The organism is Pseudomonas sp. GL_093, assembly GCF_057837605.1.
In genome coordinates this window covers 2,184,792-2,241,811 of the sequence record NZ_CM174448.1, presented here as the reverse complement: position 1 = coordinate 2,241,811, position 57,020 = coordinate 2,184,792, and the positions used below count along the sequence as shown (strand labels likewise).

The window sequence follows — 57,020 nt, the reverse complement described above, 5'->3', positions numbered from 1 at the left end:
CGGCCACTTGGGCATGTTGATCAAGATCACCTCGCTCACCGCCCCTGCGCCTCGGCCAGTCCCCGATGAAATTCCGGACTGATTGAAGTCCTTATGCCCCCGACCCTGAGCAAACCCCTGGCACCTTCCTGGGTCAGCCGATTCAAGGAACAGAGCCTGGAGCGTGGCCGTCGCTACGCTTTGGAGAACCGCGTCAGGATCGTCGAGGCTGGCGACGCCACGATCATTGCCGCCTGCGAGGGCTCTGGCGGTAACGTTTACCGTCAGACCATTCGCCTGCGCGAGTCAGCCAAAGCCACGTTGCTGATGATCGATGCCACTTGCACCTGCCCGGTCCACAGCAACTGCAAGCACTGCGCGGCAGTGCTGCTGAAAGTGCAGGAAACCCTGGCCTACCCCGCTGCGGCGCAAGACGCCGAGCTACTCGAGAAACTTCAAGCCGTACTGGAAAACCGCAGCCCGAAGGCGCCGCCACAAGTGCTGGTGGATAACGTGCAACCGGTACCGCGCCTGTGGCTGGCGAGCATCGAGTTCAGCGCCTTCGAACCGCGCAACGGCAAGATGCAGCGTTATATTCAGCATCGCGCAGCGCTGTCTTTCAGCTATCTGGATGAATACGTTTCCGGGCAGAAGAACGCTGACATCCTGATTCGTCAGGAAACCCAGACGCTTCGGATAAAACGTCACCCGGAAGTCGAACAGACCTACAGGGAACAGCTACGAATCCTCGGCTTCAAAGTCGCAACCCGGCAAAGCAAGGCCTTGCCGGAAAGTGCGGGCGAACTGTTCGAGATGGTCAACGACAGCGCCTGGCTGACCTTCACCCTCAATGAGCTGCCGAAGCTGCGCACCCAGGGCTGGGAGTTGCAGATCGACGAAGACTTCGGTTTCGACCTGACTGCCGTTGACGATTGGTACGCCACCGTCGAACAGGCACCGGAGCGCGACTGGTTCGATCTGGAACTGGGGATCATCGTCAACGGCGAGCGCCTGAGTCTGCTACCGATCCTGCTCAACCTGATGCGCTCTCACACCGAGATCCTCAATCCAGAACGCCTCGCCCGACGTCGCGACGACGAGTTGATCCTGGTGAACATTCCCAATCGCCCGAACTCTGAGTACGGCCCGCTGCAAGTCGCCCTGCCCTTCGGCCGATTGAAACCGGTGCTGGCGACCCTCGGCGAGTTCTACCTGCAAGGACCCGGCGAAACGACGCTGCGCCTGAGCAAGGCCGATGCCACGCGCCTGAATCCGCTGGAAGACCTGCCGTTGCTTTGGGAAGGCGGCGAGCAAATTCGCACCTTTGCCCAACGGCTGCGGGACATCAAGGACTTCACCGCGACCGCACCGGAAGGCTTGAACGCGACCTTGCGCCCCTATCAGCTGGAAGGCTTGAGCTGGATGCAGTCGTTGCGGCAACTGGAAGTCGGCGGGATTCTCGCGGACGACATGGGTCTGGGCAAAACCCTACAGACCCTGGCGCACATTCTCAGTGAGAAGAACGCCGGACGCCTCGATCGGCCGTGCATGGTGGTGATGCCCACCAGCCTGATCCCCAACTGGCTGGATGAAGCGGCGCACTTCACGCCGCAACTCAAAGTGCTGGCACTGTACGGCGCCAGTCGCAAAAAGCATTTCGACACGCTGGCCGATTACGACCTGATCCTGACCACCTATGCGCTGCTGCCCAAGGACGTCGAACGTCTCGCCGCGCAGCCATTACACGTACTGGTTCTGGACGAGGCGCAATACATCAAGAACCCCAACAGCAAGGCCGCCCATGCTGCCCGCGAGCTGAATGCCCGTCAGCGTCTGTGCCTGAGCGGCACACCGCTAGAAAACCACCTCGGCGAACTGTGGTCACTGTTTCACTTCCTGCTGCCCGGCTGGCTGGGTGACGTGAAAAGCTTCAACCGCGATTACCGCGTGCCGATCGAAAAGCGCGCCAGCGAAGTACGACTTCAGCACCTCAACGGCCGGATAAAACCGTTCCTGCTGCGTCGAACCAAGGAACAGGTGGCGACCGAGTTGCCGCCGAAAACCGAGATCATCCATTGGGTCGAGCTCAACGAAGCCCAGCGCGACGTGTACGAAACCATGCGCCTGGCGATGGACAAGAAAGTCCGCGACGAGATCACCCGCAAGGGCGTGGCGCGCAGCCAGATCATCATTCTTGAGGCGCTGCTGAAGCTTCGTCAGGTCTGCTGCGATTTGCGCCTGGTCAACGATGCCACCCTGCCCACTCGCGGCAGCACCTCAGGCAAGCTCGACAGCCTGATGGAAATGCTTGAGGAATTGTTCGATGAAGGCCGGCGGATTCTGTTGTTCTCGCAGTTCACTTCGATGCTGTCGTTGATTGAAGATGAGCTGAAAAAACGCGGAGTCGATTATGCGCTGCTGACCGGGCAGACCCGCGACCGACGCGCCCCGGTAAAAGACTTCCAGAGCGGCAAGCGTCAGATCTTTCTGATCAGTCTGAAGGCAGGTGGCGTCGGCCTGAACCTGACCGAAGCCGACACGGTGATTCACTACGATCCATGGTGGAACCCGGCGACGGAAAATCAGGCGACTGACCGGGCGTACCGCATTGGTCAGGAAAAACCGGTGTTCGTCTACAAGATGATTGCCAGGGGCACGGTGGAAGAGAAGATTCAGCATCTGCAGAAGGAAAAATCCGACTTGGCGGCTGGTGTGCTGGATGGACGCAAGACCGGGGACTGGAAGTTGCAGAGTGATGATATTGAAGCGTTGTTTGCGCCGCTGCCGGACAAGTTGGAAAAATAGCGGCGATTACTAAATCGTCATCGTCGGAACGCCGCCCGGAGCAAGCTCGCTCCCACAGGTGATCACTGTACCTGTGGGAGCGAGCCTGCTCGCGAAAGGGTCAACTCGGTTTAACGATTGATCAGCCTTTAAGCACTCGAGCCAACGTCGACTTCACCTTGCCCATCCCGTCATGCAGCGCTTGCTCGATCTCGGCCATGGTGATCACTGCCGTCGACTTGCCCGCTGCCGGGTTTACTACCAGCGCCAGACAGGCGTAATCCAGTTCCAGCTCACGAGCCAATGCCGCCTCCGGCATTCCGGTCATACCGACGATGTCGCATCCGTCGCGCTCCAGCCTGGCGATTTCAGCGACGGTTTCCAGTCGTGGCCCTTGAGTGCAGGCGTACACGCCTTGACTGGCAAAACCAACACCTTCAGCCGCCAATGCCGCGATTAGCTGCTGACGCAGGGCTTCGCTGTAGGGATAGCTGAAATCGACGTGGGTAACGTGTTCGAGATTATCGGCGAAATAGGTGTGTTCGCGACCACTGGTGTAGTCGATCAATTGATGCGGTACGCAGAAATATCCGGTGTCCATCACGGCATGAATCCCACCCACTGCGTTGACCGCGAGAATCGCTTCGGCGCCAGCCTGTTTCAGCGCCCAGAGGTTGGCGCGGTAGTTCACCTGATGCGGCGGAAAACGGTGAGGATGACCGTGGCGCGCAAGAAACAGCACTTCCTTGCCGGCGTACTCGCCGATCTGCACTTCAGCCGAAGGCGCGCCGTACGGCGTGTCCACCGCCAGTGACTGACGAATGCTCAGACCTTCGAGTTGAGTCAGGCCGGTGCCGCCGATAATCGCGTAAACCGTCATAACGAAAAGTCCTCAATCAATCAGTTGAGCATCTTTGAGGGCGCCCACGGCTGTCAGCCAGCGCGGGTCTTGACGGTATTCAGTGCTGGCGTATGACTGGCCACGCATCCGCGCGATGCGCTCGGACGGCTTGACCTTCAGTCGCTGGGCGGCGCTCAGGGCCAATTCAGCGGCCGCACGATCGTTGCACACCAGGCCCATGTCGCAACCGGCCGTCAGCGCCGCTTCGATACGGCTGGCAGCATCGCCGACCACGTGGGCGCCGGCCATGGACAGGTCATCACTGAAGATCACGCCGTCAAATTGCAGCTCGCCACGCAGGATGTCCTGCAACCAGCGGCGGGAGAAGCCGGCAGGCTGGGAATCGACTTGTGGATAGATCACGTGGGCCGGCATGACCGCGGCCAATTGCTTGCTCAGTCGGGCGAACGGCACCAAGTCATTGGCGCGGATTTCGTCGAGGCTGCGCTCATCAACAGGGATCGCAACGTGGGAATCGGCCTCGGCCCAGCCGTGACCGGGAAAGTGCTTGCCGGTGGCAGCCATGCCGGCGCTGTTCATGCCGCGAATGAAGGCACCCGCCAGCAACGCTGCACGCTCGGGATCACCTTCAAATGAACGGGTACCGACCACGGCGCTGCGCTGGAAGTCGAGGTCCAGCACCGGAGCGAAGCTCAGATCGAGGCCGACGGCCAGCACTTCAGTGGCCATGATCCAGCCGCACTGTTCGGCCAGGTACTCGGCATTCGGGTTGTCAGCGATGGCGCGCATGGCTGGCAGTCGTACGAAGCCCTGACGCAAACGCTGAACCCGGCCGCCTTCCTGGTCGACTGCAAGCAGCAGATCGGGGCGAATGGCGCGGATTGAGGCGCTCAACTCGCGCACCTGGCGCGGGTGTTCGATATTGCGGGCGAAAATGATCAGACCGCCCACTTCGGGTTGGCGCAACAATTGGCGATCTTCAGCCGTCAGCCAGGTACCGGCGACGTCCACCATCAACGAGCCTTGCAGGCCAGCAGTCATAGAGATTCCTTGATAACGATAAACCCGGCCCGCACGCAATCGCCGCCATGGGCTATGCCCGGCAGGTCGGCGATACAAATGGGGAGCGGGTTCAGAACGAGAGTCGGCATGGGCGGCTAGCTTAGCGGATGTCAGCTGCCGCGCCCACCCGTGCGCGGTTAAACCTTGGCGGCAACCGGGGTTGATTTGCTGCGTGGACGCAACTGCGCGGTGGCCATGGCCGTATCGGTCACGCCGGTTTCGGCGCGCATGCCCGCTGCCAGGAACGGCACCATCAGACGCATTACTTGCTCGATCGAGGTGTTCACACCGAAGTCGGTCTCGGCAATTGCGCGCAGGGCTTTGATACCGGACATGCTGAACGCAGCGGCGCCGAGCATGAAGTGCACGCGCCAGAACAGCTCAATCGGCGGAATACGCGGTGCAGCTTCGTTGACCAACATCATGTAACGGCGGAACACCTTGCCGTACATGTCTTCCAGATAACGCCGCAAGTGCCCTTGGCTCTGACTGAAAGCCAGACCCAGCAAGCGCATGAAAATCGACAGATCGTTGCCGCTGCGTGGTTGCACCACCAGGGCTTGCTCGACGAGGATTTCCAGCAGCTCTTCAAGCGTCGGCTTGTTCTCCGGCTTGGCCTGACGCCGCTCCAGCTCTTTATCAAGGCTTAAGCAGAACGGCCCGAGAAAGCGCGAGAAAACTGCCTGGATCAGCGCTTTCTTCGAGCCGAAGTGATAGTTCACCGCCGCCAGATTGACACCGGCCTTGCTGGTGATCAGACGCAATGAGGTTTCAGCAAAACCTTTTTCCGCGAACAACTGCTCGGCAGCATCAAGAATGCGTTCAACGGTTTCCGACTGGGCCATGGCTACTCCGCCTGACAAACACTTGTTTGAAACATACGTTTCAGCCCAGGCCTTGTCAAGCCTGACGGTTCGTTTTGGGAATGGTCGGTCACCTATTTAACCATACAACTCTCAAGCTTGAATCAGCAGGCTCATCGACCGTCTGGCGGCCGGCAAAAAAAGGGGCATTGCCAAGACCGTTTCACTGTATATAATCCCAGTCACTGTATAAAAAGACAGAGCGATCAATATGCTAAAGCTGACGCCACGCCAAGCAGAGATTCTGGCCTTCATCAAACGCTGCCTCGAAGACAACGGCTACCCGCCCACCCGCGCGGAAATCGCTCAGGAACTGGGGTTCAAGTCGCCCAACGCTGCGGAAGAACACCTCAAGGCGCTGGCCCGCAAGGGTGCGATCGAGATGACGCCCGGTGCTTCCCGTGGCATTCGCATTCCCGGCTTCGAAGCCAAGGCCGACGAATCCACCCTGCCGATCATTGGCCGAGTGGCTGCCGGTGCTCCGATCCTCGCCCAGCAGCACATCGAAGAGTCCTGCAACATCAACCCGTCGTTCTTCCATCCTCGCGCCGACTATCTACTGCGGGTTCATGGCATGAGCATGAAGGACGTGGGCATTTTCGACGGTGACCTGCTGGCAGTGCACACCACCCGCGAAGCCCGCAACGGCCAGATCGTAGTAGCGCGGATCGGCGACGAAGTGACCGTCAAGCGTTTCAAGCGCGATGGTAGCAAAGTCTGGCTGATTGCCGAAAACCCTGAATTCGCCCCTATCGAAGTGAACCTGAAAGATCAGGAACTGGTGATCGAAGGCTTGAGTGTCGGCGTCATTCGCCGCTAAAGGAGGCTTTATGCAGTTCCCACACACATCACAGCAAGCCCAACTGCCGTTGTTCGAGGCTTTCATGGTGCAGCCATTGGCGCCGATCCTGAAAGACGTGGTCGAGTCCCCCTGGAGCACCGAGCCCGAAGTCTTCAGTGAGCTGTCGCTGCGTGGTGCAGCCGGGAACTGCCTGAACCTTCTTGCGCCGATTCTCAGGGAATTGAGTCAGGACCAGGACGCGCGCTGGCTGACGCTGATCGCGCCGCCCGCCAGCCTGACCCAGGCCTGGTTGCGGGACGCCGGCCTTAACCGCGAACGCATCCTGCTGCTGCAACCGCGCGGCACTCAGAGCGCTCAGCAGTTGACCTGCGAGGCCTTGCGCCTGGGCCGTAGTCACACGGTAGTCAGTTGGCTCAACCCATTGAGCACAACCTCACGGCAACAGTTGATCAGCGCCGCCCGGATCGGGGACGCACAAAGCCTGAATATTCGATTGGGTTAACTGACAAACAATGCGCGCGCTGAACAGCGCGGGGCTTCTCCAAGGAAAGAGAAGCCAACCTGTAGCGATATCAGCAAAAAACCGACGGGCGGGATCAATGAAGAACCCGAGACGCCTCGTCCGTATTGAAATCGCCTTCAACCAAGCGTCCGGCCATCTGAACGCCGACGCTCAACATCGCCTTGGCGACTTCCACGTGCTGGCCCTGCAGGAACGCTTTGGCATCCTCGGAGAAATCCAAAGTAACCAGAGAACCCTCGTCCTCAGCCCTGCGCAGCTCAATACGGCCGTCTGGTAACTCGACGATTTCTAGAAAGGACGTTGGCATAAAGGTCTGTTCTCCACGAAAGGCGGGGATTATATAGGCATCGGCCAGGCTTCGCTCGGTAACTTGACCGGATGTCATTGCGAAGAAATATCTGCTAGCACTCATCCCTGAGCGGACAACCCATCGGGTCATCCTTCCCTCAACACTCGTTCAGGCCTTCGCGAAACCGAATCGCCAGCCCCTTGAGGTTCTGACGCCAGCTCTCCAGCTCTTCCCGGCTCAGCTCTTGAGGAGCCTCTTCTTCATCCAGGTTAACGGCCAGGATCAGCGGCTGCGTCACGTCACCCTTAGGCTTGTGCGGCGCCCGTGGCGGCTGAAACAGCGCAGCGTGGGCCGCAAGCAGTTTGGCCAGCCAGGTTTCCGAATTATTGGCCAACTCGACCATTTCGGCCATTTCCGGAATCGCGATAGCTTCAAGCACTTCGCGCGTCAGCAACAACTCGGCCCGAGGCGCATTGGCCTGAGGCAAGCGATAGAAACCGGCGATTTCATGGCACAGCCCCAGCAGCGCACCGTACAAATGAAACAGGGCCGACTCGCGTCCGGCTTGAATCAGCGCCAGGGAGTTCATCGCCCGCCCCTCTTCGGCTCTGGCGAGCGCTTCCAGCGACAAGCCGGCGAAGTAAATCTTCTGGTTGGTACGGGTATAGAGTTCGTGGGCCATGACGGCAGCCTCCACAACGAAATAATTGCTTCACGCAGGTCAGACAGTGTCGTGGATCAGCTCCGCTTCCCGCAAGCACAAAACAAAAAGGCCGCATGAAAACCCGAGGGTTGTCATGCGGCCTTTTCAGTACAGCGCCTGTTAAGCCTTGGCGGTCTTCGCCGGGCGCTTGTCTTCAACCGTCCACTTGCCGCCGTCGTAGTACGCCTTCCAGCCAGTCGGCTTACCGTCGACTTCAGTCTGTACGTACTGCTCTTTGGTTTTACGGCTGTAACGGATCACAGCAGGCAGGCCGTCCGGATCTTTCTTCGGCGCTTCGCAGAGGAAGTGGTATTTCGGATCGATCTCATCCTTGTGCGGCACAATTTCCATGACCAGCGGAGCACGCGTCTCGCGGTTTTTCGGGAATTGACTGGCCGCCAGGAACAGGCCGGAAGCACCATCGCGCAGGATGTAGGTGTCGTTGACCTTTTCGCATTTCAGCTCAGGCATCTTCACCGGATCCATCTTCGGCGGTGCTGCATCACCGCTTTTCAGCAGTTTGCGGGTGTTCTTGCAGGTCGCATTGGTGCAACCGAAGAACTTGCCGAAACGGCCGGTCTTGAGCTGCATCTCGCTGCCGCACTTGTCGCATTCCAGGCTCGGACCTTCGTAGCCTTTGATGCGATATGTGCCCTCTTCGATTTCGTAACCTGAGCAATCCGGGTTGTTACCGCAGATGTGCAGCTTGCGCTTCTCATCCAGCAGGTATGCGTCCATCGCCGTGCTGCAGATCGGGCAGCGATGCTTGCCACGCAGCACCAGCGATTCCGATTCACCCTCGTCGTCCGCCGCGATTTCATCGCCCGGCACCAGGTTGACGGTGGCCTTGCAGCGTTCTTTCGGCGGCAGGCTGTAGCCCGAGCAGCCGAGGAACACGCCGGTCGATGCAGTACGAATCTGCATCGGACGACCGCACAACACGCACGGAATGTCAGTCATCACCGGTTGGTTGGCGCGCATGCCGCCTTCGGCGCTTTCGGCTACTTCGAGTTTCTTCTTGAAGTCACCGTAGAACTCGTCGAGCACGTTCTTCCAGTCGCGCTCACCCTGAGCAACGTCATCGAGGTTCTCTTCCATGCCGGCGGTGAAGCCGTAGTCCATGAGATTGGAGAAGCTCTCAGCCAGACGCTCGGTAACGATGTCGCCCATCTTTTCCGAGTAGAAACGACGGTTGTGCAGCGCTACGTAGCCACGATCCTGGATGGTCGAAATGATCGCCGCATAGGTCGAAGGACGACCGATGCCGCGTTTTTCCATTTCTTTAACCAGGCTCGCTTCCGAGTAACGCGCCGGCGGCTTGGTGAAGTGCTGGGTCGGATCAAGCTTGATCAGCTTCATCGCGTCGCCCTGAGCCATGTCCGGCAACACGTCGTCATCGCCAGGCTTGGCGATTTGCGGCATGACGCGGGTGTAACCGTCGAACTTCAGGATGCGGCCTTTGGCGCGCAACTCGAAGTCACCGGCACCGACGGTGACCGTGGTCGACAGGTATTGGGCCGGCAGCATCTGGCAAGCAAGGAACTGGCGCCAGATCAGCTCGTAGAGCCGCTCTGCATCGCGCTCCATGCCCGACAGCTTGCTTGGCTCGGTGTTGGCATCGGAGGGACGAATCGCTTCGTGAGCCTCTTGTGCGCCTTCCTTGCTGCTGTAGACGTTCGGGTTTTCCGGCAGGTATTTCTTGCCGAATTCGCCTTCAATATAAGTACGCGCCATCGTCACGGCATCGACCGAGAGGTTGGTAGAGTCGGTACGCATGTAAGTGATGTAGCCGGCTTCGTACAGACGCTGGGCCATCATCATGGTTTTCTTCACGCCGAAGCCCAGGCGGTTACTTGCGGCCTGTTGCAGGGTGGATGTGATGAACGGTGCCGACGGCTTGCTGCTGGTCGGCTTGTCTTCGCGCTTGACGATGCTGTAGCTGGAAGCCTTGAGCTTCTCCAGCGCGGCCATGGCCTGGGCTTCGTTGAGCGGTTTGAAGGCTTCGCCTTTCTCGCGAGCGACGTCAAAGCGCACGGTTGCGCCCTTCGCGGTGCCGAGGTCGGCGTGAACTTCCCAGTACTCTTCCGGGTTGAACGCGCGGATTTCACGCTCACGCTCGACAACCAGCTTCACGGCAACCGATTGCACGCGACCGGCGGACAGGCCACGAGCGACCTTGGCCCATAGCAGTGGCGAAACCATGTAACCCACAACACGGTCGAGGAAACGACGCGCTTGTTGTGCGTTTACACGATCGATGTCCAGTTCGCCCGGTTTGGAGAAGGCTTCCTGGATCGCTTTTTTGGTGATTTCGTTGAACACCACGCGCTTGTAGCGGCTGTCGTCACCACCGATGGCTTCGCGCAGGTGCCAGGCAATGGCTTCCCCCTCGCGATCCAAGTCGGTTGCGAGATAGATGGTGTCAGCATCTTTGGCGAGCCGGCGCAGCTCTTCGATGACCTTTTCCTTGCCCGGGAGGATCTCGTACTTGGCTTTCCAGCCATGATCGGGATCGACACCCATGCGCGAGACCAGCTGCTTGCGCGCCTTCTCTTTTGGCGTGAGCACCGGACCTTCACCCGCAGCGGCCTTGCCGCGCTTGGCGGCTGGCTCTTTGCTGGCGCTAGCCGAACCGCTGGTGGGCAGGTCTCGGATATGGCCGATACTCGACTTCACCACGTATTGGTTACCCAGATACTTGTTGATGGTCTTGGCCTTAGCCGGGGATTCCACAATGACCAGCGATTTGCCCATGGATCAGAAAATTCCTGAATTCTAGAAGTGAAAGGCGGTTGGCGCCTGACGCGGCACCGCTATATATAGTGGCTACAAGGTGAGGTCAAGCGCAGGGTATTGCGCGCACTCAGCTTATGGCTTGGAAAAAAGGCTCGGTTCGGCGTGCACCAAAGCAAAGCGTGGCACCTGTTCGCCGTCAACCTCGACCGACTCCAGGAACATGCTCAAAGGACGCACCCAAAAGCCGTAATCGCCATACAGGGCTTGGTAGAAGACCACTTCTTCTTCGGTTTCCGAATGCCGCGCAACACTGAATACGCGGTACTGCGGACCTTTGTAATGTTGGTAGAGCCCAGGTTGTATCGGCATGGTTTGGCCCTCGCTCAAATCTTTTCAAAATAAAAACAAAAATAAATTCAGAAAAACAAAAACCGGGGCACTTGGCCCCGGCTTCCTTCAACGAAACGCTTAAACGCGTTCGAAGACGGTGGAGATGCCTTGGCCGAGACCAATGCACATGGTAGCTACCCCGAAGGTGCCGCCATTTTGCTTCATCACGTTCAGCAGAGTGCCGGAGATACGCGCACCGGAGCAACCAAATGGGTGACCCAGGGCGATCGCGCCGCCGTGCAGGTTAACCTTCTCGTTCATCTTGTCGAGCACTTTCAAATCTTTCAGCACTGGCAGGGCCTGTGCGGCGAAAGCTTCGTTGAGCTCGAAGAAGTCGATATCGTTAATGCCCAGACCCGCGCGCTTCAGTGCTTTTTGTGTGGCCGGTACTGGACCATAGCCCATGATTGCCGGGTCCACACCTGCCACCGCCATCGAACGAATCACCGCCATAGGCTGAATGCCCAGGTCCTGTGCACGCTGCGCCGACATCACGATCATGCACGAAGCACCATCGGTGATTTGCGACGAAGTACCGGCTGTCACGGTGCCGCCCTTAGGGTTGAACGCTGGCTTCAGAGCCGCCAGGCTTTCCAGGGTAGTTTCCGGACGGATGGTTTCGTCGTAGTCGAACAGTTTCAGGAAACCGTTCTCGTCGTAGCCTTGCATCGGGATGATTTCGTCTTTGAACTTGCCTTCCAGTGTCGCCTTGTGAGCAAGCTGGTGGGATCGCACGCCGAAAGCATCCTGTTGTTCGCGAGTGATACCGTGCATTTTGCCCAGCATTTCAGCGGTCAAACCCATCATGCCCGAGGCTTTCGCCGCGTGCAGGGACATGTGCGGGTTCGGATCGACACCGTGCATCATGCTCACGTGACCCATATGCTCGACGCCGCCAACCACGAACACGTCACCGTTGCCGGTCATGATCGCTTGCGCAGCAGTGTGCAGAGCGCTCATCGACGAACCACACAGACGGCTGACGGTCTGGCCGGCAGCGGTGTGCGGGATCTGAGTCATCAGGGACGCCATGCGGGCGATGTTCCAGCCCTGCTCCAGGGTCTGGTTCACACAGCCCCAGATCACGTCTTCAACTTCGCTCGGATCAACCTTAACGTTGCGTTCCAGCAGTTTACTGATCAGGTGCGCCGACATGTCTTCGGCGCGGGTGTTGCGGTGCATGCCGCCCTTGGAGCGGCCCATCGGAGTACGACCGAAGTCGACAATCACGACGTCTCTAGGATTCAAGCTCATATATTCACTCTCACTCTAGTTGGGGGCGCTTAACCGAAGAACCGCTGGCCGGTTTTGGCCATTTCACGCAGTTTTGCGGTCGGGTGGTACAGCGCGCCCAAATCAGCGTACTGGTCAGCCAGGGCAACGAACTCTGCAACACCGAGCGAATCGATGTAGCGCAGCGCACCGCCACGGAATGGAGGGAAACCAATACCGTAGACCAGACCCATGTCGGCTTCGGCAGCGGTTTCGACAATGCCGTCTTCCAGGCAACGCACGGTTTCCAGGCACAGCGGGATCATCATCCAGTTGATGATGTCTTCGTCGGTGACTTCAAGCTGTTCGAAGACGATCGGCTTGAGCACTTCCAGTACCGACGGATCGGCAACTTTCTTCTGCTTGCCGCGCTTATCGGTCTCGTAGGCGTAGAAGCCCTTGCCATTCTTCTGGCCCAGGCGCTCGGCTTCATAGAGCACGTCGACGGCCGAACGACGGTCGTCTTTCATGCGGTCCGGGAAGCCTTCAGCCATTACGTCGCGACCGTGGTGGCCGGTGTCGATGCCGACCACGTCCATCAGGTACGCCGGGCCCATTGGCCAGCCGAATTTTTCCATGACCTTGTCGATACGAACGAAGTCCACACCGGCGCTGACCAGCTTGGCGAAACCGCCGAAGTACGGGAACAGCACGCGGTTGACCAGGAAGCCCGGGCAGTCGTTGACGACAATCGGGTTCTTGCCCATTTTCTTGGCGTAGGCAACGGTGGTGGCAACAGCCACTTCGCTGGACTTCTCGCCACGGATCACTTCAACCAGCGGCATCATGTGCACCGGGTTGAAGAAGTGCATGCCGACGAAGTTTTCCGGACGCTTGAGGGCTTTGGCCAGCAAGGTGATGGAAATGGTCGAGGTGTTGGACGCGAGGATGGTGTCCTCTTTGACCTTGCCTTCCACTTCAGCCAGAACGGCTTGCTTGACCTTAGGATTCTCGACGACCGCTTCAACGACCAGATCAACGTGACCGAAATCACCGTAGGACAGGGTCGGACGAATGCCGTTGAGCACTTCAGCCATTTTTGCTGGGGTCATGCGACCTTTATCAACGCGACCCACCAGCAATTTGGCAGCTTCGGCCAGACCTTGCTCGATGCCGTGCTCGTTGATGTCTTTCATCAGGATCGGCGTACCTTTGGAGGCCGACTGATAAGCGATACCGCCACCCATGATGCCGGCACCCAATACGGCAGCCTGCTTCACTTCTTTGGCGATTTCATCGTAGGCCTTGGCCTTTTTCTTCAGTTCCTGATCGTTCAGGAACAGACCGATCAAGCTCTGCGCGGCAGAGGTCTTGGCCAGTTTGACGAAACCGTTGGCTTCGACTTCCAGCGCCTTGTCGCGACCGAAGTTCGCGGCTTTCTGGATAGTTTTGATCGCTTCGACCGGTGCAGGGTAGTTCGGGCCCGCTTGACCGGCCACGAAACCCTTGGCGGTTTCGAACGACATCATTTGTTCGATGGCGTTGAGCTTGAGCTTTTCAAGCTTCGGCTGACGCTTGGCCTTGTAGTCGAACTCGCCGGAGATGGCGCGCTTGATCAGCTCCAGGGCCGCTTCCTGCAGTTTCTCGGGAGCAACCACTGCGTCGACTGCGCCGACTTTCAACGCGTCTTCAGGACGGTTTTCCTTGCCGGCGGCAATCCATTCGATGGCGTTGTCGGCACCGATGATGCGCGGCAGGCGCACGGTACCGCCGAAGCCCGGGTAGATGCCCAGCTTGACTTCCGGCAGACCGATCTTGGCCTTGGTGGACATGACGCGGTAGTCCGCCGCCAGGCACATTTCCAGACCGCCACCCAGGGCGATGCCGTTGATCGCGGCGACAGTCGGGACGTTGAGGTCTTCGAAATCGCTGAAAATCTTGTTGGCTTCCAGGTTGCCAGCAACAAGCTCTGCATCAGGCAGCTTGAAGTTTTCGACAAATTCGGTGATGTCGGCGCCGACGATGAACACGTCCTTGCCACTGCTGACGATCACACCCTTGATCGAAGCATCTGCCTTGATGGTGTCTACGGCCTGACGCAGTTCGTTCAGGGTTAGACGGTTGAACTTGTTGACGGACTCACCCTTGAGGTCGAATTTCAATTCGACGATGCCACTTTCAAGAGCCTTAACCGTGATGGCTTTACCTTCGTAAATCATCAACTGATCTCCACGATATGGAAGCTGAACAGTACACGTCGGACGCAGGCGAATGGCTTGGCAAGGACGTTTAACGTCAATGCTACGCCTATCCACCCGGCACACCCGCCAACGCGATAGTCGGGATTCTGTAGGAGCGGCTTGTAATACAAACGCTCAATTCATACGCCCGTTTGATTTGGGTACGTCACCTTCACGGAATTTCCGACAATTGTCAATCGCCCAAAATACGGGTTGAAACGCGACTTTCCGGTCATTTCCGTAACACGAAGACCTGCAACACGCGGCTGCATGTGAGGTCATTCATAGAATCAATAGTTAGAAAAGTCGCCCTAATTCGCTGCAGCCTTTGTTTAACAAGCTACGCTGGCGGGACTTGAGGAAAAAACATGAACGCTTTTGGCGAATGCCCAGCGTAATATCAGCGCCACACAGAATTACCGGCCTGCCTGGCCAACTCCAGCCCGATGATGATGTCGGGCTTTTTATTGCCTGTCTGCCGGACGTTTCGCGCCATTGCAGCGCGAAATTTCCGCGATTTATGCCAGCGCTTTCAGCACCGCATCAATATCCTGCAAAACCGTCGCTTCGCCCTTCTCGCCCCAATACAACGTGATCATCTGCTTGTCTGCTTCGACCTTGTAAACGTTGTCTGGCAACTTTTCGAAATGAATCAGCAACGCAGGCTCCTCGCAGACCTCCTGCCACTGATTGACCCACACACCCGGCGCTTTTTGCCAGTAACTCCAGCACGCCGGCCGATTGCCACGCCGCGGTCGATGGTACTGGGCGCAAGGGCTCGGTGGCTCCTGGCTCAGCCAGTGCGGCCACTCCTGAGGCGCCAGTTGCATCGCCAATCCGATGCGTCGCGCCTCCATGCGCAGGGCCATGCGGCCGCTCTGGTGGCGCGACGGCCGCAACCATGCCAGCGGGCTCAGTACCACCAACATGATTGACACCACTATCCAGACCGTCATATCTGTACTCCCGATTCTTGATGAGCGCATTGAGTCACTTTGAAAACAATGCGCTTGAAACCAGCCATACTTACCAATATTGCAACCCTCAGGAGGAGCACCTCATGCCCTACAACCACATTCTGGTCGCTGTAGATCTAACCGAAGAGTGCGATCCTGTAATCCACCGCGCTCGCGAACTGTCGGTGAGCAACGGGGCGAAGCTGTCCCTGGTGCACATTGTCGAACCAATGGCCATGGCCTTTGGCGGCGACGTGCCCATGGACCTGTCACAACTGCAACAACAGCAGTTCGATCAGGCCAAGGAACGCCTGGACCGACTGATCGTGAAGTATCCGGAACTCTCCAAGGAATACAGCCACCTGACCTATGGCCAGCCACGCCAGGAGATCCACCACCTGGCCAAGGAACAAACCTGCGACCTGATCGTGGTGGGCAGCCATGGCCGACACGGCCTGGCATTGCTGCTGGGTTCGACTGCCAATGACGTGCTGCATGGTGCGCCCTGTGATGTGCTCGCGGTGCGCCTGATCAAAAGCTAAACCACAGCTCCTGCGAAAAGCCCGGCGATCATCACTGAACGCCGGGCTTTTTTATAGCAGGATCAATCAGGCATCCAGCTCGGCCCAGCGCTCGACCATTACGTCGTGCTCAGCCTGCAACTGCTCCAACTGAGCGATCACTGCAGCGGTCTCGGCAGCAGGACGCTGATAGAAACCGGCATCGGCCATTTGCGCCTCAACGGTAGCGATCTGCTGCTCCATGGCTTCGATCTGGCCCGGCAACATTTCCAGCTCACGCTGCAACTTGTAGCTGAGCTTCTTCTTCGCCACCGGCGCTTCGACGACAGCAGCGACTGGTGCAGCTTCGGCCGTCACGACAGCGGAGGTCAGGTCGGCTTTGCCGGACTTGCTCTCGGTCACGCCCAGCAGGCGCGGCGAGCCGCCCTGACGCAGCCAGTCCTGATAACCACCGACGTATTCGCGAACCTTGCCTTCACCTTCGAAGACCAGAGTGCTGGTGACCACGTTGTCGAGGAATGCCCGGTCGTGGCTGACCATCAGCACGGTGCCGTTGAAGGTCAGCAAGACCTCTTCCAGCAACTCGAGGGTTTCGACGTCGAGGTCGTTGGTCGGTTCGTCGAGGACCAGCAGGTTCGCCGGCTTGCTGAATAGTTTCGCCAGCAACAGACGCGCACGCTCACCACCTGACAGCGCCTTCACCGGCGTGCGGGCACGCTGCGGGCTGAACAGAAAATCGCCGAGGTAGCTCAACACGTGGCGGCTCTGACCATCGATATCGATGAAGTCGCGACCTTCTGCAACGTTGTCGATTACGGTCTTTTCCAGGTCCAGCTGATGGCGCAACTGGTCGAAGTAGGCCACGTCGATGCGCGTCCCCTCTTCCACTGTGCCGCTGGTTGGCTGCAGACCGCTGAGCATCAGCTTCAGCAGTGTGGTTTTGCCGGTACCGTTGGCGCCCAGCAGACCGATACGGTCGCCGCGCGTCAGGACCATCGAGAAATCCTTGATCAGGAACGGGCCGCCCGGGTGAGCGAAGCTCACGTTATCGAGGACCATCACCTGCTTGCCGGACTTGTCAGCCGTATCCAGCTGAATGTTGGCTTTGCCGGTGCGTTCACGACGCTCGCTACGCTCGTTGCGCAGGGCTTTGAGGGCACGGACGCGGCCTTCGTTACGGGTGCGGCGAGCCTTGATGCCCTGGCGGATCCAGACTTCTTCCTGGGCCAGTTTTTTGTCGAACAGCGCGTTGGCGGTGTCTTCAGCGGCCAGCGAGGCCTCTTTGTGCACGAGGAAGCTGGCGTAGTCGCCGTTCCAGTCGATCAGGCCACCGCGATCCAGCTCGAGAATTCGGGTCGCGAGGTTCTGCAGGAATGAACGGTCGTGCGTGATGAACAGCACGGCGCCCTGGAAATCCTTCAGCGCTTCTTCAAGCCAGGCAATTGCACCGATGTCCAGGTGGTTGGTCGGTTCGTCGAGCAGCAGCAGATCGGGTTCGGAAACCAGAGCCTGAGCCAGCAGGACGCGACGACGCCAGCCGCCGGACAACTCGGCGAGGGTCTTGTCGGCCGGCAACTGCAGACGGCTCAACGTGCTATCGACCAATTGCTGCAAACGCCAGCCGTCACGGGCTTCGAGGTCGTGCTGGACGTGCATCAGTTTGTCCAGGTCGGCGTCGGTGACGATGTTCTGGCTGAGGTGGTGATACTGCGCGAGCAGCTCGCCGACACCGTCCAGGCCTTCGGCCACCACGTCGAACACGGTCCGCTCGTCGGCTACCGGCAATTCTTGCGGCAATTCGCCAATCTTGAGGCCAGGTGCGCGCCAAACGGAGCCCTCATCAGGCTTCTGGTCGCCCTTGACGAGCTTCATCATGCTGGACTTGCCAGTGCCATTGCGGCCGATGATGCACACCCGCTCACCACGGGCGATCTGCCAGGACACCTTGTCCAACAACGGCATAGCGCCGAAAGCAAGGGACACATCGCTGAATTTGAGCAGGGTCATGAGCTTCTCCAAAAACCGGGCGCGCATTCTACCTGACTTGAGGCTTCAGAAGGCCGGCAATTTCACCTTCGCGACACTCTGCATGACAAATGTTGCGAACTGATGCTGACAGGCCGGCAAAGCTTTCGCCCGCTGCTGGCAAAAGGCTAAGCTACAGACAATTCAGCGCGGGCATTGCCCGCGCTTGTCATGATTTCTCTGCCCGGACGTCTCATGCGCAGTCGCCTTTTCAGTCTTTTATCCTGTTTTCTTCTTTCTGCCACTGCCGTTCAAACCGCCCAGGCGGTGGACCTGTCCACCCAACGCCAGTATTACGATGAAGCCAAGCGTGCCCTCGCCAAGGGGGATACCGGGCCTTATTTCCGTTACAGCCAGGCCCTCAGCGATTACCCGCTGGAGCCGTACCTGGCGTATGACGAACTGACCGCTCGCCTTAAAACCGCGAGCAATGCCGAAATCGAGAAATTCCTCGCCGAGCACGGTGACCTGCCTCAGGCCAACTGGATGAAGTTGCGCTGGCTGCGTTGGCTGGCCGAACGCGGCGACTGGGCGACCTTCGTCAGGTACTACGACCCCAAGCTCAATTTCACCGAACTGGACTGCCTGAACGCGCAGTATCAGATCGGGCATAACCAGAAAGCCGAAGGCTACGCCAACGCCAATAAACTCTGGCTGACCGGCAAATCCCAACCCGCCGCGTGCGATGCGCTGTTCGGGCAATGGGCTGCCGAAGGCCAGTTGACCGAGCAGAAACGCTGGGAGCGCACCAAGCTCGCCGCCCAGGCCCGCAACTATCCACTGGCCAACAGCCTGGTCAACGGCCTGACCACCCTCGCCCCTCGTGGTCGTTTGCTGATTGATGTGGCGCAGAAACCCGAACTGCTCAACCAGCCGTCGCGCTTCACCCCGGCCGATGAGCCGATGTCTGACATCGTCAGCCTCGGCCTGCGCCGCTTGGCCAAGCAAGACCCGGACAAGGCCATGGAGCTGCTCGACGGTTACGCCAGCAGCATGCACTTCTCCCGTGATGAGAAAGTGGCCATCGCCCGTGAAATCGGCTTGACCCTCGCCCGCCGCTTCGACCCTCGCGCGCTGGACGTGATGACCAAGTACGATCCGGAGCTGCGCGACAACACCGTGTCCGAATGGCGCTTGCGTCTGCTGCTGCGCCTGGCCCGCTGGGACGACGCCTATCAGCTGACTCGCCGCTTGCCGCAGGATCTGGCGACCACCAACCGCTGGCGCTACTGGCAGGCCCGCAGCCTGGAACTGGCGCAGCCGCAGAACCCGGAAGCGCAAGCGCTCTACAAGAACCTGGCTCGCGAGCGAGATTTCTATGGCTTCCTCGCCGCTGATCGTTCGCAATCACCTTATTCGCTGGTCAACAAACCCTTGGTATTGAGCCAGGCGCTGATCAACAAGGTTCGCAATACCCCAGGCGTGCGTCGGGCACTTGAGTTTCACGCTCGCGGGCAGATCGTCGATGGTCGCCGCGAGTGGTACCACGTCAGCCGCCACTTCAGCCGCGACGAAATGGTCGCCCAGGCGAAACTGGCCTACGACCTGAAATGGTATTTCCCGGCGATCCGCACCATCAGTCAGGCGCAGTACTGGGACGACCTGGACATCCGCTTCCCGATGGCCCACCGCGAAACCCTGGTGCGCGAAGCCAAGGTCCGTGGTCTGCACTCGAGCTGGGTGTTCGCCATCACCCGCCAGGAAAGTGCCTTCATGGACGACGCCCGCTCTGGCGTCGGCGCCAGCGGCCTGATGCAACTGATGCCCGGCACCGCCAAGGAAACCGCGCGCAAGTTCAGCATTCCACTGGCATCACCGCAGCAAGTGCTGGACCCGGACAAGAACATCCAGCTCGGTGCCGCTTACCTGAGCCAGGTCCACAGCCAGTTCAACGGCAACCGCGTCCTCGCCTCCGCCGCCTACAACGCCGGCCCGGGTCGCGTGCGTCAGTGGCTGCGCGGTGCGGACCACCTGAGCTTCGACGTCTGGGTGGAAAGCATTCCGTTCGACGAAACCCGTCAGTACGTGCAAAACGTGTTGTCGTACTCGGTGATCTACGGCCAGAAGCTCAACTCACCGCAACCGCTGGTGGATTGGCATGAGCGCTACTTTGACGATCAATGAACCTGCTTTGAAGCACTGACAAAAATGCCCGCATCGATTGATGCGGGCATTTTTTTTGGGCGGCTCTACTGGGTCGATTACTTAGTCGGTTACTGGGTCGGTGAGAGCGCTGTGCCCATCACTGAACTGCAACGCCGCCAACCGCGCATACAGCGCGTTGCTCGCAATCAATTCCTGATGCGTCCCCACCGCCACCAGTTTCCCCTGGTCCATCACCGCGATCCGGTCAGCATTTTTCACCGTGGCCAGCCGGTGGGCGATGACCAGCGTGGTGCGGTTTTTCATCAGGCTCGGCAGGGCTTGCTGGATCAGGTGTTCGCTCTGGGCGTCAAGGGCGCTGGTGGCTTCGTCCAGCAGCAGGATCGGCGCGTCCACCAGTAGCGCCCGGGCGATGGCCAGGCGTTGGCGTTGACCGCCGGACAAACCGAGGCCACCGTCGCCAAGGTGGGTCTGGTAGCCGTTGGGCATTTGTTCGATGAAGTCGTGGGCGTAAGCGATTTTCGCCGCTTCCTGAACCTGGGCCAGGGTGGCCGTTGGATTGCCGTAACGGATGTTCTCTTCGATGCTGCCAAAGAACAGCGCCGGGGATTGCGAGACCAGGGCGAAGCAGCGGCGCAGGTCCAACGGATCGAGCTGAGTCAGCGGCACGCCATCGAGCAGGATGCGTCCTTCGGCCGGGTCGTAAAAGCGCAGCAGCAAGTCATACACCGTCGACTTGCCGGCACCGGATGGCCCGACCAACGCGAGGGTTTCACCGGCATTGATCGTCAGGTTCAAACCATCGACCGCATAGCTTTCGGGACGCGACGGGTAGGAAAAGCGCACGTCTTGCAGCACCAGGTCACCCTTCACCCGTTCAGGCAAGGTCACCAGCCCAGTAGTCGGTGACTGGATAATGTTTTCCGAGCGCAGCAACTCGGCTATCCGCTCGGCGGCGCCGGCGGCACGCTGCAGTTCGCCGATCACTTCGCTCAACGTGCCGAATGCGCTGCCGACGATCAGGCTGTAAAACACAAACGCCGCCAGCTCGCCCGCGGAAATCCGCCCGGCGATGACATCCATTCCGCCGACCCAGAGCATCACCCCGACCGCGCCAAGCACCAGTACGATCACCAGGGTAATCAGCCAGGCCCGCTGGAAGATCCGCTTGCGAGCGGTGTTGAAGGCCTCCTCCACCGTTGCGGCAAAGCGCTGCTCGTCCTGGACCTGATGGTTGTAGGCCTGCACGGTTTTGATCTGGCCCAGGGTTTCGGAAACATAGCTGCCGATATCGGCAATCCGGTCCTGGCTCAGGCGCGACAGGCTGCGCACCCGACGGCCGAAGATCAGGATCGGCGCGATCACCAACGGCAACGCGACCACCACGATGCTGGTGAGCTTGGGGTTGGTGATGAACAGCAAGACGATCCCGCCGATCACCATCAACAGATTGCGCAAAAACAGCGACAGCGAGGAGCCGATCACCGATTGCAGCAGCGTGGTGTCGGCAGTCAACCGCGACTGGATTTCGGAGCTGCGGTTGGCTTCGTAGAATCCTGGGTGCAGGTAAATCAGATGGTTGAACACCTGACGGCGGATGTCCGCGACGACGCGCTCACCGATCCATGAGACCAGGTAGAAACGCGCGAAGGTGCCAATCGCCAGCCCGACCACCAGCAACATAAACAGGCCGATGGACTGGTTGAGCAAACGCGGTGACTGGGTCATGAAACCCTGATCCACCAGCAGGCGAATCCCCTGCCCCATGGACAAGGTGATGCCCGCCGTGACGATCAATGCGAGCAAGGCACCGACGGCCGGCCAGCGATAAGGCACGATGAAACGCAGGGCCAGACGCATGGCGCGCCGTTGACGGGAAGAGAGGATGGAGATCATTCGATGGCACAACCAGTAGGGTTTGACGCGATCAAGCCTACACCGGTCGATGGGCTTGAACGCTGTAAATCATAATGAGTCAGGTTAAATATGACCGCAAAGACTAGGTCCTAGACGGTATTGGTCTAAAGTCCGGGTGGCAACACCGCGGTATTTCTGATGGACTGATGTGGCCGCCCTGGAAAGATCGCAGGGAGTTGTCACAGCCCGGTCACGTGGCGGTTCTACAGTAAGCACACAACCTGAAGAGGAGACAGGCAATGTCCTTGCAAAACAGCAGCGAAGACAAGATTCAAGTGATCCGCACACAACCAGACCAGTCTCTGGGTTGCTCAATCATTGACGAACAAGGGCGCGAAGTACCGATCACTGAAGGCATGATCCAGGACGCTTGCCGCGAACTGGAAAAGCGATTGGTCAAGCCTGCCGAACAAGAGTGATATAGCCACCGTCTTCTTGACCCGGCCCCTGATGGCCGGGTTTTTTATGGGTGCTTATCCAGAAATTGCAGTGTGCGCCTTCGCGAGCAGGCTCGCTCCCACAGTATTCTCCAGTGGATATAGCTTCTGTATACGACTGAGATTAAATGTGGGAGCGAGCCTGCTCGCGAAGGGCCCAACTCGATATTCAGACAGCCGAAGCACCCAACGCCGCCACGATCCGCTGCAATGCCGGCGAATCCCCATCGATCCGCACCGACAAACCATCAATCTCACGCCGCAGCGGATAATGCTTGCGCAGCGAATCGAACGCCGCACGCTGTTCGTTCACATTGCCTACAAGGCTGCGACGGAAATCCGCGTCATCACGGCGCGGGTCGTACACGCCGCGGCACAACATGGCCAGCGACCAGGCCGGATCGCTGTTAGCGTTCAAGGTCACTTGCGACAACCAGGGTGCGGGCAGCAAATCGCTCAAGCTGATCTGGGCCGCTTGCCCGAGAAAATCGCAATACGCCTGATAAATCTGCGCGGTCCCACGCTGTCTGCCGTCGAGGCTGTAGCCGGCAATGTGCGGCGTCGCCAGCACGCAGAGTTCGGCCAGGGCCACATCGACCTCAGGCTCACCTTCCCAGACGTCCAGCACCGCTTGCAGGTCTTCGCGTTGCAGTAGCACCTGGCGCAGCGCGGCATTGTCCACCACCGGACCACGACTGGCGTTGATCAGCCAGGTGCCGGGTTTGAGCTGGCTCAAACGGTTTTTATCGAACAGATGCCAGGTCGACTGGGCGCCGTGTTTCTTCAACGGCGTGTGCAGGCTGATGACATCGCACTGCTCGATGATCTGTTCAAGGCTGACGTAATCGCCACCTTCAGCGGCTTGTCTTGGCGGATCGCAGACCAGCACGTTCCAGCCCAGACCTTGCAGAACCTTGACCAGGCGGCCGCCCACTTCACCGGCACCGACGACGCCGTAGGTGCGCTGAGTCAGGTCGGCGCCTTCGATTTCGGCCAGGGTCAACAGACTGCCGAGCACATAGTCGACCACGCCCCGGGCGTTGCAGCCGGGTGCGCTGGACCAGGTGATGCCGGCCCGCTGAAAGTAATCCAGATCCAGGTGATCGGTGCCGATCGTGCAAGTGCCGACAAAGCGTACCTTGCTGCCTTCGAGCAACGCGCGGTTAACGTTGGTCACCGAGCGCACCAGCAGCACATCAGCCTGTTCGACGGTGGCGCGGTCAATGGAACGTCCCGGCACCCGGCGGATTTCACCGAAACCTTCGAAGAAGGCATCGAGCAGCGGGATATTTTCGTCGGCAACAATCAGCATGGCAGGCTCCTTTGGCGGATCGGCAGTGTAGGCGGAGATGCAGGTGATGGGCCACCGGGGATGCAGAAACATTCAAAATCCGATTACAAATCCGCAACACAGGACTTTTCCTGACCACTGCGTCAGGGCGTAGAATGCGCCGCCTTGCGCATCAACATCTTTGGACGTTTCGCCCTTGAATTCCGTGACTGACCGCCCCGCCGCTATTTCCCTCACCCGCCCGGCCCGGGTTCGCCTGGAGCTGAAAAACCTGCTCGGCCTGGCCTTGCCGATCATGATCGCGCAACTGGCGACCACCGCCATGGGCTTCGTCGATGCGGTGATGGCGGGCCGGGTCGGGCCACGGGATCTGGCGGCGGTGGCGCTGGGCAACTCGATCTGGGTGCCAGTGTTTCTGTTGATGACCGGCACGCTGCTGGCTACTACCCCGAAAGTCGCCCAGCGTTTCGGCGCTGGCACCCACAGCGAAATCGGCCCGATCGTGCGCCAGGCACTGTGGCTGGCATTGGTGGTGGGGTTGATGGCGACCGGCATGCTGTTCAGCGCCGAACCGATTCTGCACATCATGAAGGTCGATCCCGAATTGATTGGCCCGTGCATGCAATACCTGCATGGCATCGCCAGCGGTTTGCCCGCCGTCGCGTTCTACCATGTGCTGCGCTGCTTCAGTGACGGCCTGGGGCGCACGCGTCCGGCCATGGTGTTGGGTCTGTGCGGGCTGGCGCTGAACATTCCGCTGAACTACGTCTTCATCTATGGCCACTTCGGTGTGCCGGCCATGGGCGGTGTCGGTTGCGGCTGGGCCACGGCGATCGTGATGTGGGTGATGGCCCTGGGCATGGCCGGGTGGGAGCGCTGGGCGCCGGCGTATCAGTCGAGTGAGTTGTTCAGCCGTTTCGACTGGCCGCAATGGTCGGTGATCAAACGCCTGCTGGGCATCGGCCTGCCGATCGGCATCGCAGTGTTCGCCGAGTCGAGCATCTTCGCTGTCATTGCGCTGCTGATCGGCAGCCTCGGCGCGACGGTGGTGGCCGGGCACCAGATCGCGCTGAACTTCAGCTCGCTGGTGTTCATGATCCCCTACTCCCTGGGCATGGCCGTGACCGTGCGGGTCGGCCAGGCGCTCGGCCGTCAGGAACCGCGTGAAGCACGCTTCGCCGCCGGTGTCGGCATGGGCACGGCGCTGGCCTATGCGTGCATCTCCGCGAGCATGATGCTGTTACTGCGTGAACACATCGCAACGATCTACACGTCTGATCCGACGGTGATTCATGTCGCGGCAATGCTGATTGTGTATTCGGCGCTGTTCCAGTTTTCCGATGCGATCCAGGTGACGGCTGCCGGCGCGTTACGCGGCTATCAGGACACGCGGGTGACGATGATCCTGACGCTGTTCGCTTACTGGGGGATTGGTTTGCCGGTGGGTTACGCGTTGGGCCTGACCGATTGGTTCGGCGCGCCGAGCGGCCCGAGCGGGCTATGGCAGGGTTTGATCGTCGGCTTGAGTTGCGCGGCGCTGATGCTGTCGATCCGCCTGACGCGCAGTGCACGCAAGCGGATTCGCATCAGCCATTCGGCGGGTTAAGCGAGTTTCTTGCGGATCCAGTAGAGGTAGGTGCCTGCCTCTTCGTGCTGCGCCACCAGTTCGTGGTCGAGAAACACGCAGAATTTGGGAATGTCGCGACGGGTCGACGGGTCGGTGGCGATCACCTTGAGCAGGCCGCCGGGCACCAGGTCACGGATGTGCTGGTGCAGCATCATCACCGGTTCCGGGCAGTTGAGGCCGGTGGCGTCGAGGGTGCCGTCTACCGGCGTATCAATCATTTCACTCATGATTCACTCCTGAAACTTGCCGGCATTGTCGCGCATTGCCGGGTGTTCGGTCATCTGTGGCATAACGCCTTCCCTGTGGGAGCGAGCCTGCTCGCGATAGCGGTGTATCAGTCAACAAAGATGTTGAATGTAATGGCCTCATCGCGAGCAGGCTCGCTCCCACAGGGGTCCGCGTGTATCAGCGGGACTTGGGTTTCTTTACGTCGATCCGGCGCAGGTGGCAGGTCACTTCTTCACGGTCGTGATACAGCTGTTTGCAGCCGATCTCGACCCGAATGCCGCGTTCCTTGAACCCGTCGGCGATGCGTTCCAGCAAGCGCTTCACTTCGGCGTAACGCTGTTTCATCGGCAGTTTGAGGTTGACCACCGCTTCGCGGCAATGCCCCTCGCCAATCCACTCTTCCAGCATCGCGGCGTTACGCGCCGGTTTCTCGACGATGTCGCAGACCATCCAGTCCACCGGTTGCTTGGGCTTGAAGGTGAAACCGTCAGCCATCAAGTGTTGCACCAGACCGGTGTCCATCAGGCTTTCGGCCATCGGACCGTTGTCGATCGCGGTCACCAGCATGCCGCGATTGACCAGTTGCCAGGTCCAGCCGCCGGGTGCGGCGCCGAGGTCGACACCCGTCATGTCGCTGTGCAGACGCTCATCCCACTGATCACGCGGGATGAAATGGTGCCACGCCTCTTCCAGTTTCAGCGTCGAACGGCTCGGCGCCTCACGCGGAAACTTCAGGCGCGGAATGCCCATCGGCCACATCGCCGAGTTGTTCGACTCGGCCAGCCCCATGAACACTTCGCGGCCACTTTTGAAGGTCAGCAGCAAACGCGGCTTGTGGGCGTCTTCCACCAGTTTGCCAGCGGCCATCAGCGCCTTGCGCAGGTGGCCTTCGAACTTCTTGCAGAAGTTCGACAGTTCCTTGCCATCGTTGGTGTCGACCATTTCCAGCCACAGGCTGCCGCACAGCGGGAAGTCCGCCATGTGCGCGAGGATCACGCTGATGCGGTCGGTTTCCGGCAGATCGATGAAGATCCCGCGAGCCCACTGCCGCGGGAAGATCAGATCGGCGAAACGCTGGCCACGCATCAGGCGCTCGGCGCCGTCTTCTTCGGTGCAGATGAATTCGGCGCAGGCGCTGGCGGTCTTGGCCTTGGCATAACCGGCCACGTTCAGCCGCGCGGCGTGTTCGGAAATCTCGGAACAGACTTCGCCTTCGAAGCCCGGCCGGCAATGCATAAAGAGGGTGTTCATTCTTACTCCTGGGCAGATGGCGAGAAATTCAACCACTGCGCGATGCCCAGACTTGCGTTGAAGCAAAGCCTGTCACGAAAACGGGCGCATGATAGCCGAGTTCGGAACCTTGGACTTGGCCATAGAGTCCAGTTATTAGCTTTAACGAATGAACAGGGCTAGGTTAAAGGCTCTGTCTGTCCCGTCAGTCCGTAGCCGTGCGGACTCAAAGGAGTCATTTCAATGCCGTCCCTCGATAGCCTGAAAACCCTTAAAACCTTACAAGTTGACGACAAGACCTATCACTATTTCAGCTTGCCGGATGCCGCCAAAAGCCTGGGCGACCTGGACAAGCTGCCAATGTCGTTGAAAGTGCTGCTGGAAAACCTGCTGCGCTGGGAAGATGAAAAAACCGTCACCGGCGCCGACCTCAGGGCGATTGCCGCCTGGCTCAAGGAGCGTCGCTCCGACCGTGAAATTCAATACCGTCCCGCGCGGGTATTAATGCAGGACTTTACCGGCGTTCCCGCCGTGGTCGACCTGGCCGCCATGCGCGCCGCCATGGCCAAGGCGGGTGGCGACCCGCAGCGAATCAATCCGCTCTCCCCCGTGGATCTGGTGATCGACCACTCGGTGATGGTCGACAAATTCGCCAGTGCCAGCGCCTTCGAACAGAACGTCGACATCGAAATGCAACGCAATGGTGAACGTTATGCGTTCCTGCGCTGGGGCCAAAGCGCCTTCGACAACTTCAGCGTGGTACCGCCGGGCACCGGCATCTGTCACCAGGTGAATCTGGAATACCTGGGGCGCACGGTCTGGACCAAGGACGAGGACGGGCGCACGTATGCCTTCCCCGACACCCTGGTCGGCACCGACTCCCACACCACCATGATCAACGGCCTCGGCGTGCTCGGCTGGGGCGTCGGCGGGATTGAAGCGGAAGCAGCGATGCTTGGCCAACCGGTGTCGATGCTGATCCCGGAAGTGATCGGCTTCAAGCTCACCGGCAAGCTCAAGGAAGGCATCACCGCCACCGACCTGGTGCTGACCGTCACCCAGATGCTGCGCAAGAAAGGCGTGGTCGGCAAATTCGTCGAGTTCTACGGTGACGGCCTCGACGACCTGCCGCTGGCCGACCGCGCGACCATCGCCAACATGGCCCCGGAATACGGCGCCACCTGCGGCTTCTTCCCGGTGGACGACATCACCCTGGAATACCTGCGTTTATCCGGTCGCCCCAGCGCAACCGTGAAACTGGTCGAGTCCTACAGCAAAGCCCAGGGCCTGTGGCGTCTGCCGGGCCAGGAACCGGCGTTCACCGACAGCCTGGCGCTGGACATGGGCAGCGTCGAAGCCAGCCTTGCCGGGCCGAAACGCCCACAGGACCGGGTATCGCTGCCGAATGTCGCGCAAGCGTTCAGTGATTTCGTCGACCTGCAATTCAAACCCACCAGCAAGGAAGTCGGTCGTCTTGAAAGTGAAGGCGGCGGTGGCGTTGCGGTGGGCAATGCCGATCTGGCCGGTGAAGCCGACTACGAATACGACGGTCAGACCTATCGATTGAAAAACGGCGCGGTAGTTATCGCCGCGATCACCTCCTGCACCAACACCTCCAACCCAAGCGTGATGATGGCAGCCGGCCTGGTGGCGAAGAAAGCCGTGGAAAAAGGCCTCAAGCGCAAACCGTGGGTCAAGAGTTCGCTGGCCCCAGGCTCGAAAGTGGTCACCGACTACTACAAGGCTGCCGGCCTGACCCAGTACCTTGATGAACTGGGTTTTGCCCTGGTCGGCTACGGCTGCACCACCTGCATCGGCAACTCCGGGCCATTGGCGGAGCCGATCGAAAAAGCCATTCAGGCTGCCGACCTGACCGTTGCCTCGGTGCTGTCGGGTAACCGCAACTTCGAAGGTCGCGTGCATCCGCTGGTGAAAACCAACTGGCTGGCCTCGCCGCCGCTGGTCGTCGCCTATGCGCTGGCCGGTACGGTGCGCATCGACATCAGCAGCGAGCCGTTGGGTACCGACAAAGAGGGCAATCTGGTTTATCTGCGGGACATCTGGCCAAGCACCAAAGAGATTGCCGACGCGGTGAACCAGGTCAACACCGCGATGTTCCACAAGGAATACGCCGAAGTGTTTGCCGGCGACGAGCAATGGCAGGCGATTGAAGTGCCGCAAGCGGCGACCTATGTCTGGCAGGACGATTCGACTTACATCCAGCACCCACCGTTCTTCGATGACATCGGCGGCCCGCCGCCGGTGGTCAAGGACGTCGCCGGTGCCAGAGTCCTCGCATTGCTCGGCGATTCGGTGACCACCGACCACATCTCCCCGGCCGGCAACATCAAGGCCGACAGCCCCGCTGGACACTACCTGCGCGAGAAAGGCGTGGAACCACGGGACTTCAACTCCTATGGCTCGCGTCGCGGCAACCACGAAGTGATGATGCGCGGCACCTTTGCCAACATCCGCATTCGTAACGAAATGCTCGGCGGCGAAGAAGGCGGCAATACGATTTACATTCCCACCGGGGAGAGGATGCCGATCTACGATGCGGCCATGCGTTATCAAGCCTCGGGCACGCCGCTGGTGGTGATTGCCGGGCAAGAATATGGCACCGGCTCGAGTCGTGACTGGGCGGCCAAGGGCACCAATCTGCTGGGGGTCAAAGCGGTCATTGCCGAAAGTTTCGAACGGATTCACCGCTCCAATCTGGTGGGCATGGGCGTGTTGCCGTTGCAGTTCAAGCTGGATCAAAACCGCAAGAGCCTGAACCTGACCGGCAAGGAGACGCTGGATATTCTGGGTTTGACCGGCGTCGAGCTGACGCCGCGGATGAACCTGACACTGGTGATCACCCGTGAAGACGGCAGCCGCGAGAAAGTCGAGGTGTTGTGCCGGATCGATACCCTTAATGAAGTGGAGTACTTCAAATCAGGGGGGATTTTGCATTACGTGTTGCGACAGTTGATTGCCTCGTAACAGCCTGCTGACACAGACACCGCCTTCGGGCGGTGTTTTTGTTTGTGGGGGTGCACTTCTCTATAATTGCTCGCCACTTAATGGGCGTCGCTCAACATGCCGTGCCCGCCACAAAATCCCTGTGGGAGCGAGCTTGCTCGCGATAGCTTACTAACAGTCGACATCAATGTTGAATGATATGGCCTCATCGCGAGCAAGCTCGCTCCCACATGGATAGAGTCGCCCTGCAAATTTATGGACACAAGGACTTCACATGATTGCTCTGCCATGGAACTACCTGGCCCTTCTCTCCCTCGGCTATGGCCTGGCACTGATCTACGGCCAACTCGGCTGGCTGGCCGTAATCTCCGTCGCATTGTTGCTGTTCACAGGTTTCGCCGTGCGCCAGCAAAAGGTTCAAGCCGGCCGCTACCTCGGTCATGGGGTGTTCTTCGTTCTGGTCCTGGCACTGGCGATGCACTGGCTTCCCGGTTTCTACAACGGTCGTGGTCTCGCCCCTCAGCAATTCACCGACGATGCCGTGCCGTTTTTCATGTACCTGAATCAGGACAAACCCCTGATCGGGTTCTGGCTTTTGCTGGTCTGCCCGTGGATTGTCGGCCGACGTTCGCTTCGCCTTTCCATCTATGCCACCGCGCTGGGGCTGACGTTGAGCGCCGTGCTGGCCTTGGGTGGCGCGCTGTTGCTGGGCGTGATCAGCTGGGCACCGAAGTGGCCGGATCAAGCCTGGTTGTGGGCGCTTAACAATCTGCTGCTGGTGACCCTGGTCGAGGAAGCGCTATTTCGCGGCTACATCCAGGGCGGTCTGACCCGGCACTTCAAAAACCTGCCCTACGGTGAGAACCTCGCCCTGCTCCTCGCATCGCTACTGTTCGGCCTGGTGCATGTGGGCGCCGGCTGGCAATGGGTGTTGCTGGCGAGCCTGGCAGGTGTCGGCTATGGTCTGGCCTACCGTTTTGGTGGCTTGGGTGCGGCCATCGCCACCCATTTCGGCTTGAACCTGCTGCATTTCGGGCTGTTCACCTATCCGATGCTCGCCGGGTGACGCAATGGTCGTTTTGCGACGAACCACTGATTATTGAAAAATTATTTCAATAAATTCCCGATCATGCCGACACCCTGTCAAAGCCTTGCGGATTGAAAAAGCCATGCGTAACAACCAACCCACTACACAACGCGAACGGACCTTCCCGGCTCAGCAACGGTTGATTTCCACCACCGATGCCAAGGGCGTGATCACCTACTGCAACGACGCTTTCGTCGAGATCAGTGGGTATTCTCGTGAAGAGCTGATCCGTGCGCCGCATAACCTGGTCCGTCACCCTGACGTCCCGGCCGCGGTGTTCGCACACATGTGGGGCACACTGAAACAAGGCTTGCCATGGATGGGCATTGTCAAGAATCGCTGCAAGACCGGTGATCATTACTGGGTTAACGCCTATGCCACACCGGTTTTCGAAGGCAATCAGGTGGTCGGTTACGAATCGGTGCGGGTCAAACCCACCGCCGAGCAGATCCGCCGTGCCGAAGCGCTCTACCAACGCATCAACCAGGGCAAGTCGGCGATTCCTTCAACGGACAAATGGCTGCCGGTGCTGCAGGACTGGCTGCCATTCATCCTCGTCAGCCAGCTGAGCTTCATGATCGGTGCGTCGCTCAATTCCCAATGGGGTTTTGCGCTGGCCGCCGGCCTGTCGGTGCCATTGGGTCTGTTGGGGTTGAGCTGGCAACAGCGCGGCCTCAAGCGTCTGCTGCATCTGGCCGGGCAGACCACCTCCGACCCGCTGATCGCGCAGATGTACACCGACAGTCGAGGCGCTCAAGCACGCCTGGAGATGTCGATCCTCAGCCAGGAAGCCCGCCTGAAAACCTGCCTGACCCGTCTGCAGGACACCGCCGAGCACCTGAGCGACCAAGCGAAACAGTCCGACACCCTGGCGCATAACAGCTCCAACGGTCTGGAACGCCAACGCGTCGAAACCGAGCAAGTGGCCACCGCCGTCAATCAGATGGCCGCCACCACGCAGGAAGTCGCCAGCCACGTGCAGCGCACGGCTGATGCGACTCAGGAAGCCAATCGCCTGACCGGTCGCGGCCGCGACATCGCCGGGGAAACCCGCGAAGCCATCCAGCGCCTGTCGGTGGTGGTCGGTGAAACCGGTCTGACCGTGACCCAACTGGCCAAGGACAGCGACGAAATCGGTGGCGTGGTCGATGTGATCAAAGGCATCGCCGACCAGACCAACCTGCTGGCCTTGAACGCCGCCATCGAAGCGGCCCGTGCCGGTGAGATGGGTCGTGGCTTTGCGGTGGTCGCCGACGAAGTCCGTCAACTGGCGCAACGCACCAGCGAATCCACCGGGCAGATCCACGCCCTGATCGCCAAGCTCCAGCAAACCGCCAGCACGGCGGTGCAAACCATGGAAGCCGGGCATCGCCAGGCCGAAGAAGGTGTGGCGCGGGTTCTGGAAGCGGATCAGGCACTGGTGGGGATCAGCGAAGCAGTGGCCAACATCACCGACATGACCACCCAGATCGCTGCGGCTACCGAAGAGCAAAGCGCTGTCGCTGAAGAAATCAGCCGCAACATCAGCAACATCTCGCACCTGGCGGATCAGACCTCGGAACAGGCGCAACACTCGGCGTTGTTGAGTGAAGAACTGACGAAGACGGCGAATACTCAGTATTCGTTGGTGGAGCGGTTTAACCGCTGATCTCTGCAAGCAGGGCAAAAACCCGGAAGGTGATACTTCCGGGTTTTTTATTGCGTCATGGAAAGCATTACCGAGATGCACGATTGGACGCTGGCAAGCGTCATACATATCTAAAACCCGGTGTATAGCTGTCAGGTTTGACAGTAGACGCACCCGCATGGGCGGGATATCAATCGAGTGCCGACATACCCGTCGGCATTTGCTTCATACCCATGTGGACAGGGAAGGATTTCGCAATGAGCACAAAAGATATTTTCATCCCGAAAGAGAACAGCATTCAGGCACCAGGAAACGATTTTCACTGGAACTTGGGGGCTGACCCGGTCTACGCCGGACGTACCGCTTTTTACCACAGTCTGTTCGAACCGACCGGCGAAAGCAGCTGGGTTTTCACCGGCTCTAATGGCTCGAGCGATGCAGAGAACTTCTTCAGTTTTCTATTGAAGGTGCCTTACATCGACGACAACGTGCTGGAATACACCTACAAGCTCGGGGACGGGAAGGGTCTGTATGTTTCCCATATACACTCGATTCCCGCCCCTGACGGGTACATCGGCTTCGGAAATGTCGATGCAGATGATGCCGAACTGACCATCAGGCTCGACCCCGTCAACGGCACGGTCCAAGGCGATTTCAACGCTCTATTCAAATCCCATGGTTATCGTCTGTTTCCACAAGGCATATTCAAATTGATAAGGGACGATCAATGAAGGATGTCGTCTGCTAAAGCGCTATCGCGAGCAGGCTCGCTCCCACAGGGATTTGTGCATTAACACAATTTATTGTGGGAGCGAACTTGCTCGCGATGAGGCCCAAAGCAACACTAAACCGTTCACAGAATAAACTGGGCCTCCTTGCTCGCCAAAACACCAACAGCATACAAACGCATGACTGTCTAGCTGTTAGTTCTGACAGTAGACGCACGAAGCATCACCTTGAATACTAAGAAATACCAAAAAAGGCACTCAATATTTTATTCATTAAAAAGGTGATCACTCATGGCGAACTACAATTTGATTTTCCCTGAAACCCATAAAACCCTAGCGCCTGGCGACCAGTTCGACTGGACGATTGACGATTGACGATACAAAAACAAGTGCCGAACACGCCAACTTTTATCTACTCAACAATAGCAAAGTCTGGCATTTAAGCGGAGGCAATGGATCAGGGGTTGCCGGCAATCGCTACAGCTTCACCATATCCATCGATTACATTGACGATAATATACTGGAGGGCCTTTATACCTTGAACGACAAGATGCAATTTTCTCACGGCTATTCGGTACCCCACCCAGGAGGAGGCGCTCCTGGCATCGCCATTGTCGGCGCAGATGAAGCAACGGTCTTTATCCGTATCGACCCCCTCAAAGGTGTCGCGCAAGGCACGTTCAACGCCAGAGTCCAGAGCCGCGACGGCAAGACAATTAATCCCAAGGGCACCTTTTTGTTAAACTTAACAAGACAGCCTTGATTCATCCTCGATGAGCAGGGACTTTTTTGATGCTAAAGGTGTTTTATTACTCATTTTTAGCATCAATAAACTCCAGACTATAAGGTACGAACAGCTCACGCTCGAGCGCCTTATAACATTTTCCTTTTAAAGTAATATCAAGCTATCCGTTCACGGCAGCAATAAAGTCCGCCACTTTTTCGGAGACTGACACCAAATGCTGCTCATGCGTAAACCCGGACGCCTTCAACGGCTTCAAATCATGATCCCCCGCCGCCAGCCAGAACACCTCAATCCCCGGTGACAATGTGTAAGCCTCGACCGCTTCACGATTCCCCAATGCATCCCGTTCGCCCTGAACAATCAAAGTCCGGGTCTTGAGCGCGGCCAAATGTTCGACTCGGGGTTTCTCCGGTTTACCGACGGCATAAAAGGGATAGCCGAGACACACCAGCGCATCCACCCCCAACTCATCCGCCAAAAGACTCGCCATCCGCCCGCCCATCGACTTGCCGCCAATGGCCAGACGTCCAGCGACATGGCGTCGCACCACGGCATACACCTCACGCCAGCACTCGAGCAGTTTCGGGGCCGGGTTCGGTGGACGTTTACCCCCATCAACACGCCGTTGCGCCATGTACGGAAACTCGAAGCGCAGCACATTGACGCCTTGAGCAGCAAGGCGCGCAGCCATGTCGTTCATCCAGCCGCTGTCCATCGGCGCACCAGCGCCATGGGCGAGAATCAGCGTCGCCGATGCCGGCACTGACGCGGCATTCCACAACCATCCATGATCCTGCACACACCGCGCCCATTGATCCCCGTCAATACTGGCCTTGTGCTCTTTGTCCATGCTTGCCTCGCTTTTAGTCTGCCTATAACTCCAGGCGAAGGGAGCGTCTGCCGTGCGGCTTACTCGCAAAGACAGGCCTTCACTTCGGCTGAACCGTGGATGGGGAACCATGAACACTTCTATCAGTACCGCCTACAACTACAAGGTGGTCCGCCAATTCGCCATTATGACGGTGGTGTGGGGCATCGTCGGTATGGGGCTCGGGGTTTTTCTCGCGGCTCAATTGGTCTGGCCTGAACTCAACTTCAATCTGCCGTGGACCAGCTTCGGGCGTCTGCGCCCGTTGCACACCAACGCAGTGATCTTCGCCTTCGGCGGTTGCGCCCTGTTCGCCAGTTCGTTCTATTCGGTGCAACGCACCTGCCAGACACAACTGTTTGCGCCAAAAATCGCCGCGTTCTGCTTCTGGGGCTGGCAAGTAGTGATTCTGCTGGCGGCTATCAGCCTGCCGCTGGGTTACACCAGTTCCAAGGAATATGCCGAGCTGGAATGGCCGATCGACATCCTGATCACCATCGTCTGGGTCGCCTACGCCGTGGTGTTCTTCGGCACGCTGGCCAAGCGCAAGACCAAGCACATCTACGTCGGCAACTGGTTCTTCGGTGCGTTCATCATCACCGTGGCGATTCTGCACATCGTCAACAATCTTGAACTGCCGGTGAGTTTCACCAAGTCCTACTCGGTGTACGCCGGTGCGACCGATGCCATGGTTCAGTGGTGGTACGGCCACAACGCCGTGGGCTTTTTCCTGACCGCCGGTTTCCTCGGGATGATGTACTACTTCGTGCCGAAACAGGCCGAGCGTCCGGTGTATTCCTATCGCTTGTCGATCGTGCACTTCTGGGCGCTGATCACCCTGTACATCTGGGCCGGTCCGCACCACTTGCACTACACCGCGCTGCCGGACTGGGCACAGTCGCTGGGCATGGTGATGTCGCTGATCCTGCTGGCACCGAGCTGGGGCGGGATGATCAACGGCATGATGACGCTCTCGGGCGCCTGGCATAAGTTGCGCAGCGACCCGATCCTGCGCTTCCTCGTGGTCTCGCTGGCGTTCTACGGCATGTCGACCTTCGAAGGGCCGATGATGGCCATCAAAACGGTCAACGCCCTCTCCCACTACACCGACTGGACCATCGGCCACGTTCACGCCGGCGCCCTCGGTTGGGTAGCGATGATCTCGATCGGCGCGCTGTACCACATGATCCCGAAAATCTTTGGCCGCACGCAGATGCACAGCATCGGCCTGATCAACGCGCACTTCTGGCTCGCGACCATCGGCACCGTGCTGTACATCGCGTCGATGTGGGTCAACGGCATCGCCCAGGGCCTCATGTGGCGCGCTATCAATGAAGACGGCACGCTGACCTACTCCTTCGTCGAAACCCTGGTGGCCAGCCACCCAGGCTTCGTCGTGCGGCTGGTAGGCGGTGCGATCTTCTTCAGTGGCATGTTGCTGATGGCCTACAACACCTGGCGCACCGTGCGGGCCTCGCAGCCTGCCGAAGTCGCCGCTGCCGCGCAGATCGCCTGAGGAGGCCGCCATGAAACACGAAACAATCGAGAAAAACGTCGGCCTGCTGATGTTGCTGATGGTGCTGGCCGTGAGCATTGGCGGTCTGACCCAGATCGTCCCGCTGTTCTTCCAGGACGTGACCAATAAACCGGTGGAAGGCATGAAGCCCTACACCGCGCTGCAACTGGAAGGTCGCGACATCTACATCCGCGAAGGCTGCGTCGGTTGCCACTCGCAGATGATCCGTCCGTTCCGCGCCGAGACCGAACGCTACGGCCACTACTCGGTGGCCGGTGAAAGCGTCTGGGATCACCCGTTCCTGTGGGGCTCGAAACGTACCGGTCCGGACCTCGCCCGGGTCGGCGGTCGCTACTCCGAAGACTGGCACCGCGCGCACTTGTACAACCCGCGCAACGTGGTGCCGGAATCGAAAATGCCCGGCTATCCATGGCTGGTGGCCAATCAACTCGACAGCAGCCACACCGAAACCAAGATCCGCGCCATGCGCACGTTGGGCGTGCCGTACACCGACGACGACATCACAGGCGCTGTCGCCTCGCTCAAGGGCAAGACCGAAATGGACGCACTGGTCGCTTACCTGCAAGTGCTCGGCACATCCATCAAGAGCAAGAGGTGAGCCATGCCCTTTGAAATAATGAGTGAGATGAGCAGTGGAATGATCCGCGGCCTGGGCACGGTCGTGGTGTTCGTAGCCTTCGTCGGCCTGACGCTGTGGGTGTTCAACAGTAAGCGCAACCCGGAATTCGCCGAAGCGCGTTTGCTGCCGTTCGCCGATGAACCGCTACCCGATGACGCCACCCAAGAACCTGAAACAAGGAGTACCCGGCCATGACCACCTTCTGGAGTACGTGGATCTGCGTACTGACCATCGGCAGCCTGATCGGCCTGACCTGGCTGCTGATCGGCACCCGCAAGGGCGAAACCAAGGGCAGCGTCGACCAGACCATGGGCCACAGCTTCGACGGCATCGAGGAGTACGACAACCCGCTGCCGCAGTGGTGGTTCATGCTGTTCGCCGGCACGCTGGTATTTGCCGTGGGCTATCTGGTGCTGTACCCCGGCCTGGGCAACTGGAAAGGCATTCTGCCGGGTTACGAGGACGGTTGGACCGGCGTCCACGAGTGGGAAAAGGAGATGAACAAGGCCGATGCGAAGTTCGGGCCGATCTTCGCCAAATTCGCGGCGATGCCCGTGGAAGAGGTGGCCCAGGACCCGCAAGCGTTGAAAATGGGCGGTCGCCTGTTTGCCTCCAATTGCGCGGTCTGCCACGGCTCGGATGCCAAGGGCGCCTTTGGCTTTCCGAACCTGACGGACACCAGCTGGCGCTGGGGCGGCAACGCCGACACCATCAAAGCCACGATCATGGGTGGTCGCATGGCGGCGATGCCGGCCTGGGGTGAAATCCTTGGTGATGCTGGCGTGAAGAACGTCGCGGCTTATGTGCGCCATGACCTGGCCGGCCTGCCGTTGGCTGCCGACAGCGGTGCCGACCTGCACGCCGGACAGCAAACGTTCAGCACTATGTGCGTAGCCTGTCATGGGGCAAACGGCCAGGGCACTGAAGCCATGGGCGCGCCGAATCTGACGCAACCGGCCGGTTTTATCTACGGGACAAGCCTGGCGCAACTGCAACAGACGATTCGTCATGGTCGCCAGGGCCATATGCCGGCGCAGAACGAAATGCTCGGCAACGACAAGGTGCAACTGCTGGCCGCTTACGTTTACAGCTTGTCTCATGGGCTGAACACCGAGCGTTTGCAGGCTGAAGGCAAACACGAATAAATCTCGACCGCTCTGCTGCCGCATTCTCCCGGATGCGGCAGTTCCCTGCCCCTTTGCGACCAAGTGTCGCACCCCTCCGTTGGTCCTCCTTTCGGTTCACCAGATTCGGGTCTAAGCTTCCCCCGATGCGGACTGGCATGAGCCGGTTCCAGGTCGACCCAACCCGATGTGTTCGACGAATCTGCTCGATGACAGGCCGCAAAGGCTGGTAGATACCGGCTGTCGTGCCAATTGCCATCTGTCACCCGATCGTTGCGTTTGAACACACCCCGTTACATCCGACCTGACCCCCTCACCATTTTCGTCCGCTGCGACATTTTGCCCTTGGGCAATTTTGTCCCTACGCGGCGCATGGAAAGGCCGCAGAATCAGCTTTTGAAAGCATTGACCCAGGTCATGGCGCGTTGCAATGACCCCCCGCTTTCTCCATACTTGCGGCCGATTTTTACTCCTAATAAAACACCCAAACCGTGGAACCTTAGAATGAGCACAGCAATCAGTCCGACTGCTTATAACTATAAGGTAGTCCGCCAGTTCGCCATCATGACGGTGGTCTGGGGGATCCTTGGCATGGGGCTTGGTGTCTTCATCGCCTCACAGCTTGTATGGCCGGAATTGAACTTCGGTCTGCCGTGGACGACTTTTGGACGCTTACGCCCGTTGCACACCAACCTGGTGATTTTCGCCTTCGGTGGTTGTGCTCTGTTTGCCACTTCTTATTACGTCGTGCAGCGAACCTGCCAAACGCGACTGATTTCCGACAGCCTCGCCGCCTTCACCTTCTGGGGTTGGCAAGCGGTGATCGTCGGCGCGATCATTACCTTGCCGTTGGGTTACACCACCACCAAGGAATACGCGGAACTGGAATGGCCCCTGGCTATTCTGCTGGCCATCGTCTGGGTTACTTACGGTCTGGTGTTCTTCGGCACCATCACCAAGCGCAAAACCAAGCACATCTATGTGGGTAACTGGTTCTACGGTGCCTTCATCGTTGTGACCGCGATGTTGCACATCGTCAACCACGCTTCCCTGCCGGTCAGTTTCTTCAAGTCCTACTCGGCCTACGCCGGTGCGACTGACGCGATGATCCAGTGGTGGTACGGCCACAACGCGGTGGGTTTCTTCCTGACCACCGGCTTCCTGGGGATGATGTACTACTTCGTTCCGAAGCAGGCCGAGCGTCCGATCTACTCCTATCGTCTGTCGATCGTGCACTTCTGGGCGCTGATCACCCTGTACATCTGGGCCGGTCCGCACCACCTGCACTACACCGCGCTGCCGGACTGGGCTCAGTCACTGGGCATGGCGATGTCGATCATCCTGCTGGCACCAAGCTGGGGCGGCATGATCAACGGCATGATGACCCTGTCGGGCGCCTGGCATAAGCTGCGCACCGACCCGATCCTGCGGTTCCTCGTTGTGTCGCTGGCCTTCTACGGCATGTCGACCTTCGAAGGCCCGATGATGGCCATCAAGACCGTCAACTCGCTGTCTCACTACACTGACTGGACCATCGGCCACGTACACGCCGGCGCCCTGGGCTGGGTAGCGATGATCTCGATCGGCGCGATCTACCACATGATCCCGAAACTGTTCGGTCGTGTGCAGATGCACAGCATCGGCCTCATCAACACGCACTTCTGGCTCGCGACCATCGGTACCGTTCTGTACATCGCTTCGATGTGGGTCAACGGCATCACCCAGGGTCTGATGTGGCGTGCAATCAACGACGACGGCACCCTCACCTACTCGTTCGTTGAAGCGCTGCAAGCCAGCCATCCTGGTTTCATCGTTCGCGCCCTGGGCGGTGCGTTCTTCGCCAGCGGCATGCTGTTCATGGCCTACAACGTATGGCGTACCGTACGTGCCTCGAACCCGGCTGAAGCCAAAGCTGCTGAACAGATTGCTGTAGTTGGAGCTCACTGATGAAGCATGAAGCAGTCGAGAAGAACATTGGCCTGCTGGCCTTCTTCATGGTTATCGCCGTCAGCATCGGCGGCCTGACCCAGATCGTTCCGCTGTTTTTCCAGGACGTCACCAACAAGCCGGTCGAAGGCATGAAGCCTCGCACCGCCCTTGAACTGGAAGGCCGCGACATCTACATCGCCAACGGTTGTGTCGGCTGCCACTCGCAGATGATCCGCCCGTTCCGCGCTGAAACCGAACGTTACGGCCACTACTCGGTCGCCGGTGAAAGCGTCTGGGATCACCCGTTCCTGTGGGGTTCCAAACGTACCGGTCCGGACCTGGCCCGTGTTGGCGGTCGTTACTCCGATGACTGGCAGCGTGCGCATTTGTACAACCCGCGCAACGTGGTGCCTGAGTCGAAAATGCCGGCCTACCCGTTCCTCGTGGAAAACAAGCTCGACGGCAAAGACACCGCCAAGAAAATGGAAGTCTTGCGCACGCTCGGCGTCCCTTACACCGACGAAGACATCGCCGGCGCCAAGGATGCTGTGAAGGGCAAAACCGAAATGGACGCGCTGGTGGCCTATCTGCAAGGCCTGGGCACCATCATCAAAAGCAAACGGTGATTTAGATGGATATCGGGATGATTCGTGGCCTGGGCACCGTTGTTGTGATGGTGGCCTTCATCGGTCTGGCGTTGTGGGTATTCAGTCCCAAGCGCAAGTCGGAGTTTGAAGACGCGACCTTGCTGCCTTTCGCGGATGATCCCGAAGCCATCAAGCACGTCGAGCAAGCTTCTAGGAGTAACAAAGAATGACTACGTTCTGGAGTCTGTACGTCACAGTCCTCAGTCTCGGCACGATCTTCGCCCTGACCTGGCTGCTGCTGTCCACCCGCAAGGGCCAGCGCAGCGAAGCCACCGAAGAAACGGTTGGCCACTCCTTCGACGGGATCGAGGAGTACGACAACCCACTGCCAAAATGGTGGTTCATGCTGTTCGTGGGCACCATCATCTTCGCCCTGGGCTACCTGGTGCTGTACCCGGGCCTGGGCAATTGGAAAGGCCTGTTGCCGGGTTATAACTACCTCGATAACGACAAGCAGACCGCGTTCGCCAACGGCCAGAGCGGCTGGACCGGCGTTCACGAGTGGGAAAAGGAAATGGCCAAGTCGGACGCCAAGTTCGGCCCGATCTTCGCCAAGTTCGCTTCCATGCCGATCGAAGAAGTTGCCAAGGACCCGCAAGCCCTGAAGATGGGTGGCCGCCTGTTCGCCTCCAACTGCTCGGTCTGCCACGGTTCCGATGCCAAGGGCGCGTATGGCTTCCCTAACCTGACCGACGCCGACTGGCGCTGGGGCGGCGAAGCGCAAACCATCAAGACCACCATCATGGGCGGTCGTCACGCGGTCATGCCGGCGTGGGCAGAAGTGATCGGCGAGCAAGGCGTTGCGAACGTTGCCGCGTTCGTACTGACCAACCTCGATGGCCGCAAGTTGCCGGAAGGCACCAAGGCTGACCCGGTAGCTGGCCAGAAGCTGTTCGCTGCCAACTGCGCGGTGTGCCACGGTCCGGAAGGCAAAGGCACGCCAGCGATGGGCGCGCCTAACCTGACCCACCCGGCAGCGTTCATCTACGGTTCGAGCTTCGCTCAACTGCAGCAGACCATCCGTTACGGCCGTCAGGGCCAGATGCCTGCGCAAGAACAGCTGCAAGGCAACGACAAGGTTCACCTGCTGGCCGCTTACGTCTACAGCCTCTCTCACGGCGAGAAAGCGCCAGTGGCGGACGCCCAGTAAGGCAAACGCTTGAAGCAACAAAAAACGGCCCCGCCAATGTGAATTGGCGGGGCCGTTTTGGTTTCGGACGCTCATGGCCCGCGCTGTAGCGACCAACGGTAGCCCACTGCGCGCCCTCCGAGATTGCGCATCAACTTGCCGAGTAGTAACGTTTCTACAAAGTACTTTCAGGGGGGACATCCACGATGGCCATCACCACCATTTCCAGCCGTGAATTCAATCAGGACACAAGTAGTGCCAAAAAAGCCACGCGCCAGGGCCCGGTTATCATCACCGACCGTGGCAAGCCGGCTCACGTACTGCTAAGCATTGAGGACTACCAAAAACTGACAGGCATCAACGCCAGCATTGTCGACCTGCTAGTGATGCCAGAAGCGGCAGACATCGAGTTCGAAACCGAGCGTGCCGTGATCATTCATCGACCCGTGGACCTGTCCTGATGTTTCTACTCGACATCAACGTGATTTCTGAACTGCGCAAACCCCAGGCTGACGCGAATGTTGTCGCCTGGGCCAAAAGTGTCATCGCGCCACGTATGTTTATTTCGGCCATTACCTTGAAGGAACTGGAGACAGGGGTTCTTCGGATGGAGCGTCGTGATCCCGTTCAGGGGAAGGTATTGCGAACCTGGCTGAAGCGACACGTCATACCGGCCTTTGATGCCAGAATCTTGCCGGTCGATGCCGCCGTGGCGCTACGGTGTGCCAGTTTGCATGTTCCGGACCGTGCCAACGAAAGCGACGCCCTGATCGCAGCGACTGCGCTGGTTCATGGCCTCACAGTCGTCACCCGCAACATCAGCGACTTTAAATCCAGCGGCGTTGCACTGATCAATCCATGGGACGAATGAGTTCGCCATCCTCAAAAACCGGCCATAATTCACTAGTCAATTGATTCAAGTCATTACACCGCCAGATGATTTCCACCAACGTGACCAAAGGTCGCACCCTTGACCTAGAGCGACAGGCGTATCATTGCGCCACTGCAACACCTCTTTTTGACCGCGGTCGGCATGTACTGACCGAGGCATTTTTCCACTGCCGTGGGATGCAATGATGAGCAATCAGATTCCGGTACACGACGTTACCCCTGCCAAGAACGCGAACAACAGCGTCGACCTCTACGCCTCTCGAGAAAAAATCTACACCCGCGCCTTCACCGGCCTGTTCCGCAACCTGCGGATGATGGGCGGTGCCGGGTTGTTTCTGTTGTATTTCGGTACGGTCTGGCTGAGCTGGGGTGGCCATCAGGCCGTCTGGTGGAACCTGCCGGAACGCAAATTCTTCATCTTTGGCGCAACCTTCTGGCCTCAGGACTTCATCCTGCTCTCGGGGATCCTGATCGTCAGCGCCTTCGGCCTGTTCTTCATTACCGTGTACGCCGGGCGGGTCTGGTGCGGCTATACCTGCCCGCAGAGTGTCTGGACCTGGATTTTCATGTGGTGCGAGAAGGTCACCGAAGGCGATCGCAACCAGCGCATCAAGCTCGACAAAGCGCCCATGAGCGCCAATAAATTCCTGCGCAAATTCAGCAAACACACGATGTGGCTGTTGATCGGCTTCATCACCGGCATGACCTTCGTCGGTTACTTCTCGCCGATCCGCGAACTGACCATCGACTTCTTCACCGGCGAAGCCGACGGCTGGTCGTACTTCTGGGTCGGTTTCTTCACCCTCGCCACCTACGGCAATGCCGGCTGGTTGCGCGAGCAGGTGTGCATTTACATGTGCCCGTACGCGCGCTTCCAGAGCGTGATGTTTGACAAAGACACCCTGATCGTTTCCTACGACCCGCGTCGTGGTGAAGGCCGCGGCCCGCGCAAGAAAGGCGCCGACTACAAGGCCATGGGCCTGGGCGACTGCATCGACTGCACCATGTGCGTCCAGGTTTGCCCGACCGGTATCGACATCCGCGACGGCCTGCAAGTCGAATGCATCGGCTGTGCGGCCTGCATCGATGCCTGCGACAGCATCATGGACAAGATGGATTACCCTCGCGGTCTGATCAGCTACACCACCGAGCACAACCTGTCCGGGCAAAAAACCAATAAACTGCGCCCGCGCCTGATCGGCTATGCCACGGTGCTGCTGGCGATGATCGCTTTGCTGATGACCGCATTCTTCATGCGTTCGCTGGTCGGTTTCGACGTCAGCAAGGACCGCGTGCTGTACCGCGAGAACGCCGAAGGCCGGATCGAAAACGTCTACAGCCTGAAGATCATGAACAAGGATCAGCGCGACCACACCTATGTGCTCGAAGCCGCTGGCCTGCCGGACCTCAAGCTGCAAGGCAAGCGCGAGATCAAGGTCGCCGCCGGGGAGATTTTCAGCCAGCCGGTCGAACTGTCCAGCGCACCGGAGAAACTGCCATCGAGCACCAACGAGGTGAAATTCATCCTCAAGGATGCCGATGACGACAGCGTCCACATTGAAGCCAAGAGCCGGTTCATCGGCCCACAAGTTCGTTGAGAGAAGTGATCATGCCCGCAGCAAACGCCACAAGTCCCTGGTACAAGCACCTTTGGCCGTGGATCATCATCGCCATCCTGGCGTGTTCCGTGACCCTGACCTTGTCCATGGTAACGATCGCGGTGAACAATCCGGACAACCTGGTCAACGACAACTATTACGAGGCCGGCAAAGGCATCAACCGCTCCCTCGACCGTGAGCTGCTGGCGCAGACCCTGCTGCTGCGCGCCAGCGTTCATCTGGACGACGTGACCGGCGAAGTCGACCTGCGCCTGAGCGGCAACAGCCAACCGAAAACCCTGGAGCTGAACCTGATCTCGCCGACCCAGCCGGAGAAGGATCGCAAGATCACCCTGGCACGCAGCGAAACCGAACAGGGCCGCTACATTGGCCAGTTGAACGACAAGGTCGACGGTCGCCGCTTTGTAGAACTGCTGGGCGTTCAGGACGACAAGACCTGGCGCATGTTCGAAGAAGAACAGGTCAGCCATGACAAGGATCTGCTGCTGGGTGATGAACCGCTGCAAGGCGCCGAAGACCTGAAAAAATAAGCCTTACCCTGATCGTTCCCACGCTCTGCGTGGGAACGCAGCCAGGGACGCTCCGCGTCCCAGCCGAAGCGGACGCGGAGCGTCCGGGGAGGCATTCCCACGCAGAGCGTGGGAACGATCATCGGAACACGCCTCATGACCAGTCCAACCCCCTGCTACCACTGCGCCCTGCCCGTCCCGGCCGGCAGCCGCTTCACCGCTGCCGTCCTCGGTGAAACCCGCGAGTTCTGCTGCCCGGGTTGTCAGGCCGTGGCCGAAGCCATTGTGGCCGGTGGACTGGAAACCTATTACCAACATCGCAGCGAGTCATCGGCCAACCCCGAAGCACTGCCGGTGCAGTTGGTGGACGAACTGGCGCTGTACGACCGCGCCGACGTGCAAGCCCCCTTCGTCCGCCACGAAGGCGAACTCGCCGAAACTACCCTGTTGATGGAAGGCATCAGTTGCGCCGCCTGCGGCTGGCTGATCGAGAAACACCTGCGTGGCTTGCCGGCAGTGGCCGAAGCGCGCCTGAACCTGTCCAACCATCGCCTGCACGTACGATGGGCCGATGCGCAACTGCCGCTGAGCCAGGTACTCAGCGAGTTGCGCCACATCGGTTACGCCGCGCACCCGTATCAAGCCGACCGCGCCAGCGAACAACTGGCCAGCGAAAACCGCCTGGCCCTGCGCCAGCTCGGCGTAGCCGGGCTGTTGTGGTTCCAGGCGATGATGGCGACCATGGCCACTTGGCCGGAATTCAACATCGACCTCAGCCCCGAGCTGCATACGATCCTGCGCTGGGTCGCGCTGTTTCTCACCACCCCGATCGTGTTCTACAGCTGCGCGCCCTTCTTCAAAGGCGCCATGCGCGACTTGCGCACCCGCCACCTGACCATGGACGTCTCGGTGTCGCTGGCGATTGGCAGCGCCTACATCGCCGGAATCTGGACCTCGATCACTGGCGTCGGTGAACTGTATTTCGATGCGGTCGGCATGTTCGCGCTGTTCCTGCTGGCCGGGCGTTATCTCGAACGTCGCGCCCGTGAACGCACCGCCGCCGCCACCGCACAACTGGTCAATCTGTTGCCCGCCTCGTGTCTGCGCCTGAGTGCCGACGGCCAGAGCGAGCGGATCCTGCTCAGCGAACTGCGCGTCGGCGATCAGGTGCTGGTGCACCCCGGCGCGATCCTCCCGGCTGACGGCAAGATCCTCGACGGCCAGTCGAGCATCGACGAATCCCTGCTCACCGGCGAGTACCTGCCGCAACCGCGCACGCCGGGCGATGCCGTCACCGCCGGCACCCTGAACGTCGAAGGCGCGCTGACCGTGGAAGTCCTGGCGCTGGGTCAAGACACCCGACTGTCCGCCATCGTCCGCCTGCTGGACCGTGCTCAGGCCGAGAAGCCGCGACTGGCGGAAATCGCCGACCGCGCCGCGCAGTGGTTCCTGCTGCTGTCGCTGATTGCCGCTGCCGTCATCGGCCTGATCTGGTGGGAACTGGATTCGTCGCGAGCCTTCTGGATTGTGTTGGCGATGCTCGTTGCGACGTGCCCGTGCGCCCTGTCCCTGGCCACGCCAACTGCCCTCACCGCCGCCACCGGCACGCTGCACAAGCTGGGTTTGCTGCTGACTCGCGGCCATGTGCTGGAAGGTCTGAATCAGATCGACACGGTGATTTTCGACAAGACCGGCACGTTGACGGAAGGTCGCCTGGCCTTGCGTTCGATTCGCCCGCTCGGCGCGCTCAATAGCGATCAATGCCTGAGCCTGGCCGCAGCCCTGGAAAACCGTTCCGAACACCCCATCGCCCGCGCGTTTGGCCGGGCGCCGCTGGCCGCCGAAGAAGTCCACAGCACGCCCGGACTTGGCCTCGAAGGCTTGGTCGGCGAGCAACGCCTGCGCATCGGCCAACCGGGTTTTGTCTGTGAACTCAGCGGCGCTGCCGTGCCATCGATGCCGGATGAAGCCGGCCAATGGCTATTGCTCGGCGACAGCCAGGGGCCGTTGGCATGGTTTGTTCTCGACGACCGCCTGCGTGCCGATGCACCTGCCCTGCTCGCGGCCTGCAAGGCTCGCGGCTGGCGCACATTGCTGCTGTCCGGCGACAGCTCACCGATGGTCGCCAGTGTCGCCGCGGAACTGGGCATTGATGAAGCCCGTGGCGGCTTGCGTCCAGACGATAAATTGCAGGTCCTGCAACAGTTGCACAAGGAAGGCCGCAAGGTGTTGATGCTCGGTGACGGGGTCAACGACGTGCCCGTGCTGGCCGCCGCCGACATCAGCGTGGCCATGGGTTCGGCCACCGATCTGGCGAAAACCAGTGCCGACGCGGTACTGCTGTCGAACCGCCTCGATGCACTGGTCCAAGCCTTTAGCCTGGCTCGGCGCACCCGCCGGGTAATCATCGAGAACCTGCTGTGGTCCGGGTTGTACAATGGCCTCATGTTGCCGTTCGCCGCCCTCGGCTGGATCACTCCGGTATGGGCCGCGGTCGGCATGTCCATCAGTTCGTTGACCGTGGTGCTGAACGCCCTGCGCCTGACTCGCATGCCAAACACGCCTGCGCTCAGCGCCACGCCAGAAACCCGTCCGCTGCCGGCCTGAGCCGCGCGGGCATGGAGTCCAGATGCCAGCTCTCTACGTGATGATCCCGGCCGCGCTGCTGATCGTGGCCATCGCTATTTACATCTTCTTCTGGGCAGTCGACAGCGGTCAGTACGACGACCTCGACGGCCCGGCCCACAGCATTCTGTTCGACGACCAGGACCCGAACCACAAGGCCGCAGTCGACGAAGCCAGCGGTCATCCGGCCAAACCGGACGACAAGGCGCCACCCCATGCTTGAGTTGGCGCCGCTGCTGGTGTCTGCGGTGATTCTCGGTCTGCTCGGTGGCGGGCATTGCCTGGGCATGTGCGGCGGCTTGATGGGCGCGCTGACCTTGGCAATTCCCAAGGAACAACGCAGCCGACGCTTTCGACTGCTGCTGGCCTACAACCTGGGGCGAATTCTCAGCTATGCAACGGCCGGCCTGCTGATCGGCCTGGCGGGCTGGGCGGTGGCCAACAGCCCGGCGGCGATGTTCATGCGCGTCATCGCCGGATTGCTGTTGGTCGCCATGGGCCTGTACCTCGCCGGTTGGTGGAGCGGCCTGACCCGCATCGAAAGCCTCGGTCGCGGCCTGTGGCGGCACATCCAGCCGGTTGCCAACAAACTGCTGCCGGTGTCGAGCGTCCCCCGCGCGTTGCTGCTGGGCGCACTCTGGGGCTGGCTACCGTGCGGGTTGGTTTACAGCACCCTGTTGTGGTCGGCGAGTCAGGGCAATGCGCTGGACAGTGCGCTTTTGATGCTCGCGTTCGGGCTCGGCACCTGGCCGGTGTTGCTCGCCACGGGGTTGGCGGCTGAGCGGGTCACGGCGTTATTGCGCAAACGTAGCGTGCGGATGACGGGCGGATTATTGGTGATCCTGTTCGGCATCTGGACCTTGCCGGGGCCGCATCAGCATTGGCTCATGGGGCATTAGATCGGCGGCGCACTCTTCGCGAGCAGGCTCGCTCCCACAGGGGAATGCATTTCAATGTGGGAGCGAGCCTGCTCGCGAAGAGGTCCTCACCAACGACACAAATCCTGACCGTTGATGCAAATCAAGATGCCCCGACGCCGCACCCCCTAGACTCGCTGACACTGCCAGCCTATCCGGGGGAATGCCCGCATGATGCTCGACGCCATTCGTTGGGATACCGATCTGATCCGCCGTTACGACCTGGCGGGACCGCGCTACACCTCCTACCCGACCGCGGCGCAATTCGACGGTCAGGTCGGCACGTTCGACCTGTTCCACGCCCTGCGCGACAGCCGTAAAGCCCTGCGCCCGTTATCGCTGTATGTGCACGTGCCGTTCTGCGCGAATGTTTGCTACTACTGCGCCTGCAATAAAGTCATCACCAAGGATCGCGGCCGGGCCCTGCCTTATTTGCAGCGCCTTGAGCAGGAAATCCAGCTGATCGCCTGCCACCTCGACCCCGCGCAGAAAGTCGAGCAACTGCATTTCGGCGGCGGCACCCCGACCTTTCTCAGCCACGATGAACTGCGCCAGTTGATGGCCCAGTTGCGCAAAAGCTTCAACTTGCTGGACGACGATTCCGGCGACTACGGCATCGAGATCGACCCTCGTGAAGCCGACTGGTCGACCATGGGCCTGCTCCGTGAACTGGGCTTCAACCGGGTCAGTATCGGCCTGCAAGACCTCGATCCGGCGGTGCAACGGGCAGTCAATCGTCTGCAAAGCCTGGAAGAAACCCGCGCGGTGATCGACGCTGCGCGCACGCTGCAGTTTCGCTCGATCAACATTGACCTGATCTACGGCTTGCCAAGGCAGACACCCGAGAATTTCGCCCGCACGGTTGATGAAGTGATCAACCTGCAACCGGACCGCCTCTCGGTGTTCAACTACGCGCACCTGCCGGAACGCTTCATGCCGCAACGGCGAATCAACAGCGACGAACTGCCGACACCGGCGCAAAAACTGGAAATACTCCAGGGCACCATCGAACAACTGACCCAGGCCGGTTACCGCTACATCGGCATGGACCACTTCGCGTTGCCCGACGATGAACTGGCGATTGCTCAGGAAGAATCGACCCTGCAACGCAACTTCCAGGGCTACACCACCCAAGGTCATTGCGACCTGATTGGCCTGGGCGTGTCGGCCATCAGCCAGATCGGCGACTTGTATTGCCAGAACAGCAGCGACCTGAATCAGTACCAGAACACGCTGGCCAGCGCGCAGCTGGCCACCAGCCGTGGTCTGCTGTGCAACGCCGATGACCGCCTGCGACGCGCGGTTATCCAGCAACTGATCTGCACTTTCAGCCTGGAATTCGCCGAGATCGAACATGCCTTCAACATCGACTTTCAGGGTTACTTCGGCGAACTCTGGCCACAGTTGCAGGGAATGGCCGACGACGGCCTGATCGAACTGGATAACGAACGGATCACCGTACTGCCCGCCGGACGATTGCTCGTGCGTTCGGTGTGCATGGTGTTCGACGCGTACCTGGAACAGCACAATCGCCAGCGGTTTTCGCGGGTGATCTAGCTGCCGGTCTACGAAACACTGACTTTACGACCCTGCGACAAAATCGCCGCGTGCCTGAATGTCCTCCCGTGGGTTACCCTTACGGCTTATGTGTGTTTTTTCCCACAAGGATTGAAGAAATGTCCGAGCCAGTAAAGCTGCGCGCTCATAGCCAGGCCCATTGCAAGGATTGCAGCCTGGCCCCCCTCTGCTTGCCACTTTCTTTGAATCTGGAAGACATGGAAGCGCTGGACGAAATCGTTAAACGTGGCCGCCCGCTGAAAAAAGGCGAATTCCTGTTCCGCCAGGGCGACACCTTCGATTCCGTTTATGCAGTACGCTCTGGCGCCCTGAAGACCTTCAGCCTGAGCGATGGCGGCGAAGAACAACTCACCGGTTTCCACCTGCCGAGCGAACTGGTCGGCCTGTCGGGCATGGACACCGAAAAACACCCGGTCTCGGCGCAAGCCATGGAAACCACATCGGTGTGTGAAATCCCTTTCGAACGTCTCGACGAACTGGCGCTGCAACTGCCGCAACTGCGCCGTCAGTTGATGCGCGTGATGAGCCGCGAGATTCGCGACGATCAGCAAATGATGTTGCTGCTGTCGAAGAAAACCGCCGACGAGCGCATCGCCACGTTCCTGGTCAACCTGTCGGCCCGTTTCCGCGCCAGGGGCTTCTCGGCCAACCAGTTCCGCTTGAGCATGTCGCGCAACGAAATCGGCAATTACCTGGGCCTGGCGGTGGAAACCGTGTCCCGGGTGTTCACGCGCTTCCAGCAAAACGAACTGATTGCGGCTGAAGGCAAGGAAATCCATATCCTCGACCCGATCCAGCTCTGCGCCTTGGCCGGCGGCTCGCTAGACGGCTGATATCGGCGATGGCGGCTGAGCGAAACGGTTCAGCCGCCGTTATACTGCGTCGTTTGCAGCCTGCCAGGACACCCGACGATGGTCTTCGACTCCTTCGACATCAAATCCCTCATCCGCCCTGTGATCGACTTCCCCAAGCCGGGCGTGATCTTTCGCGACATTACCCCGCTGTTCCAGTCGCCCACGGCCCTGCGCCTGGTGATGGACAGTTTCGCCCACCGTTATGTCGAGGCTGACTTCACCCACATCGGTGCGATGGACGCTCGCGGCTTTCTGATCGGTTCGGTCCTGGCCTATCAGCTGAACAAGCCGCTGGTGCTGTTTCGCAAGCAAGGCAAACTGCCGGCCGACGTGCTGGCCGAGGGTTATGCGACCGAATACGGCGAAGCCTTCCTCGAAGTCCACGCCGACAGCTTGTGCGAGGGCGATTCGGTGGTGATGTTCGATGACCTGATCGCCACGGGCGGGACGCTGATTGCGGCGGCAAATCTGGTTCGACGCATGGGCGCGCGGGTTCATGAAGCGGCGGCGATCATTGATCTGCCAGAGCTGGGCGGGTCGCAGCGGCTGGAAGATATGGGGATTCCGACCTTTTGCCTGACGCAGTTTGCGTTGTCTGATAAGTAACGCGGCGTCTGCACCGACGCCTTCGCGAGCAGGCTCGCTCCCACAGGGGATTTTCTGTGTACACAAGTTTGTGCACGACAGAGATTAACTGTGGGAGCGAGCCTGCTCGCGATGGCGTCAGCCGCCACACCGCAGATTAGAGCCCCATCTGCTTACTGATGATCTCGTTCATCACTTCTCGCGTACCGCCGCCGATCGAAAGAATGCGGTTATCCCGATACAGCCGCTCCACCAGGCTCTCGCGCATGTAACCGAGGCCACCCAGAATCTGCACCGCATCCGTCGTAATCCGATCAGCCGTGTCAGTCGCAAAGTTCTTGGCCATGGAAATCTCCTTGATCACACTCTGCCCCGCCGCCATTTTCGCCGCCTGGCGGTAGGTGAATTCCCGTGACACCTCCAGCGCCGTCGCCATTTCGGCAAGGCGATGCTTGAGTACCTGAAACTTGCCGATGGGTTTACCGAATGCTTCGCGTTGGCGAGCCCATTTCAGGCTCTCTTCCAGCGCCAGCTGCGCGGTCATGTTGGCCATTAGCGCCAGCGCCAGGCGTTCGCTCTGGAAGTTGCCCATGATGCAGGCGAAGCCCATGTTTTCAGCGCCAATCAGATTGCCTACCGGCACCCGGCAATCGTCGAAGAACAGTTCGGCAGTGTCCGACACCCACCAACCCATTTTCTTCAACTGACGGCCGACGGTAAAACCGGGCGTGCCCTTCTCGATCAACAGCAGGCTGATGCCAGCGAATCCCGGTGCACCGGTACGCACCGCGACGGTGTAGAAATCTGCACGGACGCCACTGGTGATAAAGGTTTTGCTGCCGCTGACCCGGTAGCACTCACCGTCGCGCACGGCGCGGGTTTGCAGGTTGGCGACGTCGGAGCCACCGCTGGGCTCGGTCACGGCCAGGGCGCTGATCTTCTCGCCGGCGAGCACTTGCGGCACAACGCGATCGCGAACTTCAGGCCTGGCCCACTTGAGGATCGGCGGCAGGCCGATGTCCAACGAGCCGAGCCCCGCCACCAGACCGCCGGAACCACAGCGCATCAGTTCTTCGCTGGCGGCGACCTTGGCGAACAGATCACCTTCGTGGCTGCCGCCCAAGGCTTCGGGATAACCGATCCCCAGAATCCCCGCCGCGCCGGCCTTGAGGTAGAGCTCGCGGGGAAAGCTTTCGGCTTCTTCCCACTGGTCGATGTCCGGCAAGATCTCGCGCTCGACGAAACGTCTGACGCTGTCGCGGACCAATTGGTGGCTGGGGTCGAAGTATTCCTGAAAGGCAGGCATCGGCGAGCTCCACTGAAGGTTCAGCGAAGTTAACCGAGCGCTTGCTTGGTTTTCAACAAGATTGTGTGAGTTATATAAACCGAGGCGCACCCTTCGCGAGCAGGCTCGCTCCCACAGGGGTTTTGTGAACACCGCAAAACCAATGTGGGAGCGAGCTTGCTCGCGAAGGCGTCAGTTCAGACACTACAAAACGATCGGCTTACGCCCGGCAAACGAATGCGCCAACGTCCCGCCATCCACCAACTCCAGCTCGCCGCCCAATGGCACGCCGTGGGCGATGCGCGAGGCGATCAGGCCTTTGTTGCTGAGCAATTGGGCAATGTAATGCGCTGTCGCCTCACCTTCCACGGTCGGGTTGGTCGCGAGAATGACTTCAGTGAACGTGCCCGCCTCTTCGATCCGCGCCAGCAGTTGCGGAATACCGATGGCCTCAGGCCCGAGTCCGTCGAGTGGCGACAGATGGCCCTTGAGCACAAAGTAGCGACCACGGAAGCCGGTCTGCTCCACCGCGTAGACGTCCATCGGACCTTCCACCACGCAGAGCAAGGTGTCGTCGCGACGGGTATCGGCGCATTGCGGGCAGAGATCGTCTTCGGTCAGCGTGCGGCACAACCGGCAATGGCCCACCCCTTCCATGGCCTGGCTCAGCGCCAACGCCAGGCGAGAGCCGCCGCTGCGATCACGCTCGAGCAGCTGCAACGCCATGCGTTGGGCAGTTTTCTGACCCACACCTGGCAAAATTCGCAGGGCGTCGATCAGTTGGCGAATCAAAGGGCTGAAGCTCATGGGGAAAAGTCCGACAAAACAACGAGACGCGGTTTATACCCGCGCCTCTGTTTAGCGTCAATTACTCAGTCCTGGGCGACCCGCACAACCAGTTTGCCGAAGTTGCGTCCTTCCAGCAGACCGATGAACGCTTCAGGTGCCTGCTCCAGGCCGTCGACCACGTCTTCGCGGAACTTCACCTTGCCGTCGCGCACCCACGGCACCATGGCGCTGACGAATTCCGGCTGTCGATCACCGTAGTCGTCGAACACGATGAAGCCCTGGATTCGCACACGTTTGGTCAGTAGCGTACGCTGCAATTGCGGCAGACGATCCGGGCCGGTCGGTGCTTCGTGAGCGTTGTAGGACGCGATCAGACCGCAGAGTGGAATTCGCGCCTTGGGCTTGAGCAACGGCAGAACGGCATCGAACACCTTGCCGCCGACGTTTTCGTAATAGATGTCGATGCCCTCGGAGCACGCCTTGGCCAATTCATCGGCGAAGTTCGGGCTCTTGTGGTCGATGCAGGCATCAAAACCCAACTCCTCGACCACATAACGGCACTTGTCCGCGCCACCGGCCACGCCGACCACGCGCAGCCCCTTGATCTTCGCCACCTGGCCGACCACCGAACCCACGGCGCCGGATGCAGCCGCAACCACCAGGGTTTCGCCGGCCTTGGGCTGGCCGATATCCATCAGCCCCATATACGCAGTCATGCCGGGCATGCCCAACACGCCCAACGCCATTGACGGGCTCGGCAGCCCGGACGGCACCGGAATGATGTCGCGACCGTCGCTGATGCTGTGGCTCTGCCAACCGGTAGAACCGACCACCAGATCACCTTCGTGGAATTTTGGATTCAGCGAGCGCTCGACCCGGCTGACAGCGCCACCGGTCATCACTTCGCCGATTTCCACCGGTGCGGCGTAGGACGGCGCGTCGCTCATGCGTCCGCGCATGTAGGGGTCGAGTGACAGGTAAAGGGTCTTGAGCAGCACCTGACCGTCGGCCAGGTCCGGTAGCGCAACGCGCTCCAGGCGGAAATTCTCCGGCGTCGGCGCGCCTACCGGGCGGGACGCCAGGACGATACGTTGGTTGAGGGTCAATGCTTGTGGCATGTGAGCGTCTCCTTTGATCGATGAATTCGGCGGTATAGGGAGCAGACCTTTATGCGGGTGTCGCGTTCGATGTTTCTACCTTGCCTGATCGTTCCCACGCTCCGCGTGGGAACGATCAGTGTGTGGCAGAAACAAAAATGCCAGGCGCAATGCCTGGCATTTTTTTGTAGCCCATCCGACGCGCTTTAGCGAATCAGAATGGCAGTTTCATACCCGGTGGCAGTTGCATGCCAGCGGTCATGCCGGACATTTTGTCCTGGCTGTTGGCTTCGATCTTGCGCACGGCATCGTTGACGGCGGCGGCGAACACGGCCTCCAGCATCTCTTTGTCGTCTTCGCTCAAGCCTTCGACCAGGCTTGGATCGATGGTCACGCGCTTGACGTCGTGACGACCGGTCATCACCACGGTGACCATATCGCCACCGGCTTTACCGGTGACTTCGGCGTTGGCCAGTTCTTCCTGCATCTTGGCCATTTTTTCCTGCATCTGCTGTGCCTGCTTCATCAGGCCGGCCATGCCACCTTTCATCATGGGAATCACCTCAAAAGTACTTGGATAAATACAGCGCCCGGCCCTTTCGGCCGAACACCTTCAGTTATTAGCCCTGAGTGACCAGGGTCTCGACAGGTTCAATAGTATCGTTACGGACCACCGCACCGAACTGCTGCATCATTTGCTGGATGAACGGATCACCGTGGATCGACTCTTCGGCCTCGCGCTGACGGTTCGCACGGCGGCGGGACGCAGCCTGGGCCGGGGTTTCCTGCTCGGGCTTGATCAACTCCATGCGCAGGGTCAGCGTACGCCCGTGAAACTGGTTCAACGCATCGTTCAAGCGACGCTGTTGAGTCGCGTTGAACAACGCGCTGTGGGCCGGGTCCAGGTGCATCAGCCAATTGTCACCTTCGACGGCGATCAGCGTGCAGTTGGCGGCGATGCTGCCGGTCATGCCGGAGATCGGCAGTTTCGGGAACAACTCCAGCCATTGCGCCGCCAGACCGGTGGCCGGCATGGCGGCCGGTTCAGGTTCGGCTTCCGGCGCTGGCTCGGCGGTGTGTTCGCTGGCCAGTTCATCGAGGTAGCTGTAGGCCGATTCCATGTCCGGCTCGATGTAGTCCTCGTCCAGCGGCGGCTCGTCGTCCAGGTCCATGCCCGGTGTCGCGGCATCGACGTCAGCTACCGACGGCTCCGGAATTGGCGCAGCGGCCCACTCCGGCGCGTCCGGCACCACGCTGTCGGGCGTTGGCAATGGCATCGGCGCCAATTCGGGTTGTTCGCTGGCGATTTCCAGCACCGGCTCGACGGCGGGCTGCTGAACGACTTCGGGTTCTATCGGGTCGTTCCAGGGCAGATCGACGACGGTTTCGACCGCTACTGCCTCAACGACAGGCTCGGGCGCAACCGGCTCAGGCTCGGGCGCTTGCACTGGAACAACCACCGCCACAACCGGCGCAGGCGCGACGGGTGCAACTGCCGCAGCGACTACCGGCGCAACAACGGGCGCGGCAGCCACTGAGTTTGCGGAATCAACTGTGGCCTGGCTGATCCCCACTGGCTTTAGCGGTTGCCTCGGCGCGTCCGCGGTGTCTGCCGGCCGGAACGCGAGCATTCTCAGCAGGACCATTTCGAAGCCACCGCGCGGGTCCGGCGCCAGCGGCAAGTCGCGGCGACCGATCAGGCCCATCTGGTAATAAAACTGCACGTCTTCGGCTGGCAGAGCCTGAGCCAGTGCCAGCACCCGGTCACGGTCGCCATGACCGTTGTCGACGCCTTCAGGCAGGGCCTGGGCGATGGCGACACGGTGCAGCACGTTGAGAATTTCCGAGAGCACGCCGTTCCAGTCCGGGCCTTGTTCGGCCAGGTGACGGACGGCTTCGAGCAAGGCCTTGGCGTCGCCTTCGATCAGCGCGTGCAGAACGTCGTAGACCTGGCCGTGATCGAGCGTGCCGAGCATCGCCCGTACGTCGGCGGCCATGACTTTGCCTTCACCGAAGGCAATCGCCTGGTCGGTCAGGCTCATGGCGTCGCGCATCGAACCGTCGGCAGCGCGGCCCAGCAGCCACAGCGCGTCGTCTTCGAACGGCACGTTCTCGACACCCAGCACGTGGGTCAAATGCTCGACCACACGCTCCGGCGTCATGTTCTTCAGAGAGAACTGCAGGCACCGCGAAAGAATGGTTGCAGGAAGTTTCTGCGGATCGGTCGTCGCCAGGATGAACTTGACGTAGGGCGGCGGCTCTTCAAGGGTTTTCAACAGCGCATTGAAGGAATGGCTGGAGAGCATGTGCACTTCGTCGATCAGGTAGACCTTGAAGCGCCCGCGGCTCGGTGCGTACTGCACGTTGTCGAGCAGTTCGCGGGTGTCCTCGACCTTGGTCCGGCTCGCGGCGTCAATCTCGATCAGGTCGACGAAGCGGCCTTCATCGATCTCGCGGCACACCGAGCACTCGCCGCAAGGCGTTGAA

At 59.8% G+C, this 57,020-nt stretch carries 52 protein-coding genes (2 of these 52 cut by a window edge); 31 read left to right on the top strand and 21 right to left on the bottom strand.

Annotated elements, in window-relative coordinates; translation table 11 throughout:
* Both AC3IUE_RS10095 and AC3IUE_RS10090 read left to right on the top strand, forming a co-directional pair.
* On the top strand, nucleotides 1–82 hold the 3' portion of the coding sequence (locus AC3IUE_RS10095) for a CsiV family protein (RefSeq protein WP_489267078.1). The gene continues 485 nt to the left of window position 1, outside the view; the window shows 82 of its 567 coding nt (coding positions 486–567); its start codon lies off the left edge, out of view; the stop codon is at nucleotides 80–82.
* A gap of 11 nt (nucleotides 83–93) precedes the next feature.
* Nucleotides 94–2,784, top strand: coding sequence for a DEAD/DEAH box helicase (locus tag AC3IUE_RS10090; protein ID WP_046047837.1), 2,691 nt, complete (start codon nucleotides 94–96; stop codon nucleotides 2,782–2,784).
* A 121-nt stretch (nucleotides 2,785–2,905) separates the two neighbouring features.
* Here the strand turns inward: AC3IUE_RS10090 and AC3IUE_RS10085 are convergent, their stop codons facing one another.
* From AC3IUE_RS10085 to AC3IUE_RS10075, 3 genes are all read right to left on the bottom strand, one after another.
* On the bottom strand, nucleotides 2,906–3,643 hold the full coding sequence (locus AC3IUE_RS10085; protein WP_489267075.1) for an S-methyl-5'-thioinosine phosphorylase: 738 nt from the start codon (nucleotides 3,641–3,643) through the stop codon (nucleotides 2,906–2,908).
* A gap of 12 nt (nucleotides 3,644–3,655) precedes the next feature.
* The gene (nagZ, locus tag AC3IUE_RS10080) at nucleotides 3,656–4,654 is read right to left on the bottom strand and encodes a beta-N-acetylhexosaminidase (protein ID WP_173860483.1); all 999 of its coding nucleotides are present in this window, start codon (nucleotides 4,652–4,654) and stop codon (nucleotides 3,656–3,658) included.
* Nucleotides 4,655–4,824: 170 nt separating this feature from the next.
* Nucleotides 4,825–5,532: a TetR/AcrR family transcriptional regulator gene (locus tag AC3IUE_RS10075; RefSeq protein WP_007933170.1), complete on the bottom strand. Its 708-nt coding sequence runs from the start codon at nucleotides 5,530–5,532 to the stop codon at nucleotides 4,825–4,827.
* Nucleotides 5,533–5,761: 229 nt separating this feature from the next.
* Here AC3IUE_RS10075 and lexA point away from each other — a divergent pair, with 229 nt between their 5' ends.
* A complete protein-coding gene (gene lexA / locus AC3IUE_RS10070; protein WP_007933171.1) occupies nucleotides 5,762–6,370 on the top strand; it encodes a transcriptional repressor LexA in 609 nt (202 codons plus the stop codon).
* Nucleotides 6,371–6,380: 10 nt separating this feature from the next.
* A complete protein-coding gene (sulA, locus tag AC3IUE_RS10065; RefSeq protein ID WP_076030379.1) occupies nucleotides 6,381–6,854 on the top strand; it encodes an SOS-induced cell division inhibitor SulA in 474 nt (157 codons plus the stop codon).
* A 94-nt stretch (nucleotides 6,855–6,948) separates the two neighbouring features.
* Here the strand turns inward: sulA and AC3IUE_RS10060 are convergent, their stop codons facing one another.
* From AC3IUE_RS10060 to AC3IUE_RS10030, 7 genes are all read right to left on the bottom strand, one after another.
* Nucleotides 6,949–7,182 (bottom strand): hypothetical protein, encoded by a 234-nt coding sequence (locus AC3IUE_RS10060; RefSeq protein ID WP_008151412.1) that lies wholly within the window; start codon nucleotides 7,180–7,182, stop codon nucleotides 6,949–6,951.
* A gap of 139 nt (nucleotides 7,183–7,321) precedes the next feature.
* Nucleotides 7,322–7,846 carry a DUF6586 family protein gene (locus tag AC3IUE_RS10055; RefSeq protein ID WP_046047843.1) on the bottom strand — a complete coding sequence of 175 codons (525 nt, stop codon included), beginning with the start codon at nucleotides 7,844–7,846 and terminating at the stop codon, nucleotides 7,322–7,324.
* A gap of 141 nt (nucleotides 7,847–7,987) precedes the next feature.
* Nucleotides 7,988–10,621, bottom strand: a complete 2,634-nt coding sequence (topA, locus tag AC3IUE_RS10050) for a type I DNA topoisomerase (protein ID WP_008151419.1) — start codon at nucleotides 10,619–10,621, stop codon at nucleotides 7,988–7,990.
* A gap of 114 nt (nucleotides 10,622–10,735) precedes the next feature.
* Entirely contained in the window at nucleotides 10,736–10,972 is a 237-nt protein-coding gene (locus AC3IUE_RS10045; RefSeq protein WP_123434309.1) for a DUF1653 domain-containing protein, read from the bottom strand.
* Nucleotides 10,973–11,071: 99 nt separating this feature from the next.
* Nucleotides 11,072–12,247 carry an acetyl-CoA C-acyltransferase FadA gene (gene fadA / locus AC3IUE_RS10040; RefSeq protein ID WP_223431984.1) on the bottom strand — a complete coding sequence of 392 codons (1,176 nt, stop codon included), beginning with the start codon at nucleotides 12,245–12,247 and terminating at the stop codon, nucleotides 11,072–11,074.
* A gap of 29 nt (nucleotides 12,248–12,276) precedes the next feature.
* Nucleotides 12,277–14,424, bottom strand: coding sequence for a fatty acid oxidation complex subunit alpha FadB (gene fadB / locus AC3IUE_RS10035; RefSeq protein ID WP_461997614.1), 2,148 nt, complete (start codon nucleotides 14,422–14,424; stop codon nucleotides 12,277–12,279).
* 539 nt (nucleotides 14,425–14,963) lie between these two features.
* Nucleotides 14,964–15,401 (bottom strand): hypothetical protein, encoded by a 438-nt coding sequence (locus AC3IUE_RS10030; RefSeq protein WP_033061927.1) that lies wholly within the window; start codon nucleotides 15,399–15,401, stop codon nucleotides 14,964–14,966.
* Nucleotides 15,402–15,505: 104 nt separating this feature from the next.
* Between AC3IUE_RS10030 and AC3IUE_RS10025 the strand changes: the two genes are divergently transcribed.
* On the top strand, nucleotides 15,506–15,943 hold the full coding sequence (locus AC3IUE_RS10025) for a universal stress protein (protein WP_008151425.1): 438 nt from the start codon (nucleotides 15,506–15,508) through the stop codon (nucleotides 15,941–15,943).
* A 66-nt stretch (nucleotides 15,944–16,009) separates the two neighbouring features.
* On the opposite strand, the gene AC3IUE_RS10020 is transcribed toward AC3IUE_RS10025, so the two are convergent.
* Nucleotides 16,010–17,929, bottom strand: coding sequence for an ATP-binding cassette domain-containing protein (locus AC3IUE_RS10020; RefSeq protein WP_056744292.1), 1,920 nt, complete (start codon nucleotides 17,927–17,929; stop codon nucleotides 16,010–16,012).
* Between the two features lie 213 nt (nucleotides 17,930–18,142).
* Here AC3IUE_RS10020 and AC3IUE_RS10015 point away from each other — a divergent pair, with 213 nt between their 5' ends.
* Nucleotides 18,143–20,071, top strand: a complete 1,929-nt coding sequence (locus tag AC3IUE_RS10015; RefSeq protein WP_056744290.1) for a transglycosylase SLT domain-containing protein — start codon at nucleotides 18,143–18,145, stop codon at nucleotides 20,069–20,071.
* Nucleotides 20,072–20,152: 81 nt separating this feature from the next.
* On the opposite strand, the gene AC3IUE_RS10010 is transcribed toward AC3IUE_RS10015, so the two are convergent.
* A complete protein-coding gene (locus tag AC3IUE_RS10010; RefSeq protein WP_489267068.1) occupies nucleotides 20,153–21,946 on the bottom strand; it encodes an ABC transporter transmembrane domain-containing protein in 1,794 nt (597 codons plus the stop codon).
* Between the two features lie 260 nt (nucleotides 21,947–22,206).
* On the opposite strand from AC3IUE_RS10010, the gene AC3IUE_RS10005 reads away from it, so the two are divergent.
* The gene (locus tag AC3IUE_RS10005) at nucleotides 22,207–22,386 is read left to right on the top strand and encodes a PA1571 family protein (RefSeq protein ID WP_056744287.1); all 180 of its coding nucleotides are present in this window, start codon (nucleotides 22,207–22,209) and stop codon (nucleotides 22,384–22,386) included.
* A gap of 187 nt (nucleotides 22,387–22,573) precedes the next feature.
* On the opposite strand, the gene pdxB is transcribed toward AC3IUE_RS10005, so the two are convergent.
* A complete protein-coding gene (gene pdxB / locus AC3IUE_RS10000; RefSeq protein WP_489267066.1) occupies nucleotides 22,574–23,716 on the bottom strand; it encodes a 4-phosphoerythronate dehydrogenase PdxB in 1,143 nt (380 codons plus the stop codon).
* A gap of 175 nt (nucleotides 23,717–23,891) precedes the next feature.
* On the opposite strand from pdxB, the gene AC3IUE_RS09995 reads away from it, so the two are divergent.
* Entirely contained in the window at nucleotides 23,892–25,301 is a 1,410-nt protein-coding gene (locus AC3IUE_RS09995) for an MATE family efflux transporter (RefSeq protein ID WP_461997609.1), read from the top strand.
* Here AC3IUE_RS09995 and tusA read toward each other — a convergent pair.
* Both tusA and rlmM read right to left on the bottom strand, forming a co-directional pair.
* Entirely contained in the window at nucleotides 25,298–25,549 is a 252-nt protein-coding gene (gene tusA / locus AC3IUE_RS09990; RefSeq protein WP_007907805.1) for a sulfurtransferase TusA, read from the bottom strand. The genes AC3IUE_RS09995 and tusA overlap by 4 nt on opposite strands.
* Before the next feature lie 178 nt (nucleotides 25,550–25,727).
* Complete coding sequence (gene rlmM, locus AC3IUE_RS09985) at nucleotides 25,728–26,801, bottom strand: 23S rRNA (cytidine(2498)-2'-O)-methyltransferase RlmM (protein WP_489267063.1); 1,074 nt, start codon at nucleotides 26,799–26,801, stop codon at nucleotides 25,728–25,730.
* A 222-nt stretch (nucleotides 26,802–27,023) separates the two neighbouring features.
* Between rlmM and acnA the strand changes: the two genes are divergently transcribed.
* From acnA to AC3IUE_RS09960, 5 genes are all read left to right on the top strand, one after another.
* Nucleotides 27,024–29,765, top strand: a complete 2,742-nt coding sequence (acnA, locus tag AC3IUE_RS09980) for an aconitate hydratase AcnA (protein ID WP_489267061.1) — start codon at nucleotides 27,024–27,026, stop codon at nucleotides 29,763–29,765.
* Between the two features lie 253 nt (nucleotides 29,766–30,018).
* Nucleotides 30,019–30,810, top strand: coding sequence for a CPBP family intramembrane glutamic endopeptidase (locus tag AC3IUE_RS09975; RefSeq protein WP_489267059.1), 792 nt, complete (start codon nucleotides 30,019–30,021; stop codon nucleotides 30,808–30,810).
* 103 nt (nucleotides 30,811–30,913) lie between these two features.
* On the top strand, nucleotides 30,914–32,479 hold the full coding sequence (locus tag AC3IUE_RS09970; RefSeq protein WP_489267057.1) for a methyl-accepting chemotaxis protein: 1,566 nt from the start codon (nucleotides 30,914–30,916) through the stop codon (nucleotides 32,477–32,479).
* Between the two features lie 236 nt (nucleotides 32,480–32,715).
* Nucleotides 32,716–33,189, top strand: coding sequence for a hypothetical protein (locus tag AC3IUE_RS09965; protein WP_489267055.1), 474 nt, complete (start codon nucleotides 32,716–32,718; stop codon nucleotides 33,187–33,189).
* Between the two features lie 361 nt (nucleotides 33,190–33,550).
* On the top strand, nucleotides 33,551–33,949 hold the full coding sequence (locus tag AC3IUE_RS09960; RefSeq protein WP_489267053.1) for a hypothetical protein: 399 nt from the start codon (nucleotides 33,551–33,553) through the stop codon (nucleotides 33,947–33,949).
* 142 nt (nucleotides 33,950–34,091) lie between these two features.
* On the opposite strand, the gene AC3IUE_RS09955 is transcribed toward AC3IUE_RS09960, so the two are convergent.
* Entirely contained in the window at nucleotides 34,092–34,781 is a 690-nt protein-coding gene (locus tag AC3IUE_RS09955; RefSeq protein WP_489267051.1) for an alpha/beta family hydrolase, read from the bottom strand.
* A gap of 109 nt (nucleotides 34,782–34,890) precedes the next feature.
* Here AC3IUE_RS09955 and ccoN (AC3IUE_RS09950) point away from each other — a divergent pair, with 109 nt between their 5' ends.
* The 18 genes from ccoN (AC3IUE_RS09950) (at nucleotide 34,891) to AC3IUE_RS09865 (ending at nucleotide 51,383) form a co-directional block, all read left to right on the top strand.
* Entirely contained in the window at nucleotides 34,891–36,315 is a 1,425-nt protein-coding gene (ccoN, locus tag AC3IUE_RS09950) for a cytochrome-c oxidase, cbb3-type subunit I (RefSeq protein ID WP_056744275.1), read from the top strand.
* Between the two features lie 10 nt (nucleotides 36,316–36,325).
* The gene (ccoO, locus tag AC3IUE_RS09945; RefSeq protein WP_056744273.1) at nucleotides 36,326–36,934 is read left to right on the top strand and encodes a cytochrome-c oxidase, cbb3-type subunit II; all 609 of its coding nucleotides are present in this window, start codon (nucleotides 36,326–36,328) and stop codon (nucleotides 36,932–36,934) included.
* A 15-nt stretch (nucleotides 36,935–36,949) separates the two neighbouring features.
* Entirely contained in the window at nucleotides 36,950–37,150 is a 201-nt protein-coding gene (locus AC3IUE_RS09940; protein ID WP_177338877.1) for a cbb3-type cytochrome oxidase subunit 3, read from the top strand.
* Nucleotides 37,147–38,100, top strand: coding sequence for a cytochrome-c oxidase, cbb3-type subunit III (gene ccoP / locus AC3IUE_RS09935; protein ID WP_489267048.1), 954 nt, complete (start codon nucleotides 37,147–37,149; stop codon nucleotides 38,098–38,100). Before AC3IUE_RS09940 ends, ccoP (AC3IUE_RS09935) begins: the two co-directional genes overlap by 4 nt.
* Nucleotides 38,101–38,583: 483 nt before the next feature.
* Nucleotides 38,584–40,026, top strand: a complete 1,443-nt coding sequence (gene ccoN / locus AC3IUE_RS09930; protein ID WP_056744267.1) for a cytochrome-c oxidase, cbb3-type subunit I — start codon at nucleotides 38,584–38,586, stop codon at nucleotides 40,024–40,026.
* A complete protein-coding gene (ccoO, locus tag AC3IUE_RS09925; RefSeq protein ID WP_018925301.1) occupies nucleotides 40,026–40,634 on the top strand; it encodes a cytochrome-c oxidase, cbb3-type subunit II in 609 nt (202 codons plus the stop codon). The genes ccoN (AC3IUE_RS09930) and ccoO (AC3IUE_RS09925) overlap by 1 nt, the downstream gene beginning before the upstream one ends.
* Nucleotides 40,635–40,639: 5 nt before the next feature.
* Nucleotides 40,640–40,825 (top strand): CcoQ/FixQ family Cbb3-type cytochrome c oxidase assembly chaperone, encoded by a 186-nt coding sequence (locus AC3IUE_RS09920; RefSeq protein WP_003175465.1) that lies wholly within the window; start codon nucleotides 40,640–40,642, stop codon nucleotides 40,823–40,825.
* Entirely contained in the window at nucleotides 40,822–41,805 is a 984-nt protein-coding gene (ccoP, locus tag AC3IUE_RS09915; protein WP_046057052.1) for a cytochrome-c oxidase, cbb3-type subunit III, read from the top strand. The genes AC3IUE_RS09920 and ccoP (AC3IUE_RS09915) overlap by 4 nt, the downstream gene beginning before the upstream one ends.
* 185 nt (nucleotides 41,806–41,990) lie before the next feature.
* The gene (locus AC3IUE_RS09910) at nucleotides 41,991–42,245 is read left to right on the top strand and encodes a type II toxin-antitoxin system Phd/YefM family antitoxin (protein WP_033055887.1); all 255 of its coding nucleotides are present in this window, start codon (nucleotides 41,991–41,993) and stop codon (nucleotides 42,243–42,245) included.
* Nucleotides 42,245–42,655, top strand: a complete 411-nt coding sequence (locus AC3IUE_RS09905) for a type II toxin-antitoxin system VapC family toxin (protein WP_489267044.1) — start codon at nucleotides 42,245–42,247, stop codon at nucleotides 42,653–42,655. The genes AC3IUE_RS09910 and AC3IUE_RS09905 overlap by 1 nt, the downstream gene beginning before the upstream one ends.
* 205 nt (nucleotides 42,656–42,860) lie before the next feature.
* Nucleotides 42,861–44,273: a cytochrome c oxidase accessory protein CcoG gene (gene ccoG / locus AC3IUE_RS09900; RefSeq protein ID WP_489267042.1), complete on the top strand. Its 1,413-nt coding sequence runs from the start codon at nucleotides 42,861–42,863 to the stop codon at nucleotides 44,271–44,273.
* 11 nt (nucleotides 44,274–44,284) lie between these two features.
* Nucleotides 44,285–44,824 carry a FixH family protein gene (locus AC3IUE_RS09895; protein WP_489267040.1) on the top strand — a complete coding sequence of 180 codons (540 nt, stop codon included), beginning with the start codon at nucleotides 44,285–44,287 and terminating at the stop codon, nucleotides 44,822–44,824.
* A gap of 135 nt (nucleotides 44,825–44,959) precedes the next feature.
* Complete coding sequence (locus AC3IUE_RS09890; protein ID WP_489267038.1) at nucleotides 44,960–47,410, top strand: heavy metal translocating P-type ATPase; 2,451 nt, start codon at nucleotides 44,960–44,962, stop codon at nucleotides 47,408–47,410.
* 22 nt (nucleotides 47,411–47,432) lie between these two features.
* Complete coding sequence (gene ccoS / locus AC3IUE_RS09885; protein ID WP_007905420.1) at nucleotides 47,433–47,651, top strand: cbb3-type cytochrome oxidase assembly protein CcoS; 219 nt, start codon at nucleotides 47,433–47,435, stop codon at nucleotides 47,649–47,651.
* Nucleotides 47,644–48,327 (top strand): sulfite exporter TauE/SafE family protein, encoded by a 684-nt coding sequence (locus AC3IUE_RS09880; RefSeq protein ID WP_033055657.1) that lies wholly within the window; start codon nucleotides 47,644–47,646, stop codon nucleotides 48,325–48,327. Before ccoS ends, AC3IUE_RS09880 begins: the two co-directional genes overlap by 8 nt.
* Nucleotides 48,328–48,519: 192 nt before the next feature.
* Nucleotides 48,520–49,902, top strand: coding sequence for an oxygen-independent coproporphyrinogen III oxidase (gene hemN, locus AC3IUE_RS09875; protein WP_489268781.1), 1,383 nt, complete (start codon nucleotides 48,520–48,522; stop codon nucleotides 49,900–49,902).
* A gap of 119 nt (nucleotides 49,903–50,021) precedes the next feature.
* Nucleotides 50,022–50,756 carry a fumarate/nitrate reduction transcriptional regulator Fnr gene (gene fnr / locus AC3IUE_RS09870; RefSeq protein ID WP_008146816.1) on the top strand — a complete coding sequence of 245 codons (735 nt, stop codon included), beginning with the start codon at nucleotides 50,022–50,024 and terminating at the stop codon, nucleotides 50,754–50,756.
* 78 nt (nucleotides 50,757–50,834) lie between these two features.
* Nucleotides 50,835–51,383, top strand: coding sequence for an adenine phosphoribosyltransferase (locus AC3IUE_RS09865; RefSeq protein WP_008146813.1), 549 nt, complete (start codon nucleotides 50,835–50,837; stop codon nucleotides 51,381–51,383).
* A 136-nt stretch (nucleotides 51,384–51,519) separates the two neighbouring features.
* On the opposite strand, the gene AC3IUE_RS09860 is transcribed toward AC3IUE_RS09865, so the two are convergent.
* The 5 genes from AC3IUE_RS09860 to dnaX all read right to left on the bottom strand — a co-directional run.
* Nucleotides 51,520–52,668, bottom strand: coding sequence for an acyl-CoA dehydrogenase family protein (locus AC3IUE_RS09860; protein ID WP_489267034.1), 1,149 nt, complete (start codon nucleotides 52,666–52,668; stop codon nucleotides 51,520–51,522).
* 183 nt (nucleotides 52,669–52,851) lie between these two features.
* Entirely contained in the window at nucleotides 52,852–53,454 is a 603-nt protein-coding gene (recR, locus tag AC3IUE_RS09855; protein WP_046047871.1) for a recombination mediator RecR, read from the bottom strand.
* 65 nt (nucleotides 53,455–53,519) lie between these two features.
* Complete coding sequence (locus AC3IUE_RS09850) at nucleotides 53,520–54,554, bottom strand: NADP-dependent oxidoreductase (RefSeq protein WP_056744254.1); 1,035 nt, start codon at nucleotides 54,552–54,554, stop codon at nucleotides 53,520–53,522.
* A 193-nt stretch (nucleotides 54,555–54,747) separates the two neighbouring features.
* Nucleotides 54,748–55,086, bottom strand: a complete 339-nt coding sequence (locus AC3IUE_RS09845) for a YbaB/EbfC family nucleoid-associated protein (RefSeq protein WP_008028561.1) — start codon at nucleotides 55,084–55,086, stop codon at nucleotides 54,748–54,750.
* A 67-nt stretch (nucleotides 55,087–55,153) separates the two neighbouring features.
* On the bottom strand, nucleotides 55,154–57,020 hold the 3' portion of the coding sequence (gene dnaX / locus AC3IUE_RS09840; RefSeq protein ID WP_489267030.1) for a DNA polymerase III subunit gamma/tau. Its footprint extends 206 nt past the window's final position; the window shows 1,867 of its 2,073 coding nt (coding positions 207–2,073); its start codon lies beyond the right edge, outside the window; the stop codon is at nucleotides 55,154–55,156.

Bases quoted from the DNA above. Each gene is read 5' to 3' on its own strand.
- recR (WP_046047871.1), bottom strand. From the start codon at position 53,454: ATGAGCTTCAGCCCTTTGATTCGCCAACTGATCGACGCCCTGCGAATT.
- AC3IUE_RS09890 (WP_489267038.1), top strand. From the start codon at position 44,960: ATGACCAGTCCAACCCCCTGCTACCACTGCGCCCTGCCCGTCCCGGCC.
- AC3IUE_RS10085 (WP_489267075.1), bottom strand. From the start codon at position 3,643: ATGACGGTTTACGCGATTATCGGCGGCACCGGCCTGACTCAACTCGAA.
- AC3IUE_RS10045 (WP_123434309.1), bottom strand. From the start codon at position 10,972: ATGCCGATACAACCTGGGCTCTACCAACATTACAAAGGTCCGCAGTAC.
- hemN (WP_489268781.1), top strand. From the start codon at position 48,520: ATGCTCGACGCCATTCGTTGGGATACCGATCTGATCCGCCGTTACGAC.
- AC3IUE_RS09865 (WP_008146813.1), top strand. From the start codon at position 50,835: ATGGTCTTCGACTCCTTCGACATCAAATCCCTCATCCGCCCTGTGATC.
- tusA (WP_007907805.1), bottom strand. From the start codon at position 25,549: ATGAGTGAAATGATTGATACGCCGGTAGACGGCACCCTCGACGCCACC.
- acnA (WP_489267061.1), top strand. From the start codon at position 27,024: ATGCCGTCCCTCGATAGCCTGAAAACCCTTAAAACCTTACAAGTTGAC.
- AC3IUE_RS09955 (WP_489267051.1), bottom strand. From the start codon at position 34,781: ATGGACAAAGAGCACAAGGCCAGTATTGACGGGGATCAATGGGCGCGG.
- fadB (WP_461997614.1), bottom strand. From the start codon at position 14,424: ATGATTTACGAAGGTAAAGCCATCACGGTTAAGGCTCTTGAAAGTGGC.
- ccoP (WP_489267048.1), top strand. From the start codon at position 37,147: ATGACCACCTTCTGGAGTACGTGGATCTGCGTACTGACCATCGGCAGC.
- sulA (WP_076030379.1), top strand. From the start codon at position 6,381: ATGCAGTTCCCACACACATCACAGCAAGCCCAACTGCCGTTGTTCGAG.
- AC3IUE_RS10005 (WP_056744287.1), top strand. From the start codon at position 22,207: ATGTCCTTGCAAAACAGCAGCGAAGACAAGATTCAAGTGATCCGCACA.
- AC3IUE_RS09910 (WP_033055887.1), top strand. From the start codon at position 41,991: ATGGCCATCACCACCATTTCCAGCCGTGAATTCAATCAGGACACAAGT.
- AC3IUE_RS09860 (WP_489267034.1), bottom strand. From the start codon at position 52,668: ATGCCTGCCTTTCAGGAATACTTCGACCCCAGCCACCAATTGGTCCGC.
- AC3IUE_RS10015 (WP_056744290.1), top strand. From the start codon at position 18,143: ATGCGCAGTCGCCTTTTCAGTCTTTTATCCTGTTTTCTTCTTTCTGCC.
- AC3IUE_RS09880 (WP_033055657.1), top strand. From the start codon at position 47,644: ATGCTTGAGTTGGCGCCGCTGCTGGTGTCTGCGGTGATTCTCGGTCTG.
- ccoO (WP_018925301.1), top strand. From the start codon at position 40,026: ATGAAGCATGAAGCAGTCGAGAAGAACATTGGCCTGCTGGCCTTCTTC.
- AC3IUE_RS10010 (WP_489267068.1), bottom strand. From the start codon at position 21,946: ATGATCTCCATCCTCTCTTCCCGTCAACGGCGCGCCATGCGTCTGGCC.
- AC3IUE_RS10025 (WP_008151425.1), top strand. From the start codon at position 15,506: ATGCCCTACAACCACATTCTGGTCGCTGTAGATCTAACCGAAGAGTGC.
- topA (WP_008151419.1), bottom strand. From the start codon at position 10,621: ATGGGCAAATCGCTGGTCATTGTGGAATCCCCGGCTAAGGCCAAGACC.
- pdxB (WP_489267066.1), bottom strand. From the start codon at position 23,716: ATGCTGATTGTTGCCGACGAAAATATCCCGCTGCTCGATGCCTTCTTC.
- ccoO (WP_056744273.1), top strand. From the start codon at position 36,326: ATGAAACACGAAACAATCGAGAAAAACGTCGGCCTGCTGATGTTGCTG.
- AC3IUE_RS09845 (WP_008028561.1), bottom strand. From the start codon at position 55,086: ATGATGAAAGGTGGCATGGCCGGCCTGATGAAGCAGGCACAGCAGATG.
- AC3IUE_RS10030 (WP_033061927.1), bottom strand. From the start codon at position 15,401: ATGACGGTCTGGATAGTGGTGTCAATCATGTTGGTGGTACTGAGCCCG.
- fnr (WP_008146816.1), top strand. From the start codon at position 50,022: ATGTCCGAGCCAGTAAAGCTGCGCGCTCATAGCCAGGCCCATTGCAAG.
- AC3IUE_RS10020 (WP_056744292.1), bottom strand. From the start codon at position 17,929: ATGACCCTGCTCAAATTCAGCGATGTGTCCCTTGCTTTCGGCGCTATG.
- AC3IUE_RS10060 (WP_008151412.1), bottom strand. From the start codon at position 7,182: ATGCCAACGTCCTTTCTAGAAATCGTCGAGTTACCAGACGGCCGTATT.
- ccoG (WP_489267042.1), top strand. From the start codon at position 42,861: ATGAGCAATCAGATTCCGGTACACGACGTTACCCCTGCCAAGAACGCG.
- fadA (WP_223431984.1), bottom strand. From the start codon at position 12,247: ATGAGCTTGAATCCTAGAGACGTCGTGATTGTCGACTTCGGTCGTACT.
- AC3IUE_RS09970 (WP_489267057.1), top strand. From the start codon at position 30,914: ATGCGTAACAACCAACCCACTACACAACGCGAACGGACCTTCCCGGCT.
- rlmM (WP_489267063.1), bottom strand. From the start codon at position 26,801: ATGAACACCCTCTTTATGCATTGCCGGCCGGGCTTCGAAGGCGAAGTC.
- AC3IUE_RS09965 (WP_489267055.1), top strand. From the start codon at position 32,716: ATGAGCACAAAAGATATTTTCATCCCGAAAGAGAACAGCATTCAGGCA.
- AC3IUE_RS09975 (WP_489267059.1), top strand. From the start codon at position 30,019: ATGATTGCTCTGCCATGGAACTACCTGGCCCTTCTCTCCCTCGGCTAT.
- AC3IUE_RS10055 (WP_046047843.1), bottom strand. From the start codon at position 7,846: ATGGCCCACGAACTCTATACCCGTACCAACCAGAAGATTTACTTCGCC.
- ccoP (WP_046057052.1), top strand. From the start codon at position 40,822: ATGACTACGTTCTGGAGTCTGTACGTCACAGTCCTCAGTCTCGGCACG.
- AC3IUE_RS09920 (WP_003175465.1), top strand. From the start codon at position 40,640: ATGGATATCGGGATGATTCGTGGCCTGGGCACCGTTGTTGTGATGGTG.
- AC3IUE_RS09850 (WP_056744254.1), bottom strand. From the start codon at position 54,554: ATGCCACAAGCATTGACCCTCAACCAACGTATCGTCCTGGCGTCCCGC.
- AC3IUE_RS09895 (WP_489267040.1), top strand. From the start codon at position 44,285: ATGCCCGCAGCAAACGCCACAAGTCCCTGGTACAAGCACCTTTGGCCG.
- AC3IUE_RS09905 (WP_489267044.1), top strand. From the start codon at position 42,245: ATGTTTCTACTCGACATCAACGTGATTTCTGAACTGCGCAAACCCCAG.
- ccoN (WP_056744267.1), top strand. From the start codon at position 38,584: ATGAGCACAGCAATCAGTCCGACTGCTTATAACTATAAGGTAGTCCGC.
- lexA (WP_007933171.1), top strand. From the start codon at position 5,762: ATGCTAAAGCTGACGCCACGCCAAGCAGAGATTCTGGCCTTCATCAAA.
- ccoN (WP_056744275.1), top strand. From the start codon at position 34,891: ATGAACACTTCTATCAGTACCGCCTACAACTACAAGGTGGTCCGCCAA.
- AC3IUE_RS10090 (WP_046047837.1), top strand. From the start codon at position 94: ATGCCCCCGACCCTGAGCAAACCCCTGGCACCTTCCTGGGTCAGCCGA.
- ccoS (WP_007905420.1), top strand. From the start codon at position 47,433: ATGCCAGCTCTCTACGTGATGATCCCGGCCGCGCTGCTGATCGTGGCC.
- AC3IUE_RS10075 (WP_007933170.1), bottom strand. From the start codon at position 5,532: ATGGCCCAGTCGGAAACCGTTGAACGCATTCTTGATGCTGCCGAGCAG.